At 65.2% G+C, this 54,851-nt stretch carries 55 protein-coding genes, 1 tRNA gene, 2 pseudogenes and 1 riboswitch (2 of these 59 running past the window's edge); of the genes and pseudogenes, 23 read left to right on the forward strand and 35 right to left on the reverse strand.

All coding sequences use genetic code 11. The features are described 5' to 3' along the window. The 9 genes from atzF to ACTIFK_RS02605 form a co-directional block, all read right to left on the reverse strand. Positions 1–1,787, reverse strand: partial view of an allophanate hydrolase gene (gene atzF / locus ACTIFK_RS02565; protein ID WP_439541470.1) — the 5' portion only. The gene continues 10 nt to the left of window position 1, outside the view; only the first 1,787 of its 1,797 coding nucleotides appear in the window; the start codon lies at positions 1,785–1,787; its stop codon lies beyond the left edge, outside the window. Then, complete coding sequence (uca, locus tag ACTIFK_RS02570) at positions 1,784–5,407, reverse strand: urea carboxylase (RefSeq protein ID WP_439541471.1); 3,624 nt, start codon at positions 5,405–5,407, stop codon at positions 1,784–1,786. The genes atzF and uca overlap by 4 nt, the downstream gene beginning before the upstream one ends. Before the next feature lies 1 nt (position 5,408). Further along, positions 5,409–6,056 (reverse strand): urea amidolyase associated protein UAAP2, encoded by a 648-nt coding sequence (locus tag ACTIFK_RS02575; RefSeq protein ID WP_439541472.1) that lies wholly within the window; start codon positions 6,054–6,056, stop codon positions 5,409–5,411. A 13-nt stretch (positions 6,057–6,069) separates the two neighbouring features. Then, a complete protein-coding gene (locus tag ACTIFK_RS02580) occupies positions 6,070–6,792 on the reverse strand; it encodes an urea amidolyase associated protein UAAP1 (RefSeq protein ID WP_439541473.1) in 723 nt (240 codons plus the stop codon). 98 nt (positions 6,793–6,890) lie between these two features. Then, on the reverse strand, positions 6,891–7,736 hold the full coding sequence (locus ACTIFK_RS02585) for an ABC transporter ATP-binding protein (protein ID WP_439541474.1): 846 nt from the start codon (positions 7,734–7,736) through the stop codon (positions 6,891–6,893). Beyond that, positions 7,733–8,551: an ABC transporter permease gene (locus ACTIFK_RS02590; RefSeq protein ID WP_439541475.1), complete on the reverse strand. Its 819-nt coding sequence runs from the start codon at positions 8,549–8,551 to the stop codon at positions 7,733–7,735. The genes ACTIFK_RS02585 and ACTIFK_RS02590 overlap by 4 nt, the downstream gene beginning before the upstream one ends. Positions 8,552–8,594: 43 nt before the next feature. After that, entirely contained in the window at positions 8,595–9,656 is a 1,062-nt protein-coding gene (locus tag ACTIFK_RS02595; RefSeq protein ID WP_439541476.1) for a putative urea ABC transporter substrate-binding protein, read from the reverse strand. Between the two features lie 112 nt (positions 9,657–9,768). Next, positions 9,769–9,885, reverse strand: a riboswitch (guanidine-I (ykkC/yxkD leader). A 230-nt stretch (positions 9,886–10,115) separates the two neighbouring features. Further along, complete coding sequence (locus ACTIFK_RS02600) at positions 10,116–10,415, reverse strand: hypothetical protein (RefSeq protein ID WP_439541477.1); 300 nt, start codon at positions 10,413–10,415, stop codon at positions 10,116–10,118. Between the two features lie 231 nt (positions 10,416–10,646). Beyond that, the gene (locus ACTIFK_RS02605) at positions 10,647–10,988 is read right to left on the reverse strand and encodes a cupin domain-containing protein (protein ID WP_439541478.1); all 342 of its coding nucleotides are present in this window, start codon (positions 10,986–10,988) and stop codon (positions 10,647–10,649) included. A gap of 241 nt (positions 10,989–11,229) precedes the next feature. Between ACTIFK_RS02605 and ACTIFK_RS02610 the strand changes: the two genes are divergently transcribed. Beyond that, positions 11,230–11,631: a thioredoxin family protein gene (locus tag ACTIFK_RS02610; protein WP_439541479.1), complete on the forward strand. Its 402-nt coding sequence runs from the start codon at positions 11,230–11,232 to the stop codon at positions 11,629–11,631. Between the two features lie 47 nt (positions 11,632–11,678). Here ACTIFK_RS02610 and ACTIFK_RS02615 read toward each other — a convergent pair whose 3' ends face one another. From ACTIFK_RS02615 to ACTIFK_RS02630, 4 genes are read right to left on the reverse strand one after another with little or no spacing between them, the layout of a single operon-like run. Next, the gene (locus tag ACTIFK_RS02615; protein WP_439541480.1) at positions 11,679–12,380 is read right to left on the reverse strand and encodes a class II aldolase/adducin family protein; all 702 of its coding nucleotides are present in this window, start codon (positions 12,378–12,380) and stop codon (positions 11,679–11,681) included. Further along, positions 12,377–13,480: an S-methyl-5-thioribose-1-phosphate isomerase gene (mtnA, locus tag ACTIFK_RS02620; RefSeq protein WP_439541481.1), complete on the reverse strand. Its 1,104-nt coding sequence runs from the start codon at positions 13,478–13,480 to the stop codon at positions 12,377–12,379. The genes ACTIFK_RS02615 and mtnA overlap by 4 nt, the downstream gene beginning before the upstream one ends. Positions 13,481–13,514: 34 nt before the next feature. Continuing rightward, positions 13,515–13,745, reverse strand: coding sequence for a hypothetical protein (locus ACTIFK_RS02625; RefSeq protein ID WP_439541482.1), 231 nt, complete (start codon positions 13,743–13,745; stop codon positions 13,515–13,517). Next, the gene (locus ACTIFK_RS02630) at positions 13,745–14,275 is read right to left on the reverse strand and encodes an adenine phosphoribosyltransferase (protein ID WP_439541483.1); all 531 of its coding nucleotides are present in this window, start codon (positions 14,273–14,275) and stop codon (positions 13,745–13,747) included. The genes ACTIFK_RS02625 and ACTIFK_RS02630 overlap by 1 nt, the downstream gene beginning before the upstream one ends. Positions 14,276–14,407: 132 nt before the next feature. Here ACTIFK_RS02630 and ACTIFK_RS02635 point away from each other — a divergent pair, with 132 nt between their 5' ends. Continuing rightward, positions 14,408–14,818: a hypothetical protein gene (locus tag ACTIFK_RS02635; RefSeq protein WP_439541484.1), complete on the forward strand. Its 411-nt coding sequence runs from the start codon at positions 14,408–14,410 to the stop codon at positions 14,816–14,818. A gap of 111 nt (positions 14,819–14,929) precedes the next feature. Here the strand turns inward: ACTIFK_RS02635 and ACTIFK_RS02640 are convergent, their stop codons facing one another. The 4 genes from ACTIFK_RS02640 to ACTIFK_RS02655 form a co-directional block, all read right to left on the reverse strand. Then, positions 14,930–15,127: a CsbD family protein gene (locus ACTIFK_RS02640; protein WP_439541485.1), complete on the reverse strand. Its 198-nt coding sequence runs from the start codon at positions 15,125–15,127 to the stop codon at positions 14,930–14,932. A gap of 167 nt (positions 15,128–15,294) precedes the next feature. After that, a complete protein-coding gene (locus ACTIFK_RS02645; RefSeq protein WP_439541486.1) occupies positions 15,295–15,468 on the reverse strand; it encodes a DUF1328 domain-containing protein in 174 nt (57 codons plus the stop codon). A gap of 136 nt (positions 15,469–15,604) precedes the next feature. After that, positions 15,605–16,444: a quinoprotein dehydrogenase-associated SoxYZ-like carrier gene (locus ACTIFK_RS02650; protein WP_439541487.1), complete on the reverse strand. Its 840-nt coding sequence runs from the start codon at positions 16,442–16,444 to the stop codon at positions 15,605–15,607. Between the two features lie 223 nt (positions 16,445–16,667). Beyond that, entirely contained in the window at positions 16,668–17,399 is a 732-nt protein-coding gene (locus tag ACTIFK_RS02655; protein WP_439541488.1) for a thermonuclease family protein, read from the reverse strand. Between the two features lie 328 nt (positions 17,400–17,727). On the opposite strand from ACTIFK_RS02655, the gene ACTIFK_RS02660 reads away from it, so the two are divergent. Next, positions 17,728–20,166, forward strand: coding sequence for an AsmA family protein (locus ACTIFK_RS02660; protein ID WP_439541489.1), 2,439 nt, complete (start codon positions 17,728–17,730; stop codon positions 20,164–20,166). 350 nt (positions 20,167–20,516) lie between these two features. Here the strand turns inward: ACTIFK_RS02660 and ACTIFK_RS02665 are convergent, their stop codons facing one another. Then, complete coding sequence (locus tag ACTIFK_RS02665) at positions 20,517–20,672, reverse strand: hypothetical protein (protein WP_439541490.1); 156 nt, start codon at positions 20,670–20,672, stop codon at positions 20,517–20,519. Here ACTIFK_RS02665 and speD point away from each other — a divergent pair, their 5' ends adjacent. Next, positions 20,673–21,047 (forward strand): adenosylmethionine decarboxylase, encoded by a 375-nt coding sequence (gene speD, locus ACTIFK_RS02670; protein WP_439541491.1) that lies wholly within the window; start codon positions 20,673–20,675, stop codon positions 21,045–21,047. Between the two features lie 124 nt (positions 21,048–21,171). Here the strand turns inward: speD and ACTIFK_RS02675 are convergent, their stop codons facing one another. Further along, positions 21,172–22,023 (reverse strand): YihY/virulence factor BrkB family protein, encoded by an 852-nt coding sequence (locus tag ACTIFK_RS02675; RefSeq protein WP_439541492.1) that lies wholly within the window; start codon positions 22,021–22,023, stop codon positions 21,172–21,174. Positions 22,024–22,369: 346 nt separating this feature from the next. Between ACTIFK_RS02675 and ACTIFK_RS02680 the strand changes: the two genes are divergently transcribed. Beyond that, a complete protein-coding gene (locus tag ACTIFK_RS02680) occupies positions 22,370–24,049 on the forward strand; it encodes an acyl-CoA dehydrogenase family protein (RefSeq protein WP_439541493.1) in 1,680 nt (559 codons plus the stop codon). Positions 24,050–24,126: 77 nt separating this feature from the next. Further along, complete coding sequence (locus ACTIFK_RS02685) at positions 24,127–25,035, forward strand: EamA family transporter (RefSeq protein ID WP_439541494.1); 909 nt, start codon at positions 24,127–24,129, stop codon at positions 25,033–25,035. A 43-nt stretch (positions 25,036–25,078) separates the two neighbouring features. Here ACTIFK_RS02685 and ACTIFK_RS02690 read toward each other — a convergent pair whose 3' ends face one another. Then, positions 25,079–26,401 (reverse strand): Tad domain-containing protein, encoded by a 1,323-nt coding sequence (locus ACTIFK_RS02690; RefSeq protein WP_439541495.1) that lies wholly within the window; start codon positions 26,399–26,401, stop codon positions 25,079–25,081. Between the two features lie 234 nt (positions 26,402–26,635). On the opposite strand from ACTIFK_RS02690, the gene ACTIFK_RS02695 reads away from it, so the two are divergent. After that, positions 26,636–27,463, forward strand: a complete 828-nt coding sequence (locus ACTIFK_RS02695; RefSeq protein ID WP_439541496.1) for an SDR family NAD(P)-dependent oxidoreductase — start codon at positions 26,636–26,638, stop codon at positions 27,461–27,463. A 144-nt stretch (positions 27,464–27,607) separates the two neighbouring features. Then, on the forward strand, positions 27,608–27,982 hold the full coding sequence (locus tag ACTIFK_RS02700) for a hypothetical protein (protein WP_439541497.1): 375 nt from the start codon (positions 27,608–27,610) through the stop codon (positions 27,980–27,982). A 6-nt stretch (positions 27,983–27,988) separates the two neighbouring features. On the opposite strand, the gene ACTIFK_RS02705 is transcribed toward ACTIFK_RS02700, so the two are convergent. Continuing rightward, complete coding sequence (locus ACTIFK_RS02705) at positions 27,989–28,258, reverse strand: EF-hand domain-containing protein (RefSeq protein WP_439541498.1); 270 nt, start codon at positions 28,256–28,258, stop codon at positions 27,989–27,991. Between the two features lie 259 nt (positions 28,259–28,517). On the opposite strand from ACTIFK_RS02705, the gene ACTIFK_RS02710 reads away from it, so the two are divergent. Next, positions 28,518–28,811 (forward strand): hypothetical protein, encoded by a 294-nt coding sequence (locus tag ACTIFK_RS02710; protein WP_439541499.1) that lies wholly within the window; start codon positions 28,518–28,520, stop codon positions 28,809–28,811. Between the two features lie 68 nt (positions 28,812–28,879). Here the strand turns inward: ACTIFK_RS02710 and ychF are convergent, their stop codons facing one another. The 5 genes from ychF to ACTIFK_RS02735 all read right to left on the reverse strand — a co-directional run bounded on the left by ychF (position 28,880) and on the right by ACTIFK_RS02735 (position 33,395). Then, entirely contained in the window at positions 28,880–29,977 is a 1,098-nt protein-coding gene (ychF, locus tag ACTIFK_RS02715; RefSeq protein WP_439541500.1) for a redox-regulated ATPase YchF, read from the reverse strand. A gap of 174 nt (positions 29,978–30,151) precedes the next feature. Continuing rightward, complete coding sequence (locus ACTIFK_RS02720) at positions 30,152–30,742, reverse strand: HdeA/HdeB family chaperone (RefSeq protein WP_439541501.1); 591 nt, start codon at positions 30,740–30,742, stop codon at positions 30,152–30,154. Positions 30,743–30,868: 126 nt separating this feature from the next. Beyond that, the gene (locus tag ACTIFK_RS02725; protein WP_439541502.1) at positions 30,869–31,702 is read right to left on the reverse strand and encodes a hypothetical protein; all 834 of its coding nucleotides are present in this window, start codon (positions 31,700–31,702) and stop codon (positions 30,869–30,871) included. A gap of 85 nt (positions 31,703–31,787) precedes the next feature. Next, positions 31,788–32,525 (reverse strand): aminoacyl-tRNA hydrolase, encoded by a 738-nt coding sequence (gene pth, locus ACTIFK_RS02730; protein WP_439541549.1) that lies wholly within the window; start codon positions 32,523–32,525, stop codon positions 31,788–31,790. 129 nt (positions 32,526–32,654) lie between these two features. Beyond that, positions 32,655–33,395 carry a 50S ribosomal protein L25/general stress protein Ctc gene (locus ACTIFK_RS02735; RefSeq protein ID WP_439541503.1) on the reverse strand — a complete coding sequence of 247 codons (741 nt, stop codon included), beginning with the start codon at positions 33,393–33,395 and terminating at the stop codon, positions 32,655–32,657. A gap of 298 nt (positions 33,396–33,693) precedes the next feature. On the opposite strand from ACTIFK_RS02735, the gene ACTIFK_RS02740 reads away from it, so the two are divergent. Beyond that, positions 33,694–34,104, forward strand: a complete 411-nt coding sequence (locus ACTIFK_RS02740; protein ID WP_439541504.1) for a Fur family transcriptional regulator — start codon at positions 33,694–33,696, stop codon at positions 34,102–34,104. An 89-nt stretch (positions 34,105–34,193) separates the two neighbouring features. On the opposite strand, the gene ccrA is transcribed toward ACTIFK_RS02740, so the two are convergent. Beyond that, positions 34,194–35,525 (reverse strand): crotonyl-CoA carboxylase/reductase, encoded by a 1,332-nt coding sequence (gene ccrA, locus ACTIFK_RS02745; RefSeq protein ID WP_439541505.1) that lies wholly within the window; start codon positions 35,523–35,525, stop codon positions 34,194–34,196. A 264-nt stretch (positions 35,526–35,789) separates the two neighbouring features. Here ccrA and ACTIFK_RS02750 point away from each other — a divergent pair, with 264 nt between their 5' ends. The 6 genes from ACTIFK_RS02750 to ACTIFK_RS02775 all read left to right on the forward strand — a co-directional run bounded on the left by ACTIFK_RS02750 (position 35,790) and on the right by ACTIFK_RS02775 (position 40,242). Beyond that, positions 35,790–36,146, forward strand: a complete 357-nt coding sequence (locus ACTIFK_RS02750; RefSeq protein WP_439541506.1) for a hypothetical protein — start codon at positions 35,790–35,792, stop codon at positions 36,144–36,146. A 92-nt stretch (positions 36,147–36,238) separates the two neighbouring features. After that, positions 36,239–38,239: a methylmalonyl-CoA mutase family protein gene (locus ACTIFK_RS02755; RefSeq protein WP_439541507.1), complete on the forward strand. Its 2,001-nt coding sequence runs from the start codon at positions 36,239–36,241 to the stop codon at positions 38,237–38,239. A gap of 272 nt (positions 38,240–38,511) precedes the next feature. Next, a complete protein-coding gene (locus ACTIFK_RS02760) occupies positions 38,512–38,943 on the forward strand; it encodes a hypothetical protein (RefSeq protein WP_439541508.1) in 432 nt (143 codons plus the stop codon). 108 nt (positions 38,944–39,051) lie between these two features. Next, complete coding sequence (locus ACTIFK_RS02765; RefSeq protein WP_439541509.1) at positions 39,052–39,402, forward strand: hypothetical protein; 351 nt, start codon at positions 39,052–39,054, stop codon at positions 39,400–39,402. A gap of 112 nt (positions 39,403–39,514) precedes the next feature. Next, a tRNA-Leu gene (locus ACTIFK_RS02770) sits at positions 39,515–39,601 on the forward strand. A 182-nt stretch (positions 39,602–39,783) separates the two neighbouring features. After that, complete coding sequence (locus tag ACTIFK_RS02775; protein WP_439541550.1) at positions 39,784–40,242, forward strand: YcgN family cysteine cluster protein; 459 nt, start codon at positions 39,784–39,786, stop codon at positions 40,240–40,242. A 214-nt stretch (positions 40,243–40,456) separates the two neighbouring features. Here ACTIFK_RS02775 and msrB read toward each other — a convergent pair whose 3' ends face one another. Genes msrB through msrP form a run of 3 tightly spaced genes read right to left on the reverse strand, consistent with a single transcriptional unit; the run spans position 40,457 to position 42,476 of the window. Continuing rightward, positions 40,457–40,837: a peptide-methionine (R)-S-oxide reductase MsrB gene (gene msrB, locus ACTIFK_RS02780; RefSeq protein ID WP_439541510.1), complete on the reverse strand. Its 381-nt coding sequence runs from the start codon at positions 40,835–40,837 to the stop codon at positions 40,457–40,459. A 45-nt stretch (positions 40,838–40,882) separates the two neighbouring features. Next, positions 40,883–41,491 (reverse strand): protein-methionine-sulfoxide reductase heme-binding subunit MsrQ, encoded by a 609-nt coding sequence (msrQ, locus tag ACTIFK_RS02785; RefSeq protein ID WP_439541551.1) that lies wholly within the window; start codon positions 41,489–41,491, stop codon positions 40,883–40,885. 37 nt (positions 41,492–41,528) lie between these two features. Next, a complete protein-coding gene (gene msrP / locus ACTIFK_RS02790; protein WP_439541511.1) occupies positions 41,529–42,476 on the reverse strand; it encodes a protein-methionine-sulfoxide reductase catalytic subunit MsrP in 948 nt (315 codons plus the stop codon). A 189-nt stretch (positions 42,477–42,665) separates the two neighbouring features. Between msrP and ACTIFK_RS02795 the strand changes: the two genes are divergently transcribed. Next, complete coding sequence (locus ACTIFK_RS02795) at positions 42,666–44,183, forward strand: DUF2779 domain-containing protein (RefSeq protein WP_439541512.1); 1,518 nt, start codon at positions 42,666–42,668, stop codon at positions 44,181–44,183. 49 nt (positions 44,184–44,232) lie between these two features. On the opposite strand, the gene ACTIFK_RS02800 is transcribed toward ACTIFK_RS02795, so the two are convergent. Next, positions 44,233–44,583 (reverse strand): hypothetical protein, encoded by a 351-nt coding sequence (locus tag ACTIFK_RS02800; protein WP_439541513.1) that lies wholly within the window; start codon positions 44,581–44,583, stop codon positions 44,233–44,235. A 202-nt stretch (positions 44,584–44,785) separates the two neighbouring features. Then, positions 44,786–45,220: a DUF4112 domain-containing protein gene (locus tag ACTIFK_RS02805; protein ID WP_439541514.1), complete on the reverse strand. Its 435-nt coding sequence runs from the start codon at positions 45,218–45,220 to the stop codon at positions 44,786–44,788. 183 nt (positions 45,221–45,403) lie between these two features. On the opposite strand from ACTIFK_RS02805, the gene ACTIFK_RS02810 reads away from it, so the two are divergent. Both ACTIFK_RS02810 and ACTIFK_RS02815 read left to right on the forward strand, forming a co-directional pair. Further along, positions 45,404–45,688 (forward strand): hypothetical protein, encoded by a 285-nt coding sequence (locus ACTIFK_RS02810; protein ID WP_439541515.1) that lies wholly within the window; start codon positions 45,404–45,406, stop codon positions 45,686–45,688. Between the two features lie 149 nt (positions 45,689–45,837). Next, a complete protein-coding gene (locus ACTIFK_RS02815; RefSeq protein WP_439541516.1) occupies positions 45,838–47,973 on the forward strand; it encodes a transglycosylase domain-containing protein in 2,136 nt (711 codons plus the stop codon). Between the two features lie 3 nt (positions 47,974–47,976). On the opposite strand, the gene ACTIFK_RS02820 is transcribed toward ACTIFK_RS02815, so the two are convergent. From ACTIFK_RS02820 to ACTIFK_RS02830, 3 genes are all read right to left on the reverse strand, one after another. Next, the gene (locus tag ACTIFK_RS02820) at positions 47,977–48,729 is read right to left on the reverse strand and encodes a M48 family metallopeptidase (protein ID WP_439541517.1); all 753 of its coding nucleotides are present in this window, start codon (positions 48,727–48,729) and stop codon (positions 47,977–47,979) included. 435 nt (positions 48,730–49,164) lie between these two features. Further along, positions 49,165–51,093 (reverse strand): TRAP transporter large permease, encoded by a 1,929-nt coding sequence (locus tag ACTIFK_RS02825; RefSeq protein ID WP_439541518.1) that lies wholly within the window; start codon positions 51,091–51,093, stop codon positions 49,165–49,167. A gap of 67 nt (positions 51,094–51,160) precedes the next feature. Continuing rightward, entirely contained in the window at positions 51,161–51,772 is a 612-nt protein-coding gene (locus ACTIFK_RS02830) for a TRAP transporter small permease subunit (protein WP_439541519.1), read from the reverse strand. Positions 51,773–52,119: 347 nt separating this feature from the next. Here ACTIFK_RS02830 and ACTIFK_RS02835 point away from each other — a divergent pair. The 4 genes and pseudogenes from ACTIFK_RS02835 to ACTIFK_RS02850 form a co-directional block, all read left to right on the forward strand. Then, positions 52,120–53,349 (forward strand): annotated as a pseudogene (locus tag ACTIFK_RS02835) (Mrp/NBP35 family ATP-binding protein); the annotation flags it as partial. A gap of 18 nt (positions 53,350–53,367) precedes the next feature. Next, positions 53,368–53,676: pseudogene (locus tag ACTIFK_RS02840) on the forward strand (gamma-butyrobetaine hydroxylase-like domain-containing protein); the annotation flags it as partial. 360 nt (positions 53,677–54,036) lie between these two features. Next, positions 54,037–54,606, forward strand: a complete 570-nt coding sequence (locus ACTIFK_RS02845) for a TetR/AcrR family transcriptional regulator (RefSeq protein WP_439541520.1) — start codon at positions 54,037–54,039, stop codon at positions 54,604–54,606. Positions 54,607–54,748: 142 nt separating this feature from the next. Continuing rightward, positions 54,749–54,851, forward strand: the start of a protein-coding gene (locus ACTIFK_RS02850; RefSeq protein ID WP_439541521.1) for a quinoprotein relay system zinc metallohydrolase 2. It continues 818 nt past the right edge of the window; only the first 103 of its 921 coding nucleotides appear in the window; the start codon lies at positions 54,749–54,751; its stop codon lies off the right edge, out of view.

The raw sequence follows: 54,851 nt of genomic DNA on the forward strand, positions 1-54,851 counted from the left end.
GCGAGCCACGCGCGCCAGCCACCGAAGCCGGTGATTTCGGTGGCGTTGGCAAGACCGTAGGGCTCGCAGATGAAGCCCTTCACGGTGCTGCCATCGCTCAACGTCACCGTGCCGATCCCCAACGGCGCGGGAATGAGGGCCACGAAGGACCCAAATGCCTCGTGGCTCATTTCCCAGACCTCGACCTCAAGGTTGCCGGCCCCTTCGCCGTCGAACAACAGGCCCGGCTTCGCGGGCACTGTTCCGGCGAGGGCGTACAGGCGGTAGCCCGGCGCCGTGCGCGTGGTTTCGCGCAGGTACGCGTTTCGCTCGCGAAGCTGGCTGTTGAGCGGCTGCCCGGACAAGTGCGCACCCACAACGGCCACCGCGACGCGATTTTTCGCAGGTGAGGTGCTGACCGGTCGCGTCTCGTCGAGCGGCTTCCCCGTCGCGCCGAGCTTGAGGTTAGGCCCCGCGCGGTGCAGACGATCGCCAAGCGACGCCAGCATGCCGTCCTGGAACGCGCGCCCGATGACCGTCACGCCGAACGGCAGCCCATTCGCGCGGAAGCCCGCAGGTACGGCGAGTGCCGATAGATCCATCAGGTTGACGAAGTTGGTGTAGAGGCCAAGGTTGGAATTGCGCCTGACCGGATCGGCCAACACGTCGGCAATCGTGTACGTCGTGCCCGTGGTGGGCAGCAGCATCACGTCCATTTTCTGCCATTCCGCTTCTGCCGCCCGCGCGAAGCCGGCCAGGCGATAGAAGCCGTCGAACGCTTCAACAGCCGATAGCGCGCCAGCGCGGCGGATGATGTCGCCAACGACGGCGTGCATCGCATCCGGGTTCTGCTCGGCAAATTCGCGGATGGCGGCCAGCCGTTCTGCCACCCACGGTCCGGAGTAGAGCAACCGCGCGGCATCGCGAAATGGCGCGAAGTCGAACGTTACGATTTCGGCGCCTGTCTCGGCCAAGCGCTCGAGCGCCTCCCGATAGAGCGTCTCGGCGTCGCGATCGCCAAAGAATTCCAGCCCATCACTTGGAACGCCGACGCGCGTGCCGCCCGGTACGGCGCTGACGGAAAACGGACTTGGAAATTTGCGCGAGTAGGCATCCGCCGCATCGAAGGCCGCAGCGGTTTCCATCACTTTTGCCGCGTCGGCGACAGTCAGTGCAAAAATGGACACGGTGTCCTGCGTGCGGCAGGCCGGCACGACTCCCGATGCGCTCAACGCACCCTTTGTTGGCTTCAAACCAACGATATTGTTGAAGGCTGCCGGTACGCGCCCGGAGCCTGCCGTGTCGGTGCCGAGCGCGAACGAGACGAGGCCAGCGGCCACGGCAACGGCCGAGCCGGAGCTCGATCCGCCGGAAATGTAGTCCGGATTGAAGACGCTCGCCGGGATACCGTACGGCGACCGCGTGCCGACAAGACCGGTCGCGAACTGGTCCATGTTGGTCTTGCCCACAACAATTGCGCCCGCAGCCTCCAGCCGTTGCACGACGGTTGCCGACCGCTCGGGCGTGTAGGCGAAGTCCGGGCAGGCGCAGGTCGTCGGCACGCCCGCGACATCGATGTTGTCTTTGACGGCGAATGGGATGCCGTAAAGCGGCCCCTTCGTCGCCCCGCGCGCCTTGGCGAAAGCAGCTTCGCGCGCGACCAGATTGATCCACACGGGCCGCTCGCCGGCGGCGGCGATGCGGCGGTAGACCTCGCCGATCACATCCTCGGGTGTGAAGGCGCCTGCCGCGTAACCGGCGGCCAGCGTCTCGATGTCGAGCGAGAGCGATGAGAGAGCTGCGCTCACTGTGCAGCCTCCGCGGTATCTTCGGTGATCACCGCGAGCGTCTGGCCCAGCGAAACGGCCCTGCCCTCGGCGCAACGGATCTCGCCGAGCGTCCCGGACACCGGCGCGTGCACGGCCATCTCCATCTTCATGGACTCGACCACGATGAGAACGTCTCCCTCCTTGACGCGCGCGCCCTTCGCCACGTTGATCTTCCACACCGCGCCGGGCACCGGGCTGGCAACTGCCACCGCGCCGGGCGCAAGCGCGTCCGCGTCGTCCGGGGCGGGGCCGGCATCACTCGCAATCGCACCGGACTGGTCGCTGTCCTGCCAACGCGAACGCTCGGCGTCGAAGGCTGCCTGCTGACGCGTTTTGAAAGCCGCGATTTCGGTGGCGTTGCCGGCCAGGAAGCGGCGGTAATCGGACAGCTTGAACGAGGTGGGCTCAATCTTGAGGCCGCATTTTCCTTGCAGGAAGCCGTCGCGGAACTCGGCCAGCTCCTCCGCTGAAACCGGGTAGAAGCGGATTTGGTCGAAGAAGCGCAAGAGCCACGGTTTGTCGTCCTCGAACTCCGGCGTGATGCGATAGGTGTTCCAGATCTGCGCCGTGCGGCCGATGAACTGGTAACCGCCCGGCCCCTCCATGCCATAGACGCACATGTAGGCGCCGCCGATGCCGACGGCATTCTCGGGCGTCCACGTGCGGGCCGGATTGTACTTGGTCGTGACGAGGCGGTGGCGCGGATCGACGGGGGTCGCGACCGGCGCGCCGAGATACACGTCGCCGAGGCCGAGCACGAGATAGCTTGCCCCAAAGGCAATTGCTTTCACGTCGTCGATGCTATCGAGGCCGTTGATGCGGCGGATGAACTCGATGTTGGACGGGCACCACGGTGCGTCGGCCCGGACCGACTGCATATATTTTTCGATGGCGAGCTGTGTCGCCGCGTCGTCCCAGGACAGCGGCATGTGCACGATGCGGCTCGCAACCTCGATGTCGCCGACATCGTCCATCCCGTCTTCGATCTCCGACAGCTCGCTCAGCAACGCGTCGAGGGAGAGAACGCGGCTGTCGTAATGCACCTGCAGAGAGCGGATTCCAGGCGTCAGATCGACGATGCCCGGCGTCTCCTTGATCGACAGCCGCTGCATCAGGACGTGGACGCGAAAGCGAAGCTCGAAGTCGAGCACGATCGGCCCGTACTCCACGAGCAGATACTTGTCGCCCGCGCGGCGATAGATGACACGCGGCAGCGCGCCGTTCGCCTCGCGCACGCCGACGATGCAGTCGTCGGCACCGTGCGGTCCGGACTGCGCCGCCAGGAGCGGCGCGTGCACGAGCGTCGCGATCTCTCGATCCTGCCGCTCCTCCAGGCCATGCGCCTCGCCCGGCGTGAGACGCTTGAAGCGGATCTTGTCGCCGGGGCGCAACTGCCCGATCTTCCACAGCTCCGCCTGGACGATAGTGACGGGACAGACGAAGCCGCCGAGCGAGGGGCCGTCGGGCCCCAGGATCACGGGCATGTCGCCGGTGAAGTCGACCGCGCCGATGGCGTAGGCGTTGTCATGAATGTTGCTGGGATGGAGACCGGCTTCGCCGCCATCGCTGCGCGCCCATGCGGGTTTCGGGCCGATCAGACGCACCCCGGTGCGGTTGGAGTTGTAGTGCACCTCCCATTCGGCGGCGAAGAACGTCGCGATGTCGTCATCGGTGAAGAAATCCGGCGCGCCGTGCGGGCCATAGAGCACGCCGATCTCCCAGGCGTGCGTCACCCGCGGAATGAGATCGGCGGCGAGCGGCCTGCCGTTGTCGTTGGCGACCGCGCGGGCTTCGGCGATGTGCAGCACATCTCCCGGCAACAGCGCGCGGCCGCCGTGTCCTCCGAACTTGCCGAGCGTGAACGTTGCGCGGCTGCCGAGGTAGTCCGGCACGTCGAAGCCGCCCCGCACGGAGAGATAGGCGCGCGTGCCTGCGCCGGTCACGCCGCCGAGCTTCAAGACTTGGCCGGCAGCGATTGCGACGGGCTGCCAGAACGGGACGGCGACGTCGCCGATGCTGGCCTTCAAGGCCGCGCCCGTGAGGCAAATGACGGCATCGGTATTGAACTGGAGCGTGGGGCCGGTCAGCGTGATCTCGAGGCCCGGGGTCCCCTCGCTGTTGCCGACGATCCGATTGGCGAGGCGAAACGACAGGTGATCCATTGGGCCGGATGGCGGCACGCCGACGGCCCAGTAGCCGGTTCGCCCCGGCCAATCCTGGATGGTGGTCTGCGTGCCCGGCGTCAGCACCTCGACGCTCGCCGCGCGATAAGGGAACGTCGCCAACGTGCTCGTAAGCACGTCGCCATCGACGAAAACTTGCGACGCAACCAGCTGCCGCAAGTAGCGCAGATTGGTTTCGAGACCGCCGATCTCGGTGCGATCGAGGGCCGCCTGCATCTTGACGAGCGCTTCGGCGCGCGTCTCGCCCCGGACGATCACCTTGGCGAGCATGGGGTCGTAGTAAGGCGACACCTCGGCGCCGCTCTCGACCCACGTCTCGACGCGTGTACCGGCCGGCCAGGCGACATGGGTCAGGAGCCCGGAACTCGGGCGGAAGTCGCGGCCGGGATCTTCGGCGTAGAGGCGGACCTGGATCGATGCGCCGTGCGGCGCGACGCGCTCCTGCTCCAACGGCAGCGTCTCGCCCGCAGCTTGCCGCACCATCCACTCGACGAGGTCGGTGCCGGTCACCTCCTCGGTGACGCCATGCTCGACTTGCAGCCGCGTATTGACTTCGAGAAAATAAAACGCGTCCGTGTCGCTGTCGTACAGAAATTCGACGGTGCCAGCGCTCTCGTAGTTGACCGACTGGCCGAGTTTGCGCGCGGTGTTCCAGAGAGCTTTCCGCATGGCCGACGAGAGGCCCGGCGCCGGCGTTTCCTCGACGACTTTCTGATTGCGTCGTTGCGCGGAGCAGTCGCGCTCACCGAGGGCGATGACGCGACCCTTGCCGTCGCCAAAGATCTGCACCTCGATATGCCGCCCTCGCGCGACGAACTTTTCCAGGAAAAGACCCGGATCCTTGAAGTTGTTGCGGGCGAGGCGCTCGACGCGCTCGTACAGCGGAGCCAAGTCTGCTTCCGAAGAGACCAGCTGTAGGCCGATGCCGCCGCCACCGGCCGTGCTCTTCAGCATGACCGGGTAGCCGATGCGGCGCGCCTCGGAACTGGCTTCCTCGAGCGAGGCAACGAGGCCTGAACCCGACGCGAGCGGCACGCCCGCCGCCTCCGCCAACTCGCGCGCTTTGTGCTTGAGACCAAAGGCGCGCATCTGTTCCGGCTTGGGTCCGATGAAGACGATGCCGGCGTTGGCGCAGGCGTCGGCAAAATCGGGATTTTCAGACAGGAATCCGTAGCCGGGGTGGATGGCCTCGGCGCCCGTCGCCTGCGCGGCTTCGAGGATGGCGTCTGCGCGCAGATAGCTTTGCGCCGCCGCGGCCGGACCGATGCAAACGGCCTCTCCCGCTTGCGCGACATGCATCGCGTGGCGGTCGGCCACGGAATAGACGGCCACGCTGGCCACCCCCATGCGATCGAGCGTGCGGATGATGCGGCAGGCGATGGCGCCGCGATTGGCGATCAGAACTTTCTTGAACATCCTAGGCGCGCTCCGGCCAGATCAGAACTTCGATGGGGGTTGGGTTGTAGGCGTTGCAAGGATTGTTGAGCTGCGGGCAATTCGAGATGAGAACGATGACGTCCATCTCGGCGCGCATCTCCACGTACTTGCCGGGCGCGGAGACGCCGTCCGCGAAGGTGAGCGCGCCATCTGGCGTCACCGGAACGTTCATGAAGAAGTTGATGTTGTGGGCGATGTCGCGCTTCGTCAGCCCGTACTGCTCATTCTCGACAACGGCCAGAAGGTAGCTGTCGCGGCAGGCGTGCATGGTTTTCTTTTCGAGCGCATAGCGCACCGTGTTGCTCTCCGTCGCGCACGCGCCGCCGAGGGTGTCGTGGCGGCCGACGGTGTCGGCGGTGATCGTCATCAAGGGACGGCAGAGGTCGGACAGGAGCGTCGATCCGGCGCCGAGGTAGACGTTGCCTTGCTCGCGGATGGTGTCGGACGCCGAGTAGCGTTCGTGCGGGTCTGCCGCGCTGAAAACAAGTGTGTCGGCGGCCTGGTTGCCTTCGAGATCGACGATCCGCAGCGTCTCGCCGTGCTTGACGACGTGCATCCAGTAGCCGCCCGCACCGACGGTCTCGCGATAGGTCGCGGCGGAGGCCTGCAATGTGCTTTCCTTGATCATTGTGTTCTTCTCGTCAGCAGCCGCAGCCGGCGTGGAACAGGCGGTTGTTTTCGTAGCCGCGCGCGTTCTCCGGCGCAGAGAGACGGCAGGCGTCGTCGGCGGCCGCGGGCAGACCTTCGAGGATGTCGAAGCGCACCGGTTTGCGCGGATAGACGGCACTCGGATCGAGCGGATGCGGGCACGTGTGAAACAGCACGAGAGTGTCCATCTCGAAGCGGAGTTCGACCTCGGCGCCGGGCTTCGCAGCCGTCGCATCGAACTGCAGCGCGCCGTCCTCGGCGGTGGTCACCTTGCTGAACCAGTTGACGTTGGCTGCGAGGTCGCGGCGGCCTAAGCCGTACTTGGCCGCCTCGACGAGGAAGCTGTCGCGGCCGTTCTGTTGCCAGTCGTTGCGGCGGTCCTGGTAGCTAGCGCTTCCCCAGCGCGCCGCGACCATGGCCCTATGGCTTGAGCCGCAGACGGTGTCGTGCCAGCCCGCGGTGTCGCCGACGATCGCGCAAAAAATGCGGCCCATATCGGAATAGAGGCAGTGGCCGGCGGTGAGCTTGAAGGTGTGCTGGCACTTCAGCGTGTCGGGCGCGTTGTAGCGCTCAAGCAGGTTCTGCGGATTGTAGAACAGCATGCCGACGTTGGCGCCGCCTTCGACATCCGTGAGGCGCAATCGATGATGCTGCCGCATGATCATCGACCAATGCTTTCCGCCGGGCAGCGTGTCGCCGTAGATCGCTCCGTTCACTTTTGCTCTCCTCGGCCGGAGATGGTCCGGCCCCGCTGGTCCGGGTCGTCCCGGGGGAAAGTCGCCACGCGCAGGGTCGTCCCCGCGGAATTTCGCAGTTAGTGCACCTGCTGCTCCGCCTTGGGTTGCGCCTGGGCCGGCTCGATCTGCAGCGCGGGCAGCGGCCCGGCTCCATTGAGGTCGGCGGCGATCTTGCGCGGCCAGACATCGAAATCCCGGGTGACGGTGGCGCCGACCGGAAGATCGCCCGTCAGCGTCGTGCCGTAGCGTTCGAGCTCCTCGGGCCGATTGCGTGGCCGCTCGAAGGCAATGACGCGCGTGCCGAGGCGGAACGCCTCCGAGAGGTCGTGCGTGACCATGACGACGGTCAATTCGTTCTCGTTCCACATGCGCCGCATGAGCACGTGGATGTCGGCGCGGATGCCCGGGTCGAGGGCTCCGAACGGCTCGTCGAGAAGCAGCACCTTCGGGCGGCGATTGAGCGCCTGGGCCAAGGCAAGACGTTGCTGCATGCCGCCGGACAGAGCCGCGGGATACTTGCCTTCGTGGCCCGTGAGGCCGACCTCGTCGAGAAGCTTCTGCGCCTCGTCGCGCGCCGCGCGGCGCGCTCCGCCGAACAGCTTTCCGAGCAAGCGCGACTGCTCGAACTCGCGCCCGATCATGATGTTTTCCAGCACCGTCAGATGCGGAAACACGGAATAGCGCTGGAACACGACGCCACGGTCGCTGTCCGGCTCCGCCTTCAGCGGTTTCCCATCGAGGAGTATCCGGCCGCGCGTCGGCGCTTCCTGGCCGAGCAGCATGCGCAGGAACGTGGTCTTGCCGCAGCCCGATGGGCCGACCAGCGCAACGAACGCGCGTGGCGCGATCGTGAGGTTGATCTGCTCGAGCACGACATGGTCGCCGTACTCCTTCCAAACCTTGTCGAAGACGATGCTGGTCATGACGCGCGTGCTCCCTCGAACCAGGGAAACGCTCGGCGTTTCAGGAGCCGCAGGCTCCAATCCATCAGGAATGCGAGCAGGGTAATCCACAGCACATACGGAATGATCACGTCCATCGACAGGTAGCGGCGGACGAGAAAAATGCGGTAGCCGAGACCCGACTCGGAGGCGATCGCCTCGGCGGCGATCAGGAACAGCCAGGCCGGCCCGATTTCCAGACGAAGGGAATCGATGAGGCGCGGCAGGATCTGCGGCGTCACCACGCGCGTGGCGATCTGCCAGGACGATGCGCCCAGCGTCTGCGCCTTGATGATCTGCTCGCGCGGGATCTCCTCGACGCGCTGCGCGATGTCGCGCACGAGCTTCAGGGCCGTGCCGACAACAATCAGCGTGATCTTCGAGGCTTCGCCGAGCCCCATGACGATGAACAGGATCGGCAGAAGCGCCAGGCACGGGATCATCGAGGCGACGGCGACGAAGGGGCTGAGGGTGGCGGCCGCCACCGGCAGCATGCCGGTGACGACGCCGAAGACGAGGGCGATGGCGGTCGAGATCGTCAACGCGGTCAGGAGGCGGTACAGGCTCGCGGCCGTGTCGGACCACAGCAGATAAAGTCCGGTGCGCTGATCGGCCGTAAACGCATACTGGTTCACCGCCTCGGCGATGGTGCCGAACGCCGGCAGCAGTTTGTCGGCCGGATTGACGGCAAGCCGCAGGTCCGAGCCAACCATGTAGGCGGCGATGGCGAGGACGAAGGGAACAGCCGCCAGCGCCACGTGCCAGCCACGGCTCGGCCTGATGTTGATGGCGCGCATGTTTCCTCCGTCCCGCGTCGTACTCAGGAGCTTGCGTCGGTCTCTAGAGCTTGCCGTCGGCGGCGGCCTGCATGTAGGTCGCGTCGTAGCGGAGCTTCACGTTGGCCTTGTCGCCGTAGACGGAGCCGTCGGGGAAAGCGACGCCAATGGCGCCTGCCGATTTGGCGTCCTTGCCGAGCAGCGCTTTGTCAAAAAGGAAGGTCGACACGCGCTCGGTCGTGGACTTGACGTCCGGCCCCGTGGCGAAGGCCACGGCGTCCTTCGGCGTAGCGAAGAGCTTGGTGGTCGCTAGCTGCTCGTCGAAACCCTTGATATCCGTGCCGGACGCCTTGGCCATGTGCTCCTTGGCAGCGGGATCCTTCTCCAGCGCGGCCATGGTGTCGTACCAGATGCCGACCAGGGCTTTGCCGAAGTCCGGATTGGCCTTCAGAACCTCGGTGTTGGCGACCATGAGGTCGATGATCTCGCCGGGAATCTGGGCGCTGTCGAACACCTTCTTGGCGTCCGGCGATTCCAGGATGGTCGAGACGACCGGCTTCCAGGTGACAACCGCGGTCACGTCCGGCGTCTTGAACGCGGCGGCCATGTCGGCGTCCGAGGTGTTGACGACCTTGAGGTCCTTCTCGGCGAGCTTCACGCTTTCGAGGGCGCGGGCGAGCAGATAGTGCGAGACCGAGAATTCCACGAGGTTGACGCTCGTGCCCTTCAGCGCTTCGAGACCGCCCGACTTGACGATGATGGCGTCGTTGCCATTCGAGAAGTCGCCGACGACGACGGCTGTGGTGTCGACACCGCCGGCGGCAGGAATCGAGAGGGCGTCCATGTTCGTCAACGTCACGGCGTCGAAGGCGCCCGCGGTGTACTGGTTGATCGATTCGACGTAGTCGTTGAACTGCTTGACCTCGATGGTGATGCCGTACTTGTCGGCCCACTTCTTCACGATGCCGCTGTCGGCGGCATAGCCCCAGGGCATCCATCCGACATAGATCGACCAAGCAACCTTGAAGTCCTTTTTCTCCTTGGCCGCGGCACCGGGCACGGCGAGCGCCATGCCGAGCGCCAAAGCGGCGGCAGCGCCGATAACTTGCGAGACAGTTCGGTTCATGAAGTTCCCCAATGCTGACCAGTTGCAGGTCGCAAAGGGCTTTCGGACGAACGGCGGCGCACGTGTGACGAGGAGGCCTTCCGTTCAAGAGCCGAAGCTCCTTGCGGCGTAGGTCTCCCGGGCTTTTATCCCGCCGTGGCTTCGCGCACCCCATCCTCGGGCGTCAGCGAGAGCGCCTCTCTCGGACCAGCACCGCCATCACGCGGCCGGAACCCTAGAGGCATTATGTGAGGGTAAATTGCACGACCCGTGCCAAGCAAAAATTGCAGCGATTATCGGCTTTCCGCGTGCGCGAAGGGCGTCACGCCTGGCGCTAATTTCGCCAAGTGATGCCTCGTTGGGCAAATTGCGGCCGAACGGGCGTCGTTCGGCGGAGCGCTCCCGGCGAGGGTCAAGCGCGATCTCGCGCTCCGCACAACGAGCGTCGCGGACGCGAATGAAAATGCGATGTCGGCGGGATCAGCCGTTCGAGCGCAGGGCGTGCTTCGCCGAGAGTTGCGCGGCCTCATGGCGCACGGACGCAGGGCGCGCAGACGCAGCCTGAACGCGCGTGCGCTGCTGCTCTCGTTGCGGGATGCGACGCAAAAGGGCCGCGCGCGAGGCCGCCTTGCGGGCGGCGCGGCGCCAGAACAGCCGGTCCGTCACCTGCAGCACGTCGACCGCGAGCGTCAGGGGTGGCGCGACCATCAGATAGAGCACCTTGGTGTCGGTGGCGCACTCGGGCCATTCGCGGCGCGCGATCCAGAAGGAGCGCGCCACATAAAATCCGACTAAAGCCAATATGAGAGCCCAACCGGAAAGCAAAAATGAAAATGAGTTCGTGTCGTCTGTGATGGTCACGGGGGGTACACCGTCGCGTGTCGTGTCGTGGCTGGGAAGGTCGTCGTCAGTCAGTCTGATCTGCAAACCCTAACATCGAACAACGGCCGCAGTTCCACCCTGCCGAACACTTAGGGGGTTTTCGGGGATACGCGCGTGGGATGTAAGGGCTCAACTTTTTCCCGCAGGGCGTTCGTCGCCGTCCGACGTATAGGCGGGCGGCACGTAGACATTCAACGTCTTAAGCGGTGTCGCGCCGGTATTGCGGATCTCGTGCCGATCGCCGCGCTGGATCAGCATCAGCGCGCCCGCGTCGAGCGGATAGACATGGCCGTTGACGCGCGCTTCGCCGGTCCCGCTTTCGATGTAGAGCCACTGATCGGCACCACGGTGGGCGTTGTCCGGGCCGCCTTCCGAGCCTCCGGGCGCGATCACCATCGACGCCGCCTGCGAGTGCGCGTCGCCCGTCAACACGTGAAAGCCGTTCGCGAACGTCACCGAAGCCTGTTTCATCGCAATTTCCTGCTGGCTGCCTCGAAAAAACGCTTGGCGCGGCGCAGGGTTCGCTAGTGTCTTTCCGGTTTTGATGGAATTGCGGAAAGACTCTAGCCCTTTGTTTTGGCGTGCTTCCTATCGGAAAACCGGTTCCCACTTTTCCGGAAGCACGCTCGCCGACGTTTACCGTGAAACATTCGGCTGCGGGGTCGCCGCTCCCGCCTGCCAGCGGTGGCATCGAAGATGCAGCGCTACCGACATGACGCGCAACCGCACCCTTTCCGCCCTCCCCCGCTGTCTCGTATTGGGACTGCTCGCCGTTCTTGCGCCCGGTGCAAGCCACGCGGCGCCGGATCGCGACGGCGCTCCCGAGACCGGCTATGAACTGATCGCGTTCGAAGCTCCGGGCTGCAACTATTGTCCGGTCTTCCGCCGTGACGTGGAGCCCTCCTACGCCGCCTCACGCGCCGGGAAGACCGCGCCGCTCAGGTTCATCGACGTCAACGAGCCCGTGGCCGACAGCTTCCAGCTCTCGAGCCCCGTGACGATGGTACCCACGCTCGTGCTGGTCCGGAACCGGATCGAGATCGGGCGCATCAACGGCTATTTCGGGCGCGAGAACATGCATCACATGCTGAACGCGCTGCTGCCGGCGGAGTAGCAGGGAGCCAGTCTAGGACTCGGCGTCTCTACTAGGGCTCGGCTTCTCTAGGACTGGGCGTCCTGGCCGTAGGATTTGAACCGCTCAAGCACGATCACCATCTCGTCGTCGCCCAGCAGGGGAGGCGCGCCGAGGGTCAGCAGCTTGTAGTATTGCTCCGCCAGCACCTCCACCTCGTGGGCCAGCTCCAGAGCGCGGGGCAGCGTCTCGCCGAGCGCGATCGCGCCGTGGTGCGCCATCAGACACGCGCGGCGCTCCGTCAGACCCGAAGCCACATGCGCGGCAAGCTCCGGGCTGCCGAACGTTGCATAGGGCACGACCGGAATGTCGGATCCGCCCGCGACCGCGATCATGTAGTGAAAGGCGGGGATGGACTTGCCGGCGCACGCCAGCACCACCGCATGCAGCGAATGGGTGTGGACGACCGCGCCCATGTCGGGGCGTGCCGCGTAGGCCGAAAGATGGAAGTGCCACTCGCTGGAGGGCTTCTTCTGCCGTCCCGGTACGGAGCCGTCGGAGGCCACGAAGACGATGTCCTTCGGGCCGATGTCCTCGTAGGCGAGCCCGGTCGGCGTGATCAGCATGCCGCCGTCGGTGCGCGCCGACACATTGCCGGAGCGCCCTGGCGACAATCCGCTGCGGCTCATGGCCAGCGCCGTCTCGATGAGCTCGCGGCGCAGGCGGGTCTCGGCCGGCCGCGAACGCGCTTCGCCCTCTTTTCCGCGCTTCGATTTTCCGGCCTTGCTCATGCGGCCGTCTCCCGGCGTTCTGGGTAGAGCCCGAGCAGACCGTCGCGGCTTGCGGCCGCGATGCCGCGCTCGGTGATGAAGCCGGTGACGAGGCGGGCCGGCGTGACGTCGAATGCGGGGTTGGCGGCCGGAGAGCCGGGGGCCGCGATCTCGACCGGCACGACCGAGCCGTCCGCGAGACGGCCCAGCATGATGAGCACCTCGTCGGCGCCGCGCTCCTCGATGGGGATGTCGCGTCCCGATCCGAGCGTCCAGTCGATGGTGGAATACGGCAACGCAACGTAGAACGGCACGCCGGTGTCATGCGCGGCGAGCGCCTTGAGGTAGGTGCCGATTTTGTTGGCGACGTCGCCGTTGGCGGCGACGCGGTCGGTGCCGACGATGCAGAGGTCGACCTGACCCTGCTGCATCAGGTGCCCGCCGGCGTTGTCGACGATCAACGTGTGCGGCACGCCATGGCGTCCGAGCTCGTAGGCCGTCAGCGCCGCGCCCTGGTTGCGCGGGCGCGTCTCGTCCACCCACACATGCACGGGGATGCCCGCGTCATGCGCATGATAGATCGGCGAGGTCGCCGTGCCCCAGTCGACGCAGGCAAGCCAGCCCGCGTTGCAGTGCGTCAGGATGTTGACCGCTTCGCCGTTGTGCTTCTTTTCGGCGATGGCGCGGATGAGCGCGACGCCGTTGACGCCGATGTTGCGGCACGTCTCGACGTCGTCCTCGGCAATGACGTGCGCCTTGGCATAGGCGGCCGCGGTGCGTACGCCGACAGGTAAGGGCTGGACGTGGCGGCGGACTTCTTCCAGCGCCCATCTCAGGTTGACCGCCGTCGGCCGCTGGCGCGCAAGGTGGTCGATCGCGTGCGCAAGGCCCGCATCCGATGCATCCGCTTGCAGCGCGAGCGCCAGTCCGTATGCCGCCGTGGCGCCAATGAGCGGCGCGCCGCGCACCTGCATTGTGAGAATGGCGCGCGCGGCGTCGTCGAGCGTGCGCAGGGTGACGGTCTCGAAGCGATGCGGCAGCCGCGTCTGGTCGATGATGACGACGGACGCGCCGTCGTCTCCGGGCCAGATGGTTCGATACGCCGTTCCGTCGATCTTCATCGTGCCTATCAACCCAATTCGCGGCAGGTCGCCATCACTCGTCTGCCCCCGGGACGGGCGGTCCCAGGGGAACATGGATCGTCTCGTCCAGGCCGCAGCCCGCGCACGCCAGATGATACCACTCGGCATAGGGCCGCGCCGACCGATCCGTGACGATCAGGCCCTCGCGGTCGCAGTGCGGGCAGGCGACGCTTTGCTCCGGGTTCGCCCGCGCCAAGGCGATGCGCTCCAGTGCAGTGCGGATTTCGCCCGCTGCCAGCGCCATCAGTGGCCCTCGAACGCAACCAGGGCGTGACAGTCAATGCCATGGCTTTTCAGAAGCTTGAGGCCGCCGAGCTCGGGCAGATCGATGATGAACGTCGCGCCGACGATCTCGCCTTGGGTCCGGCGCAGGAGCTTGGCCGCGGCCTCCGCCGTGCCGCCGGTCGCGATCAGGTCGTCGACGATCAGCACACGCTGGCCGGGGGCGATGGCGTCCTCGTGGATTTCAATCACATCGACGCCGTATTCGAGCGTGTATTCCTGGCCGATGGTCTTCCAGGGCAGTTTGCCCTTCTTTCGGATCGGGATGAAGCCGCAACCCAGGCGGTCGGCGATGGCGCCACCCAGGATAAAGCCGCGCGCCTCGATGCCGGCGACCGCGTCCACCTTCAGGTCCACGTAGGGCTCGGCCATCCGCGCGATGGCCGCTTTCAGCCCTTCGGCATTCCCCAGCAGCGTCGTGACATCACGGAACATGATGCCCGGCTTCGGGTAGTCCGGAATCGTACGTATCAAATCCTTCAGCGCCGGCACGTGCCACCTCCCCGTCAAAATCGCGGCGCAACTTAACAATAACGTCGCTTGCAAGATAGACGGCACGGACCCGGGGTGGACGGCGCGCAAGACGAGGCTCAGAGGCCTCGCATTTTTAGTTCAGGTGTAGACATGACGGATGCGAACTTTCCCCTTACGGCCGATGGCGATTTCGACGACCTTCCGCGCACGCTGAGGCGCGAACGGGAGTCGCGGGCAAGGCAGGCCCGCGAGGTCAAGGAGCGGGAGCAGCAGGAGCGCGATGGACGCGCGATGGCGTCTTCGATGGGTGACCCGCCCGCCTACCTGTCGCGAGGCCGGGCGCAGAAGCCAATGTACGGCGACGACCCGATCCCGGCAGCCGTGCATCGCTTCGACGTGCCGTTCCTGCGGCTGGCGATGTTTTTCATGAAGGCCGTTCTGGCCGCCATCCCGGCGCTCATTCTTCTCGGCGCCATTCTCTATTTCGCGGGCAAGGGGCTCGAAGCGTATTTCCCGGAGCTGGTCCGCATGAAGATCCTGATCACCTTCCCGCCAAGCTAAACGGCCGGGCTAAACTGCTGAGCCGCGATCTCGCCCGCACTCGGCAGCGAACCAAAAGCAAGCCCGCCGGCGCACTACGCCGGCGGGCTGCTTTAATTTAGTGGCAGGCGACTAGAGCGTGTTCGACCAGTCGTCGAGTTCCTTCTTCACCTGGTCCTTGCCGTAGCCGTAGCGCTCCTGAATCTTGCCTTCGAGCTGCTCGCGCTTGCCGTTGACGACATCCAGGTCATCATCCGTGAGCTTGCCCCACTTCTCTTTGACCTTGCCAGAAAACTGCTTCCAGTTGCCTTCGATACGATCCCAGTTCATGCGGAACTCCTCTTTGCCAAATCAACGGTGGTGGTGGTGGTGGTGACGTCAGACCATGCTTCGCGTTTCGCCCGGGGATGCCGGAGCGTTGTTCGATCATGGGCTGAAGTTTGAGTGGGCGGTGGCGGGCTCGGCTACAGGGCTCGAGCTCGCACCGCGGTACGCAATTACGCTCGGCGAACAAATCCGAGTACGAGCGAGATAACCAAGAACACGATGGCTACCCAGAAAAGAAGGCGTGCGCCCTCCATAGCCGTACCAGCAACGCCGCCGAAGCCAAGAAAGGCCGCGACCAACGCGACGACTAGGAAAACTACGGCCCAGTGCAGCAAATTGCCCATCGAACCAACTCCCAAACGTTTAGTGCTTCTTCGATGGGGGAGTAACGATCTGAACGAAGATTGGTTCCGCGCCGCGCGGTGTTCAACCGCGCGTTTTCAACCCCCTACGATGGGTCGCTTAACCGTATGCGCCGGATCAGCCGCCAGGGCCAATCGGGAAGGCGCGCGTCCACGAGGCGTTGCTCGTATCGCGTGCGGTGACGGTCAATTCGGGGGCGCCGTTCGTCACGTAGTCGAACGAGACGGTGGGGTTCTGCGCAACCGTGATCGAACCCGTCATGTCGAAGACGAGTTCGTCGCCTTGGTGCGCCTCGACGCGATCGACCATCAGCAACGGAATGTAGAGCAGCGAAACGGGATCGAGCACCATCCCCGTATGGTTCGGATGGTTGAGCGCAAGGCGCGCGCGGGCCATCTGGTGCGTGCCGTTGGGCTTGGCGCCGACGCCTGCGAAATCCATCTTGCCCATGTTGGCCGCGATCTCGGCCGGGTCTCCGACCGGAGGCGCAGAGCATGAGGCCTGGCCGCCCGCGAACTTCACCAGCTGCTCCGCCATGTAGAGCGTGCCGTCATCGGCTTCCACCACGACGCGCACATCGGACTGCTGGTCGAGGCGGAAGTTGATGCCAAGATGCGCGCGGCTGCGCTTGCCGCCCAACTGGAACGTCGCGGCCACGGGAGACGGGTTCATGTCGACGACGAAGTAGACGGTCTTGATGGTGCGGCCGTTGGCGAGCGTCACGTCGGCTTCGAAGGGGACGCTGCGCACGTCGTCGGGGCGATAGGGAGCGCTGATCGCGATGACGCCGGTTCCGCTCTTGAGAGGGCGTCCACCGAAGGCCTCGGCATGGATGCCCGACCAGGTGTCGCTTGCCTGCGCTGCGCCCGTCATCAGCGCTGCATCCGTCATCAGCACCGTGGCCGCAAAAGTGGCCAGTGCGATGGGATACTTCAAAAAGCGCGACCAGCGGACCATGGGGACTTTTCCCTTCTCGAGACCCGAATTTTCCGGAACAATTCGGCCACTACGACGCTCCTGGCGGCACGGTTCACCTGCTGGCGAACAGCCAGCGCGACTCCGTGTGCGTACGGACGGGACTTTCCCCCTCGGCTCGCGGGAAGTCAATCGGGACGCGGGCGCGGAGCCGGCCTTGGGGGGCCGGCGCCGTCAATGACCCTGCGCGTCAATGCCCCGCGCATCAATGGCCGGCGACCGGCCGGAAGCCAGCCTCGGCGGCTTCCTTCTCGGAGCAGAACCAACGCTCGCCTTTCGCGGGCTCGACCTTCACCTTGCCGTACCAGGCGCTCCAGGGCGTGTGATAGATGCGGCCGTTGGCGGTGATATTGCCCTTGATCGCGCAGCCCTCCGGCGCAGTCGTCTCCGCCACCTGCCAGCGCTGTTCGCGATAGAGCCAGGCCGGCTGGGCATCGCCCTGCCAGATGCCGACCTTGGCGCTGCGGGCTTCGGCCTCGATCGCCTCGTAGCGGCGCGAGTATTTCACGAAGGCCCAGGCATGGCCCGACTTCACCATTTCGGCGTTGATGTCATGACCGTCGATCGCGCACCAGCCGATCGTGCGGCCGTACTTATCGCGGCCAGCGGATTGGCAATCGACACGTCGCGTGCCGACGATCTTTTGCAAGGCGGCCGTCGCGGCCGAGCCGCAGTTCCAGGTGCCGAGCCATTTGCGCCCGCAGGTCTGGCCCGCTTCCGGGGCGTCGATGCCTTCGAGGCGGACGCGTTCGCCGGCAATTTCCAGCGTGTCGCCGTCGACGACCGTCGCGCGGCCGCTGACAACTGGAGCCTCACCCCTGACGTCGCCGGGGGCGGGACGGGCCGCCACCGTGGAGGGAGCCTGAAGATAACCCGCCAGGGCCAGCGCCAAAGCCACCGACCCAACGGGACGTACAAGATCGCGCAATACACTCATAGGTTGCAATCTAGCCGAGTCGAATGACGAAACGAAGGTCTGCTGATGACGCAATCGTGGGGAAAATCTGTTGGAGGAATGGCGTTAAGTTGCGTATAGAATTGAGTTTATGCTTGATTTCAGGTTGCCATTCGCGACTACTCGCTTGAGTTGTATGTGTTCGTGTGCTCCGCGGCGGCAGCCCGGGGTTGGCCGTGGATAAATGGCCTCACCGCGGAGACGAAGCGGGCCGCGCGCTGACACAATTGCTTCGTATGTGCTGGAAGGTTGAGCCGGCGGGCCAGATTCGGGGGATGCGCCCCTGTGGCCTGCCCAAGGTCGGGAGCCGATGACGAACAAACCGCCGCCGCAGGGAAGGCCGCCCCGGCCGGATCCCTATCGTCCCTCCGACGAGCGGGGACGACCGCCCCAGCCCCGAGCCGCCGATCCGTACTTCGATCAGACCCATCCGCCGCGTGACGGGGGACGACCGGTTTATCAGCAGGATCCGTACGCCCCGGCTCCCGTGCATCCCAGTCGCGCCGGAAGCTTTCCGGCTCAATACGGCCGTCAGCCGCCGCAGCGCGGGTCCTCGGGCTTCGGGTCGGTGATCTTCTACAGCGTGCTCGGCCTGATCGCGATGGCGGCCGGTGGAGCCGCGTTCGCGGTCATGGCGCTGCCGGCCAATTTCGTCCGCGACCGGGTGGTGCTCGCCGTCAAGGAGAAGACCGGACGCGATCTCGTCATCGCGGGCCCGGCGTCGTTCTCGCTCTATCCGACGCTCGGCATTTCGCTCGCCGACGTGTCGCTTTCGGCTGGACCGGGCTTCGCGGGATCGGCGCCGCTCGTCACGATGAAGGCGCTCGACGTGAGCGTCGCGTTCTGGCCGCTGTTGCAGCGGGACGTGCGCGTCAGCTCGCTCGTGCTGCGCGACCCTGTGTTCACGCTCGAAGTCGATGCCAATGGACACCGATCCTGGGACTTCGCAGAGGCCGACGCGTCCGAGCCGCGCGTGCGGTTTGCGCAGGCGGAAGGCCTTTCGAGGCCCGACGCGCCCATCTCGGATGCTGCCCCGAACGCGCTGCCGCGCAAGCCTTCGATGCTGCGCGTCTCCGACGTCAAGCTCGAGGACGTGCGGATCGACAACGGCACGCTCAACTGGCGCGACCAGCGCACCGGCAGCACGTCCGAATTCTCAGCCATCAACCTCAAGCTGGCGCTCGCGGCCATGTCGGAGCCGCTGACGGCCGCCGGCCATCTCGACTGGAAGGGCAAGACGGTGCGCTTCGACGGCGCGCTGACGTCGCCCGCCGACGTGGCCGACAACCGCCCCGCCAAACTCAAGTTGGTTTTGGGCGCGGACGCGCTCGATGCGACCTTTGACGGCTCGGCCAAGCTCAAGGGCGATCTCAGCGCCGAAGGCATTCTGTCGGCGAAGTCGGCGTCGACGCGGGCGCTGGCGGCGTGGTTCGGCTCCGACCTGCCGCCGTCGCAGGGGTTCGGTCCGCTCAAGGCGAAGGGACTCTTCCGCGGCGCGCCGGACCAGCTTTCGTTCTCGACCGCCGAAATCGAACTCGACCGGACGACGGCGCGCGGCGACATCAAGCTCGATACGCGCGGCGCGCGGCCGATGGTGACGGCCGCCCTCAAGCTCACCGAACTCGATCTCAATCTCTATTCGTCCGAGGGCGCGCGCGACGTTCCTCCGCCTCGCTCCCCGGCCGCAGGCGCGGCGCCAGTGCCGCCGCCAGCCAAGACAAAAGCGACCTCGATCGACGACCTCTTGCAGGAGAGCGAAGCGCCGGCCGCCGTGCCGGGGCCGCGCGTCAAGGGCTTCACCAAGCGGGACGGCTGGGGTGACGAGCCGCTGCGGCTTGCCGCGCTCGGCAGCTTGGACGCCAACGCCCGCCTTTCGATCGGCAAGCTCACGGTCAGCACAGTCCGCCTCGACCAATCGGATGTCACGGTGGCGCTCAAGGACCGGATCATGACGACGACGCTCAACGATGTGCGTCTCTACCAGGGCACCGGGCGCGGCACGATCACGCTCGACGGGACACGCGGCACGACGGCCCACATGAGCGCCAACGTGCAGCTCGACGGCATCGAAGCGCTGCCGTTGCTCAAAGACACGGCGGAGTTCGACCGGCTGACCGGCAAGGGGCGGCTGTCATTCGCCGTCGCCGGACAGGGCGCGACCGAGCGGCAGATCATCGGCACGCTCAATGGGAAGGTGGATGTCGCCTTCAACGACGGCGCGATCGTCGGCATCAACGTTGCGGAGATGCTGCGCGGGGTCGGCAAGGGCAAATTCGGCGGTCTCTCCGGCTCGCCCACGGACAAGACCGACTTCAGCGAGATGACGTCGACCTGGACGCTCACGTCGGGCGTCGCGGAGAACAAGGATCTCAAGCTGGTGAGCCCGCTGCTGCGCGTCGGCGGCGCGGGGCGCATTGCGCTGCCGCCGCGCGAAGTCGACTACATGCTGCGGCCGAAGCTGGTGGCCAGCCTGCAGGGACAGGGCGGCGGAGCGGACGCGCTCTCGGGTCTCGAAATCCCGGTGCGGGTGCACGGCCCCTGGGACAATCCCGCATTCACGCCCGATCTCTCCGCCGTGCTCAAGGATCCCGATAAGGCGATGGAGACGATCAAGGAGATCGGCGGCAATCTCAAAGGCAAGAACGCGAACGAGATCGTCGACAGCCTGATCGGCGGGACAAAGGAAGAGCGCAAGGCCAAGAAGGCGCAGGGCAAGAAACTGCTCGAACAGTTTTTGAACCCGCAGTGACGGGCGACGAAGCGCGGCGTTCGTGACGGCGGCGAAGCGCGACGTTTCGCTTTTTCCAGCGTGCGCAGCGCGTTCGGATCCCGATCTTAGAAAGCGCGCGAAGTCACCACCCGAAAGGTGCGACGACCGCACGCGGACTTTTGATCCGCCGCATGCAAATTTCTACTTGCGATGGGGGGTCACTTGCATCATATCACCTGTCTCCGTTCGTCCACCTGCCCTTAAGGTCAAGGACTTCCATCCCCACACCCCCAGGTAAGGAGCGTTCGGGTTAAATCTGTCTGCTGGTTGGGGAGGGTCATATGGCCTTTAATGACACCCTCTTCCAATTGGGGATGGACTTGACTCGTTCAAGCCCCGCCCAAAAGGAAGATCTTTCCGCGTCTGCGCAGGGTGCGCACGCGGCACTTGAGGACGCTGCCAACGACCGCGAAAGCGGCCGTCATTCTGGCCGCCATCTCCTTGTCGATCTCTACGGTGCCCATAATCTTGACGATATCGGGCATGTGGAACGGACTCTCAGAAAATGCGTGGACGCAGCCGGCGCAACGCTGCTGCATCTCCATGTCCACGCGCTTGAGCGCACGGGCGGCGTCACTGGCGTCGCCGTGCTCGCGGAGAGCCATATCTCGATCCACAGCTGGCCGGAACAGGGCTACGCCGCGCTTGACGTGTTCATGAGCGGCGAAGCGGATCCGCAGCGCGCCGTCTCCGTGCTCACGGAGGCGTTCGGAGCTGCCCGGGCGATCGTCAAGACGCACACCCGTGGTGACGCTCCGAGCAAGGCGGCAACCGGCAAAGCCGGCGTGAAGGCAGGCAAGGCGCCGAAGGGCGCTTCCGCCGTTAAGCCCCGCGCTGCCCGGAAGGCGAAGGCCGCCTAACGGCGGCAACGACCAAGCACGACAACCCGTCAGACAGAGATGCGGGTCCGGTTCGCCGGACTCGCGTTTTCGCGTGTCCGGAGTTCCACGGCCGGCGTCGCGCGCCCCCGCCTTGCGGGCAGCGTCAGTGATGGCCGTTGGTCAGCTTCTTGATTTCCATGATGCCGCGGTTCAGCTCGGCACCAAGCAGGATGATGACCGCCGTCACCTGAAAAAAGATCATCGCAATCATGAGCTGAGATAGGCCGGCATAGAACCGCGCATAGTTGCTGATCGAAAGATAGTAAGAATAGAAGCCCGCGATCGCGAGCCAGAGCACGACGGAGAACGCGACGCCGGGCCACACGTCTGCCAGGCGACGCTCTCCCGCCGCGAGCCAGAGATGGAAGGCGAGGAGCTGCGTGCCGATGACGGCCGCGCCAAGCGTGTAGCGCACCGCCGGGGCGAGCCAAGTCGAATCCAGGAATGACCTGATCAGCGAGGGCTCCACCCACGAGGGCTCGAACTGCGCGGCGAGCGCGGGGCCGACGACCACCGCCCAGGTCAGCACCAGCATCGAGGCGCCGCTGATCAGCACCAATAGCATGCTGAGCCCCAGGCAGACCGGATAGGGTCGCGTCTCGGCGACGCGGTAAGCGCCGTTGAGGGCAGCGCGTAGCGTCTCGACCGCGCTGGTGGCGAAGAAGAGCGCCAGGAAGCCACCGAAGGTCAGAAGATCGATGCGGGTCTGGCCCATGATGGCGTCGATCTGCGGCGCCAGCGCCTTAGCGACATCCGGAGGCAGATTCTGGAAGAGCTGCGAAACAGCCTCCGCCGCCAACTCCCGGCCGCCGAAAAGACCCGCAAGTCCGCCGAGAAAGATGCAGAACGGGAACAGCGAGACCACAAAGGAGAACGCCACCGCGCCCGCCATGGCGAAGCCCGAGTGCTCGTAGAGGCGGTAGAGAGCGGCAAGGAGAGTTTTGTAACGCTTCATTGGTGGGCAATCTGACCGTGGAATGGGCTGGATGAGCGACGAACCTAGTCCATACCGCGCACTGCGGTCCATGTCCTCAAGGCCACGCACTTTCATCAAATGCGCGTCTTATCTAACGTCCTGGCGCCATTAACGATCCAAGCGTCCGCGTGCGGCGTGCCAGCGCGCGCAGGGGCGCGTGAGGGCGGCCCCGTGCGATGCTGTCGCGCCAGCACGAGATGTCTTGACGGCCGGGCTCGGAAATTTGCACATGACAGCCGGAATTGACGCCCCCTGAACATGCCGGTCCGATAAGGGTCCCGGGACTACCGCACCCACGAGAACAATCATCTGAGGAGACTAATCCATGGCGGCTGTTGAGCTGAAGTCGGAGAGCGACCTTCTGGCGGCAGGGCCCGAACGCCTCATCGCACGCACGGCGGAGGTGGTGGAAGCCGCAGATCGCATCCTCGGCCTCGCCAAGACGGGCGTCCGCGCGCGGATCAAAGCGGTCGGCGGCGTCGACGAAGCGCAGCACACGGCGCACGGCCTCGCCTGGCTCGCGACCACCGTCGAAGCGTTGCGCCAGATGAACCTCTGGGCCGCCCGCCTCAAGGACGAGGGCGCCTTCGGAGAACCGGAACAGCTCATCCTGCTCGTCGCTTTCGCCGAGTACGGCGCGCAGATCGCCGGCGGCATTCCCATGAGCCAGCTCGAAATCATCCGCCCGGATGCGCTCGGCGTGCCGCGCGCGGAGGTCCGCAAGTACGAAGACGCCGTGGCCGACGTGGTCGCGGCCGGCAGCACGGAGAGCGTCAAGGCCAAGCTCGCCGAATTCATCAAGCATCAGCAGGGCGCGACGACGTTCGGCAATTCGGGCCTCGACGAGACGATGGCCGCCATTCACGAGCAGATGCGCAGCTTCTCAGAAGCCGAAGTCGTGCCGCATGCCCACGAGTGGCATCTGGCGAACGCCTACATCCCGCTCGAGATCGTCGAGAAGGTCGCCGAGCTTGGCGTGTTCGGGCTGACGCTGCCGGAGGAGTACGGCGGCCTCGGCCTCGGCAAGCTCGCCATGTGCGTCGTGTCGGAGGAGCTTTCGCGCGGCTACATCGGCGTCGGCTCGCTCGGCACGCGCGCGGAGATCGCGGGCGAGCTGATCCTGCACAACGGCACCAACGAACAGAAGGAACGGTATCTGCCGAAGATCGCCACCGGCGAGATTTTGCCGACGGCGGTGTTCACGGAGCCGAACACGGGCTCGGATCTCGCCTCGCTCAAGACGCGCGCGGTCAAGAGCGGCGAGACCTACAAGATCACCGGCCAGAAGACGTGGATCACGCATCCGGTCCGCGCCGACATCATGACCGTGCTGGCGCGCACGAACCCGGACGAGAAGGGCTACAAGGGCCTCTCGATGTTCATCGCCGAGAAGCCGCGCGGCTCGGACGAGCAGCCGTTCCCTGCCGACGGCATGACCGGCGGCGAAATCCACGTGCTCGGCTATCGCGGCATGAAGGAATACGACATCTCCTTCGACGGCTTCGAGGTGCCGGCCGCAAACCTGCTCGGCGGCGCCGAGGGTCAGGGCTTCAAGCAGCTCATGAACACGTTCGAGGGCGCGCGCATCCAGACGGCCGCGCGCGCTGTGGGCGTGGCCCAGTGCGCCATGGACCTCGCGCTCAAGTACGCGCTCGACCGTGTGCAGTTCGGCAAGCCGATCTACTCGTTCCCGCGCGTCGCCAACAAGGTGGTGATGATGGCGGTCGAGACGATGATCGCGCGCCAGCTTTCCTATTTCGCCGCGCGCGAGAAGGACGAAGGGCATCGCTGCGATCTCGAAGCGGGCATGGCCAAGCTGCTCGGCGCACGCGTCGCCTGGGCGAACGCGGACAACGCGCTGCAGATCCACGGCGGCAACGGCTTCGCGCTCGAATACCCGGTGAGCCGCGTGCTGTGCGACGCCCGCATCCTCAACATCTTCGAGGGCGCGGCCGAAATCCAGGCGCAGGTGATCGCGCGCCGGCTGCTGGAAGAGAAGGGCTGATCGAGATCCCTTTCGCACGGACAAGAGGGGGGCAGGCCGCTGGGTCTGGCCCCTTTTTTCTTTGAAGGTCTACAGGCATGTTTACCGCGCCCGCGTGGCTTTGGATCATGTTCACAGTCGCCGGATCGGCGGCGCAGACCGCGCGTACGGCCATGCAGCGCGAGCTGATCGACGTACTCGGCACCATCGGCGCGACGCACGTGCGCTTTCTGTTCGGCCTGCCGTTCGGGCTAATGTTTCTCGGCCTCGTCGCCCTCCTGTTCCCCGACCCTTTGCCGCCCGTCTCCGCCACCGCTCTCGCCTGGATCGCTGGGGGTGCGGTGTCGCAGATCGCCGCGACGGCGCTGATGCTGGCCGCCATGCGCGAGCGCTCGTTCGTCGTGGCGACGGCGCTGGTCAAAATCGAGCCGGTCTGGATCGCGCTGGCGGGGGCCCTGTTCCTCGCCGATCCGCTGACGCCTGCGGTGCTCGCCGCGATCGTGATCGCGACGCTGGGCGTGCTGCTGACCTCCTGGCCCCGGCCAAGCCACGGCGGACGGGCGCCTTCGGCCGGTTCGGCGGTGCTGGGACTTGCGGCGGGCGCACTGTTCGGATTTGCGGCGCTCGGCTATCGCGGCGGTATCGGAGCGCTCGGCGGCTCCTCGTTCGTCGCGGCGGCTACCTTGGCGCTCGCCATCGCGCTCACGCTACAAACGGCACTCCTGACAGGCTATCTCGCCGTTCGCGACCCGGGCACGCTGCGGGCCATCGCGCGCGCGTGGCGGCCGTCGCTGTTCGCCGGCTTTATGGGCGCGCTCGCGTCGCAGTTCTGGTTTCTCGCGTTCGCACTGCAGAGCGCGGCGCTGGTGCGGACGGTGGCGCTGATCGAGATCCTGTTCGCGCTGTTCGTCTCGCGCGGTCTTTTCCACCAGCGGCTTGGCGTGCGCGAAGGCTTGGGCCTACTGCTGCTGGTGGCCGGCGTCGCCGCGGTGCTCAACTCCGCTTGACGGCGAAGCCGTCTCCGCTTGACGGCGACGCCGTGGCCGTCAGCTACATGATCAGGCGCGGCGTGTTGGTGGACCGCAGAATGTTGACGAAGCCCGCAGAGATCGCATCGGCGCTGTTCGCCTCGACATAGAGATTGCCCCCGCACTCTTTGAGGACGCGCGGAATGTCGTCGGCACGCGTGGCCGGGCCGCCGATCTGGCTCGGCTGGCCGAGGGTCGCCATGTAGCCCCAGTCGTCGAGCATCGGAATGTAGGGCGTGTGCAAAATGCCGACACGTACGTTCTTGGCCTTCAGCGTTTGGCAGAAGGCCATCTTGAACGGAGCAACGTCGTTGCGATAGGCGGTCTGGCTCACCCACATGCGCCCCGGGTCCTGCACGCCATCGGTCGCGATGATCAATATCTTTATGGGCTTGGCCGCGCTGGAGCCGTCGCCGCCGGTGCCGATGGCGGTCACGACGGCGTTGATGCCTTCCGCGAACTTGGTGGCGCCTTGCGTCTCGCCAGAGGTGGCCGGCGCGGTTGGAATATTCCAGCGCAGCTGCGACCGGTTGTTGGTCATGGCCTGCTTGACGGCGAAGTTCGTGTCGAAGGAGCGGATCGACGCGCGGATGTTCGTCGAACCCGGATCGAGTGCGTCGAACTCGTCAACGAGGCGCACGATGCCGGCGTTGACCGCGTCGTAGCGCAGAGTAATCCCTTTCGCCTTGGCGTAGAGGTAAGCATCGCCGTAGCCCTGCACGGCGACGTTGTCGTGGCAGGCGAAGGCGCATCCGAGCTTGGTCTTCAGCAATGCCTGGCCCGCTGCGTCCGCGCCGATGGCCATCGAACCCGACGTGTCGATGAGCAGCGTGATCTCCATATAGGGGACGAGGCCGGCGGCCGCGATCGCGGTCCCGGCAAGCTTGATCGTATCGACGCCCAGCAGCGTCAGCAGGTGCGGACGGTACGTGGCGGTGTAACTGACAGTCGACGTGATCTTGCCGTCGATCAGTTGCACGTCGACATCGGCATGTGCGTGCACGGCCGTGATCGTGGACAGCTCGGTCGCGAACATGCCGGACGCCGTGCTCGTCGCCGACAGAAGTATCTGCTGCGTCTTGCCGGAATTGTTGACGCCTTGGGCGAGGAATTCTGTGCGCGCGCGGGCGGCGCCGGCCAGGGACGCGGAATCCGAAATCGCGTCGAGCTTCGATTTGGCGCTGTAGGCGGACGCCACGTCGACAGCTATCCCCGCGAAACAAACGATCACGAGCATGAGCAGTGCGAAGGGGATGATGACGCCCCCATCGTTGCTGCGCGCCCACGCGGCGAGAGCGTTCCCGCGAGCGCCCTTCGCGGCGTCCGCGTGTTTCCGGCTGATCATGATCGGGGACGCTCGCTGCTTCGGTAAGATAGTCCACCGTACGACCGACCTCTAACTGATGAGTTAACTGACATTCACAACAAGACGCATTTCATATCCGCATGTTGGCGCTGCGCTGCCGGCCGCGCTATTCCGTTATCGGACTATTCTTTGTCGCGCAGCCGCCCGTTCCATCGCTCGCGTTGCTGCTGAAAACAGGTTTCCAGGCATCCTGAACCGCTCTAAACACCCGGGATGATCCAAAAATCCATACTGATCACGGGCGCATCGTCAGGCATCGGGTTGGCGTCCGCGCGCCTGATGCGGGCGAAGGGGTGGCGCGTGCTTGCAACCGCGCGGACCGAGGCGGACCTCGACATGCTGCGGCGGGACGCGGGCGTCGAGGCGCTTCACCTCGAACTCGCCGATCCGCGTAGCGTGGCCTGGTGCGCCGAGGAAGCCCTGCGGCTGACCGACGGGACACTCACGGCCCTGTTCAACAACGCCGCCTACGGACAAGTCGGCGCGGTCGAGGATCTCGATCCCGCGATCCTGCGCCAGCAGTTCGAGGTCAATTTTTTTGCGACGCATGATCTGACGCGGCGGCTGATCCCGGCGATGCGCGCCAACGGGCACGGCCGGATTGTGCAATGCTCATCGGTGCTCGGGATCGTCTCGGTGCCTTACCGCGGCGCCTACTGCGCATCAAAATTCGCGCTCGAGGCGTTGAGCGATGCGATGCGGCACGAGTTCAAGGGGACCGGCATCCATATCTCGATCATCGAGCCGGGACCGATCCGCAGCCGCTTCGTGGAGCGCGCGCTCGCCAACTTCCGCGCCACGATCGACATCGAGCACTCGGCCCACCGCGCCACCTATCTGGCGCGGCTCGCCGCCATGGAGCAGGGCGGTAAATCAACGTTCAAGCTCGAGCCCGAGGCGGTGGCGTGGAAGCTCGTCCATGCGGTCGAGAGTGCCAAGCCCAAGCGCCGCTACATGGTGACGGTGCCGACTTATCTCGCGGCGGCGGCAAAGCGCCTGCTGCCGGCGTCGTTCGCCGACTGGCTCGCGCAGCGCATTTAAACGGAGTGCACGCCCCTTCGCGCGTGAGGCGCGACCTTCGGTTCACCATTCGTCAACAAACAATCGATATAGTATGTCCACGGACGTAATGCGTGCATCTCGCACATTTGCCGCTGCACGCGGATATCGGCGTGGGTATTGATCATGTCGCTACTGGACACTCTCACACGCACGTTTTTCCCCGGGAAAGAAACCGGCGGCGGCCGGCAAACCGGCAAGCGCGGCGAGGATCTTCGCATGGTCGTTCGCGTCCCTCAGCGGATGCGGACCGGCTTCGTGTGGAATGAAAAGCTGATTACCGCCCGCCCTTGCATGTTCAAGGACATGTCGGTCAGGGGCGCGCGTGTCGAAATTTTCGGCGATCCCATCAAGCGCAGCCTTCTCGCTGAAGGCGTGCTGGTCTATTTCGACACCGAGAAGCACGAGGTTTTGTGCTCCGTCGCGTGGTCGAAAGGACAGACGCTCGGCCTGCGCTTCGAAGGCCGCCCGCATCCGCCGTCACGAAAGTACGGCCGCTAGGACGCTCTAGGGTGCCCCGCGGAACTTGTGCACCAGACCCGCTTTGCACCCCGCCTTGAACTCGGCGTTGGTGATCTTGCCGTCGCCGTTCGTGTCGACTTTCGCGAAGTCGTCGATGTATGGCTTGGCGCCCTGAGCCGAGAGATCGCTGCGACCCGCCGCCGTATTCCAGACGGCCCGGCAGTCGTCCTCGCTCAACGCCTCCGCGGCCGCGACGGCGGTCCACGCGATCCCGGCGGCGGCGATCAGCGAAGCGATCCCGTACGCTTTTCTCATCGCATCCTCCCTTTCGATCCGCCCACCCGGGTCCGGACGTGGAAGATGATAATGTTTCTTCGCTGGGGCGCGAAGCCCCGAACGGGATCGCGCGCTGCGAATGATGTCCGTGGGGATACATTTCCGTATGGATCACCCGTGGCCCTTGTGGGCTCGTTCTCCAGCCAACACGTGGAGCACAGCAGCGTAGCCGTGCCGAGGCCTTTGATGGACCTTCTGCAGCCGGTTTGACGCAACAGCCCAAGAAGGAGCACGAGCAATGACCCGACGCTCAACACATATCGCCACTGCCCTCACCGCAGCCTTCATCATGGCAGGCGCGGCGGTCCCAGCCGCCCACGCCACGTATCTCGGCTACGGGAACGGCGATCCCGGCAACTGGGATCTTTGGACCGAACAGGCCGGCGGCCCGGCGCAATTCAAGGCCGAAGAGGCGCGCGAGAGGCAGTGGGAGCAGCGCCACTCCATGCATGTGCAGGAGGGCCGCACGGAGCACGGCCACACGCACATGCACAAACATCAGACGCCCAGTGGAAGCAAGTCCTCCTACTGACGCCTAAACGCGGCGGGTGTCGTCGTCTGCCCGATCCGAATTCGTGCTGGCCATAGGCAGAGGCGCGTCTAGTTGGCGAAGCGGAAGTGCAAGACGTCGCCGTCCTTGACGACGTACTCCTTGCCTTCGAGACGCATCTTTCCGGCTTCCTTGGCGCCGACTTCGCCGCCTGTGGCGACGTAGTCCTCATACGCAATCGTCTCGGCGCGAATGAAGCCCTTTTCGAAGTCGGTGTGGATGACGCCCGCGGCCTGGGGCGCCTTGGTGCCGCGCGTGATGGTCCAGGCGCGCGCTTCCTTCGGGCCAACCGTGAAATACGTCACGAGGTCGAGGAGCTGATAGCCGGCGCGGATGAGGCGGTTGAGGCCCGGTTCGGCGAGGCCCATCTCGGCGAGAAACTCGCCGCGATCGTCGGCCGGCAGACCTGCGAATTCGGCCTCGATCTTGGCCGAGATGATCACGGAGACCGCGCCTTCCGCCTTCGCTCTTTCCGCGACGCGGGCGGAATGCGCATTGCCGTTCGCCGCCGAGGCTTCCTCGACGTTGCAGACATAGACAACCGGTTTCGACGTGAGGAGCTGAAGCTCGACGAATGCCTGGCGTTCCTCGGGCGTGATGTCGGCCACTCGGGCGGGCTTGCCTTCGCGCAACGGCGCGAGCGCCTTCGTCATGACGGCGAACAACGCCTTGCTGTCCTTGTCGCCGCTCTTGGCTTTCTTCTCGACGGGGGCGATGCGCTTCTCGAGGCTTTCCATGTCGGCGAGCATCAGCTCGGTTTCGACGACCTCGGCATCGGCCAGCGGATCGATGCGGTTTTCGACATGGGTGACATCGTCGTCCTCGAAGCAACGCAGCACGTAGGCCACGGCATCGACTTCGCGGATGTGGGACAGGAATTTATTGCCGAGGCCTTCGCCCTTGGACGCGCCGCGAACGAGGCCCGCGATGTCGACGAAGGTCAACCGGGTCGGAATGATCTGGGCGGACTTGGCGATGGCGGCGAGCTTGTCGATGCGCTCGTCGGGGACGCCGACCTCGCCGACATTCGGCTCGATCGTGCAGAACGGGTAGTTCGCCGCTTCAGCCTGAGCGGTCTGAGTGAGCGCATTGAAGAGCGTGGATTTGCCGACGTTCGGCAGACCCACGATACCGCATTTGAATCCCATGGGACCTTGCCTTCGAGGTGAGGTTCGATTGGTCCGAGGCCCTACACCGGCACCGGCCGGGGATCAACGCAAAACGCCCGCCGTGGCGGAGGTGTCGCGGAATCGCCCGCTACCAGGCTTTCAGGGCCGGGCGCGGGCGATTTGCTTACGGGGTTGAGGGCAGCCGCGCTGCCCCTACTCGCTGTCGTCGTCCTTGCCTATGATTTCCTCGGAGGCCGTCAGCAAACCGATGGTCGGGTTGTTGCCGCAGTATTCGCCGATCTTTTCCATGTCGGCGACGAATTCGTCGGTGTCGAAGATCTTGTTCTCGGCGTCGGAGGCATGGTAGCCCGCGATCCACATCAGGATGAAACCGAGACCTTCCTCGTCGCTCTTCGGAGTGCTGATTGCGCCCTTGCACGTCATGGTGGCGAGATCGATCGCCTCGGCGCCATGCTCGGTCCCGTTCGCGCCGAGGTGCCGGTTCGAGACGGTGAGCAGTCCAAGCTTGGGCTGCGCCTTGCATGCCGCAAGGATCTTGTCGAAATCCTTGCCGAGCGCGTCGAAATCCACGACAGAGCCCTGCTCTTCCGTGTTGGTGTATCCGGCGATCCAATACAGGATGCCGCCCATTCCCGACTTGTCGTTTTCCGTACCCGAGCTGATGCTCTCGATCAGCTGAGAGCAACTCACCGCCGACACATCGACCTTATCGGCCGACGCGGGTGTGCCGAGGCTCGTGATCATGGCCAGACCAACGGCCATCGTGGCCAACAGACGCTGCATGTTTTTCATCCCCGAAAGTTCAGACGACAATTGGCTGCCGCAAACGGATTCAGCCGTGTTTTGCTCCTAATGAGGATGGCTTAACCGAGCCTGACCTGGACCGTCCAGTGGCATCGCGTGGATCGGTCAACGGACCTTTTTGAGCTCGAATGCCGAGTAGCTGGAAGGGCTTGGCAGCTTGTCCTTGTTGGTCATGGCGTCCGCCAGGGCTTCGGCCAGATCCGTCCCGTCTTCCAGGTCTTTGACGGCGATGACCATGAACGGGCGCTGCCACTCGGTTGCGGCCCCTTTGGCGCACGTCGGGCAGGGCTCGCGGTACTGGCCGAGGTTCAGGGCGGAGATCGGCACGGAGTCCTGGACCGCACCCTTGACGATTTCGGCGGTCCGAAGCGCACGGCGGCCGGCCCGCGCCATTTCCTCCGCGGGATTGCCTTCCTGCGAGGCCGTGCCGACGGCTACGATTTCACGCGCGTTGGACAGCCCGTCGCGGACCTCCTGATCGAGCACGTCGCGCGCGAGTTCGTCGCCAGTGATGACCCGGCCGTCCTTTTCCAGGTTGTCGGAGCTGCCGCGCACCCAGAGGAACTGCTTCTTGGCGACTACGACGTCGAAGGTGCCGCGCCGGCCGCTCTTGTCATAACCCTCGATGGCGAAAATCAACGTGGTGCGTGTCTGGCGCTCGGGCTCGGCCGGCGGCAACGGGGCGATCTCCGTCTGCACGAAGGGCGCGGCGTAGGGATCGGCGACGGTGTTGTGCACCACCACCGCCGTCGTGGTCGCGATCACGGTCGAACCTAGCGCAACTGCGGCGCCGGCCTTGGTCTGCAGGAACGTCGCGATCCAATTGTACCAATCCTGCCAATTGCGGATGCGGTCGAACCACTTGTAGGCGCTCCACGCGCGGCGGGCTTTCTTGGTTTTGCGGAACTGCTCTTTGAGCCCGCTGGTGTCGAGAGGCATGCCTTCCCCCGTGCCGTTATTTCCTCAGACGCAGCCTAGCGCGACATCTCAACAGAAAGGAGACGCGAACCCAAGGACATCCGCGTCAGTCGTCCGTCTTGCGGCCCGCGAGCCACTTCTTCAGGTTTTCGGCGATCGCGTTGGCGCTTTTGTTCGCCCGCTCGCCGGCCGGGTGGCTGCGCGGCTTTGCGGCCCGGGGCGGTTCGGGAGCGGAGTCGTCCGGTTTCGCGGTCTTTTCCTTGCGCGGGTCGGACGATTGGCCGAGGTCCTTCGCGACGTCGGTCAGGAAGCGCGATTGATCGTTGCGGGCCAGCCGCGGCGCGGCCTTGCCGATGGCCTCCAAGAGCGGTGCGAGCCAAGCTTCGTCGGCTTTGGCGAAGTCGTTCAAGACCCAGCGCGCCACCAGCTCCTTGACGCCCGGATGGCCGACGCCGATGCGCACGCGCACGTAGTCGTTGCCGAGATGGGCGGAGATCGAGCGCAAGCCGTTGTGGCCGGCGTTGCCGCCGCCCGTTTTCACTTTCAGCTTGCCGGGCGCGAGATCGATCTCGTCGTAGAAGACGACGATGTCCTCTTCCGCGATCTTGAGGAACCGCGCCGCTTCGCCGACGGAACGGCCGCTTTCGTTCATGTACGTGTCGGGCTTCAGCAGCAGCACTTTTTCGCCGGCGATCTCGCCGTCGGCGGCGTGGCCCTGAAACTTTCGCTTCCACGGTCCGAACCGGTGCTCCCGCGCAATCGCCTCCACGGCCATGAAGCCGACGTTGTGGCGATTGCGGGCGTACTGGCTGCCCGGATTTCCAAGGCCAACGAAGAGCTTCATCATGCTCCCACTCGGATCGAGACCGATAGTGCCGCTTCGGGAGCATGGGCCCGCCGAGCGACCTCAAACAAAAAAGGCCGGCTCCCCGTATAGCGGGGCGCCGGCCTTTCGTGCAAATGCGCGTGCGGCTTACTTCTTGCCGGCGGGCTTGGCAGCCGGGGCCGCCTTGCCAGCCGGAGCGGCCGGAGCACCCTTGGCGGGGGCTGCGCCCTTGGCCGGAGCCGCGCCCTTGGCAGCGGCTGCTGCCTTAGTATCGGCTGCAACGGCTTCGGCAGCACCAGCAGCGGCTTCTTCATCGTCCTTGTTCTTGGCGCCCGCGATGGTCGCGATCGTAAAGTCGCGGTTCGCGATCACCGGCTTCACGCCTTCCGGCATGGTCACGGAGGAGATGTGGATCGACTTGCCGATTTCGTAGCCTTCGAGATCGACCTCGAAAGCCGTCGGGATGCGGTCGTAGGGGCAGAAGATCTCGACGTCGTGGCGCACGATGTTGAGAACGCCGCCGCGCTTCAGACCGGGCGACAGAGCATGATTGATGAAGCGGACCGGCACCGAGACGCGGATGATGCCGTCCTTGCCGATGCGCAGGAAGTCGACGTGGAGCGGGTGATCCTTGACGGGATCCAGCTGCACGTCGCGGGGAATGACGCGGATCTTGTTCGAGCCGACTGCGATCTCGAACACAGACGAGGTGAAGTGGCCTTTGATGTACTGCTTCCAAAGATCATTGCCGTTGATGGCAATGGTTTCGGCGGCCTGGTTGTCACCATAGATGACTGCAGGAACGTTCCCTTCGCGGCGAGCTTGACGTGCGGCCCCCTTGCCGGCACGTGGGCGCGCCGTGGCCTTGATCTCTACGATCTCAGACATGGCATTTTCTCCAATGAAAAAAGGGCCTTACTACAGGCCCATGGGCTGCGGCCGGCCTCCAAGGGTGCCGGGCAGGTCTCTCGCAATTGCTTGAGATGGGCGGCTTATACCCGCGGCGGGCGGACTTGGCAATTGGCGAGGCTCGACCGGCCGGCCCGTTCATGTCCGCGGATCCCCGGCTCCGAGGACCGGTTAACGCGGGGGGCCGCCGCCCTGACCCTGCCCACGTGCCTGTGCTATCATTGCCCAATACCGTTCCACGAGACCCCACCAACACGACTTGGACCCTATTGCCGTGATGAACCGCAAGACCACCAAACGCCGGCCGGCGCAGGAGCAGGACCAGCTCATCTACTCGGCGCTGCAGGAATCCGGGCGGCCGGTCTCGGCCTACGAACTGATCGACCAGCTCCGGGACCGCGCGACGCTCGCACCACAGACCGTCTACCGCGCGCTCGACCGGCTGATCGCCTCCGGCTCAGCCCACCGGCTCGAATCCCTCAACGCCTTCGTCGCGTGCTGCCAGAGCGCCCACGAGGGAGCCGCAGTGTTCGCGATCTGCGACGATTGCGGCACGGTTTCCGAATTCGCCGAGCCGAGGGCGGTCGAGGCACTGGCCGGATGGGCCAAGCGGTCGAACTACACCGTGCGCGCCATGACGCTCGAGCTCAGGGGCCGGTGTGCGGCCTGTTCCGCCGGCGTTGCCTGACGCGGCGCCGTTCGCCAAATCAATTCCGACCAAAGAAAAAGCGCGGCCCTTTCGGACCGCGCTTTTCCGTTTCGGTTTGTCGCCGGCGATCAGGCCGCGCCGTGGCGCGACTGGCTCGCCTCGATGACGTCCTCGAACGTGCGCAGGCCCGTCGTCGGCGCCGACACCAGCACCGCCATGTTGCCCGGCTTGTGCTCATTCTTCAGCATGCGCATGTGGGCCTTCGGGATCTGCGTCCACGAGAACACTTCCGACATGCACGGATCGATGCGCCGCTCGACGACCAGCTTGTTGGCCTGGCTCGCCTGCTGCAGGTTGGCAAAGTGCGAGCCCTGCACGCGCTTCTGATGCATCCAGAGATAGCGCGCGTCCATGGTGAGGTTGTAGCCGGACGTGCCGGCGCAGATCACCACCATGCCGCCGCGCTTCACGACCTGCACCGAAACCGGGATGGTCGCTTCGCCGGGATGCTCGAACACGCAGTCGACGTTGACGCCCTTGCCGGTGATGTCCCAGATCGCCTTACCGAACTTGCGCATCTCCTTCAGCCACTCGTTGTACTCGGGCGTGTTGACCTTCGGCAGCTGGCCCCAGCACTTGAAGTTCTTGCGGTTGATGACGCCCTTGGCGCCCAGTTGCATGACAAAATCACGCTTGTCGTCCTCGGAAACGATACCGATCGCATTGGCGCCGGACGTGGCACAGAGCTGGATGGCGAACGAGCCCAAGCCGCCCGAGGCGCCCCAGACGAGCACGTTATGGCCCGGACGCAGCACGTGCGGGCGATGGCCGAACAGCATGCGGTAGGCGGTGGCGAGGGTCAGCGTGTAGCAAGCCGCTTCTTCCCACGTCAGGTGCTTCGGACGTTCGAGCAACTGACGGTCCTGGACACGGCAGAACTGCGCGAACGAGCCGTCCGGCGTCTCGTAGCCCCAGATGCGCTGGCTGGTGGAGAACATCGGATCGCCGCCGTTGCACTCCTCGTCGTCGCCGTCGTCCTGGTTGCAATGGATGACGACCTCGTCGCCGACCTTCCAGCGTTTCACTTTCGAGCCGACCGCCCAGACGATGCCGGACGCGTCAGAACCCGCGATGTGATACGGCTGCTTGTGAACGTCGAACATCGAGATCGGCGTGCCGAGCGAAGCCCAGACGCCGTTGTAGTTGACGCCGGCCGCCATCACGAGGACGAGCACGTCGTGGCTGTCGAGTTCCCACGTCGGCACAACCTCGACCTGCATGGCCTGATCGGGCTCGCCCTGGCGGTCGGCGCGGATGGCCCACGCATACATATTCTTCGGCACGTGGCCGAGCGGCGGAATCTCGCCGATCTCGTAAAGATCCTTCTTGGCCGTAACAACAGCAGGCGCAGCCGGTGTCGCCGTTGTGCTGCCTTTGGTTGCGGCGCTTTGGCTCGACATGTTCTCGTGTCTCCCGCGAAAATGCTTTCCAGGCCTCCAGTGGTGGCCCGGTGGGGGTTCTCCCGTATCTTGTCGGCTCGTTTCAAGCACTTTTTCGCGCCGCAATAAAGGGGCTGCGGCGGAGAACGTCAGATCGATCCTCAATTCCGGGCCTTGGCGGGCCGGCCGGGGCCGACGCGTCACGGCGTCCCGCCTCACGAAGAGTTAATGAAGGCACGCTAAGACTGCTGGTTTCGCTGGTCCCAGCGCTTCGGAGAACCCACCATGACGTTGGAGGATGTCCACAAGGCTTTCGGCGACATCGCCATGGCCGATCCCCTGAGCTACTGGATCGTCGGCGCGCTGACGCTGCTGGCCTTTACGGTCATGCGCGCGATGCTGCCGTCCAAGGCGCTCGCCATTGTCTTTGCTCCGGGGCTCTTCTGGGGCGGCCTGGCCGGCATCTACATCGCCAGCCAGCTCGGTTTCGTCGTCAGTACGGAACGGAGCGCCCAGATCGTCGTCACGTCCACCTTCGGCATGTGCGTCGCGCTGCTGGTCATGATCGGGCTCGCGCGCCTCGTGGATGCCATCGTGCGCATCCGCTCGCCGCTGACCAACACGACCCGCATGAAGGCCTAACCTCCCCGCACCCCGTGACGAATTAGACTTTTGCCTTGCGCCCGGCGGCCGGTACGCTATGGGACAGCGGACATGCGGGCGAGGGTTTGATGATGTCGGACAAATCAAGCAAAGACGTTGGAAAAGGCGCCGAGCGCGACAAGCCGTGGCTGTTCCGCACCTATGCCGGGCACTCGAACGTCGCCAAGTCGAATGAGCTCTACCGGAACAACCTTGCCAAGGGACAGACCGGCCTTTCGATCGCTTTCGACCTGCCGACGCAGACCGGCTACGATTCCGATAACGAACTCGCCAAGGGCGAGGTCGGTAAAGTCGGCGTTCCCGTTTCACATCTCGGCGATATGCGCACGCTGCTTGACGGCATCCCGCTCGACCAGATGAACACGTCGATGACGATCAACGCCACGGCGGCGTGGCTGCTGTCGCTCTACATTGCGACGGCCGACGCGACGGGAGCCTCGCGCAGCAAGCTCACCGGCACGATCCAGAACGACATCATCAAGGAATATCTCTCGCGCGGCACCTACGTGTTCCCGCCTGAGCCGTCGCTGCGCCTGATTAAGGACACCATTGTCTTCTCGTACCTCGAGGTTCCGAAGTGGAACCCGACGAACGTCTGCTCGTACCACCTGCAGGAAGCCGGTGCGACGCCGGTGCAGGAGCTTTCCTACGCCCTCGCGACGGCCATCGCGGTGCTCGACACCGTCAAAGCCTCGGGCGAAGTGCCGGACAAGGATTTCGGCACGGTGGTCGGCCGCGTCTCGTTCTTCGTCAACGCAGGCATGCGGTTCATCACCGAAATCTGCAAGATGCGCGCGTTCGGCGAGCTGTGGGACGAGATCTGCCGCGAGCGCTACGGCGTGACCGACGCCAAGAACCGCATGTTCCGCTACGGCGTGCAGGTGAACAGTTTGGGCCTGACCGAGCCGCAGCCCGAAAACAACGTCTACCGCATCCTGCTCGAGATGATGGCCGTGACGCTGTCGAAGAAGGCGCGCGCGCGTGCCGTGCAGCTGCCGGCCTGGAACGAGGCGCTTGGCCTGCCGCGTCCGTGGGATCAACAGTGGTCGCTGCGCATGCAGCAGATCGTTGCCTACGAAACCGATCTGCTCGAATACGGGGATATCTTCGACGGCTCGGAAGTGATCGCGCGCAAGGTGGCCTCGCTCAAGGAGGAGGCCAAAGCCGAACTCGCCACGATCGAGCGGATGGGCGGCGCCGTGGCTGCCATCGACTACATGAAGCGCCGCCTCGTCGAGAGCAACTCGTCGCGCGTTGGCCAGATCGAGACGGCCGATCTCGTCGTCGTCGGCGTCAACAAGTGGACCGAGACCGAGCCGTCGCCGCTGACAGCTGGGGAAGGCGCGATCATGGTCGTCGATCCGGCCGTGGAAGCCGAACAGATCGGCCGCCTCAAGGCGTGGCGCGAGGCGCGCGATGCCAAGCTGATCGAAAAATCGCTCCGGGAGCTCGAGGACGCGGCCAAGGAAGGCCGCAACATCATGGAAAGCTCGATCGCGTGCGCCAAGGCCGGCGTGACGACGGGCGAATGGGGCACCACGCTGCGGCGCGTGTTCGGTGAATACCGCGCCCCGACGGGCGTCGCGCAGGCCGCTCCGGAGCGGGCCGGCGGGCAGCTCGACGGGGTACGCGCAGCGGTCGATGCACTTTCTGCGAAGCTCGGGCGGCGCATCAAGTTCCTGGTCGGCAAGCCGGGCCTCGACGGGCATTCGAACGGCGCCGAGCAGATCGCCGTCCGTGCCCGCGACGTCGGCATGGAGGTCGTGTACGAGGGCATCCGGCTGACGCCGGCGCAGATCGTGCGCGCTGCCCTGGAGGAAAGCGCGCACGTCGTCGGGCTCTCGATCCTGTCCGGCTCGCACGTGCCGCTGGTGTCCGAGTTGATGGACCGCATGCGCAAGGAAGGCCTGGAGGATATTCCCGTCATCGTCGGCGGCATCATCCCTCCGGAGGACGCGGTGAAGCTCAAGGGCTTCGGCGTGGCGGCCGTCTACACGCCCAAGGATTTCCAGCTGAACGACATCATGGCCGACATCGTCCGGCTGGTCGAACGCCACGAGAAGGCCGCCTAGGGCCGTTCCGCTTAAAGTGCAATCGCGGAACGACTCTAGGTTTTTGCTTGGTCGTGCTTCTTACCGGACACCGTTGCTGGCATGGCTTCGCCATGACCGGTTCCCACTTTTCCGGAAGCACTCACTTTTCCGGAAGCACCCTAAGCCACGGCTCTTACTTCGTTCTCGAAACGGCCTGGCCCTCGAAACGGCCTGAGTTTCGCCAAGAATCAGGCGCAGTTACCCTGCGTGCGGCGAACTCCAGGAACGGACGTACGGTCTCAGGAGGATGCATGCGTGAAGAAACGCAAAAGCGGCCCGATCGCCTTCACCGGCTGGATCTGGCGAGTTGGCTTCCGTCGCTGGCTGTGTTGCTCGTGCTGTTCGGCGGCCTGCTGGCCGTCCACACCACGGTGCGGAAAGAACGCCCAATCGGCGGTACGGTGCTGAGCGCGGTGTGGCGCATCAACCAGGATACCGGTCAGCGTTATTCGGACATTCACGTTGCGCTGGACAACAAGGCGCAGGTGCGCGCCGGCAGTCTTGCGCCCGCGCTGCCGAAGGTCGGCTCGCGTATCACGCTGCGCAAGCGCGCCATGCTGCTGGGCTACACGACCTACCAATGGGATGGGTCGCCGGCCGTCGCGCGCGCCGCCTCGCCGTCCGTCCGGCCGGAACCGGCACCTTCCACCACACCGGCGCCGACGCCCGTATCCATTCCTTAGAAGGCGGGGGCTTCGCATCGCGCCGGCGCTCGGCTATAGAGTCGCGCGAATTCAGCGCCGAGACCGATGATGTCCCGGCGCGCCTGACACCCCGTCAAGGACACGCCCATGCGCGACGAAACCAAACGGCGGCTCGACCGCCAGCTTTTCCTTCAGAAACTCAAGTGGGCGGGGGCGGGGCTCGCCGTCGTCGCCGTCCTCGCCATAGGGCTCTGGTTTTCCGGCCTGGATGCGTCGGTCGAAACGCACCGCGTGGCGGGTGTCGTCGAGAAGATCGGCCCACTGGTCGGCGGCTCGTCGCGAGCCATCGAGGACGGGCTGGGTGTGGACGTCCGGCTGAACGACGGGCGGAAGATCCATGTCGCGGTGCTGAAAACGACCGATCCTCATGTCGGTGACACGGTGCAGGTGGCCGAGCACGTGCACGGGAGCGGCCGGGTGACGTTTTCCTGGAAATAGCGCGTTCCTGAAAATAGCGCGCGGGAGGCCTGACTTCAGGCTCAGGAAGCCGCGTTGACTGCGAAGGGGCCGCCGCTATAGTGCGCGTCGTTCCCGTTCGTTCTGTGTGCAAGCCTCTGTGGCGGAATCGGTAGACGCGGCAGACTCAAAATCTGTTGTTGGCGACAACGTGCCCGTTCGAGTCGGGCCAGAGGCACCACGGGACTTCAACTTCGCACGTCTCCAATGTCATAGGGCGATCCGCTTTTGGGCAAGACGCCACCACCTGCCGAGACGGCGGCGCCGCGCGCACACCATGCTAAGCGCGCTGCCGCACGACGCTCGAAGCGCGCCGCGCAGCGTGGCGCGGAGGCGGCCCGTCGTGCGGGCGCCGACGACGCCGTGTGGTCGACGGACGAGGTCAAGCCGTTCTGGGAAACGAAACGGCTCGGGGAGATGAGCCCCACCGAGTGGGATTCTCTCTGTGACGGGTGCGGGCAGTGCTGCCTCGTCAAGATCGAGGAGGAGGACACCGGCCAGGTGTTCCTGACGCGCCTCTCCTGCAGCCTGCTCGATGTCGGCAGCTGCCGCTGCAAGGACTACACCAACCGTTTCCAGCGCATGCCGGATTGCCTGTCGATCGACATGAAGGCCGTCAAGAAGCTCAAGTGGCTGCCGGAAAGCTGCGCCTATCGCCGACTGAACGAAGGCCGCGGGCTGGCGTGGTGGCATCCGCTGATCTCCGGCGATCCGGACACCGTGCATCAGGCCGGCGTTTCGGTGCGGGACTGGGCGCGCTCCGAGGCGGGCGTGCCGCAGGACGAAATCGAGCGCTACATCATCGGCGAAGCGACGTCCTGAACGGACAATCGCCGCCGGAACCGTTGTGCCGCCGGAACAATCTCCACCGGAACACTGGGCTCCACCGGAACACTGGCCCACTCCTGTGCGTTCTATCCTCAGACGGGCGTCATCACTGGCGACCGTCAGGCGCCGAAAGGTGCTGCCCCGTCCCGGAGCCGAAAGGCTCCTGAGCGGGGTACGTCTTTGTGGGCACCCCTCTGTGCAGCGCCGCTCATTCCGGCTTGTGGTTCAGACACACCGAATTGATGCAGTAGCGCTTGCCGGTGCCCGTAGGCCCGTCATCGAACACATGCCCGAGATGCGAGCCGCAGTTGGCGCAGGTCACTTCCGTGCGAACCATGCCGTGCGAAATGTCCGTGTGATAGGCGACGGCGCCGGGCAGCGCCTGATCGAATGACGGCCAGCCCGTGCCGGAATCGAATTTGGTATCCGAGGCGAACAGCTGGTTGCCGCAGGCCGCGCATGTGAACTTGCCGGCCTCATGGGTGTCCAAGTGCTCGCCCGTGAAGGGGCGCTCGGTGCCCTTCTCGCGCAGCACGCGATACTGCTCGGGCGTCAGCTTGGCCCGGAAATCCGTTTCGTCCTTGTTCATGGCGTTTTCTCCAGTCGGTCTTTTCTTTTCGTTTCGTTTGCGGCGTCAGGAGCGGGCTTTTGTCCGTTCCGGCCTCTGCGGCCGGATGGCGCGCGTCGCCAGCAAGGCGGCGACAATGGCCGCGTAGATCAGCGGCTCGGCCTGCCACGTCTTCACCAGCATGACAAAATGCACGGCTGCCGCGGTCGCCGCCAGATAAACCCAACGGTGCAGCTTCTGCCACGCCGCCGCGCCGAGCCTCTTGATCATCGTCGCGTTCGACGTCACCGCCAGCGGGATGAGGATCAGGAAGGCCAGCAGACCTATCGTGATGTAGGGACGCTTCCAGATATCCTTCAAGATCGCGGTGAGATCGAGGGCTTGGTCGAGCCAGACATAGACGACGACATGCAGCAGCGCGTAGGCGAACGCCAGCACGCCGAGCGTGCGGCGATAGCGGATGAGGTTGACCCCGCCGAAGCGCCTCAAGGGCGTGATGGCGAGGCCGAGCACGAGGAAGCGCAGCGCCCAGAGACCGAGGAAGCGTTCGAGTATCTTCAACGGATCGGCGCCGAGCTGATCGGAGACGGCGAGATAGAAGGTCCACGCGGCCGGCACCAAGCCGAGCGCATAGAGGCCCCAGCTGCCGGGGCCGATCAGCGCGGACAGCCGCAACGTCGCACGCGGCTTCACCGCTGCGCCGATGGGAGCGTCAGTAGTTCGCACGGAGGTCCAATCCCGCGTAGAGCTGCGCCACCTGATCGCCATAGCCGTTGAACATGAGCGTCGGGCGGCGCTTGGCGAACAAGCCGCTGCCTTCACCGATGCGCCGCTCCGTCGCCTGGCTCCAGCGCGGATGATCGACCTCCGGATTGACGTTCGAATAGAAGCCGTATTCCTCCTCGGCGAGGGCCTGCCATGTCGTCGGCGGCTGCTTGTCCACGAATGAAATCCGCACGATCGACTTGATGGATTTGAAGCCGTACTTCCACGGCACGACGAGGCGCAGCGGTGCGCCGTTCTGGTTTGGCAGTGTCTCGCCGTACATGCCTGTGGCAAGGAGCGTCAGCGGATGCAGCGCTTCGTCCAGGCGCAAGCCTTCGACGTAGGGCCACGGCAACGGCTGGAACAGCCCGCGCTGGCCGGGCATCTCGCCGGGCCGCACGAGCGTTTCGAAGGCGACGTATTTGGCACTGCCGAGCGGCTCGACGCGTTTGATCAGGTCGGCCAGCGGAAATCCGACCCACGGGATGACCATCGACCAGCCTTCGACGCAGCGCAGGCGATAGATGCGCTCCTCGAGCGTGACGGGCTTCAGGATGTCGTCCAGCGTCAGGGTCGCGGGCTTGGCGACGAGGCCATCGATCTTGACCGACCATGGGGCGGGCTTCAGCGATCCTGCGTTGGCGGCGGGATCGGCCTTGTCGGTGCCGAATTCGTAGAAGTTGTTGTAGCTCGTCGCGTCGGCCTTGCGGGTCGGCGTTTCGTCGGTCGAGAACGGGCTGCGCTTGGCGGCCAAAGGCGCCGCGCCGAGCTGCGCCGGCAGGACGGCGAGGCCGGCCAGACCCGCGATACCGGCCATGATCTGGCGGCGCTGGAGATAAACGGACTTCGGCGTTATTTCTGAACGCGGAATATCGGGCGCATTGCGGATCAGCACGGGGAAAGCCTCATTCTACGTTTGGCTGAGCTTACAGCTTTTTGTACGCTCAAAATCCAGTTCGGTTTCAGACCCCCTCGCTTAAATGGGTCTGACGAACGGCCGCGCCAGCCCGCATATGGTGGCTCGACGGAAAAGCGTTGTGACTTCTGGGGACGTTTGGGGAGCGGCCGCGCGTGGCCGGGGGACATGAAGCTCAGCAAGACGAATTACCTCGTCTATCGCGACTGCGCCCACAATGCGTGGATGAAGGTGCACAGGCCCGATGCCTACGCCGCCGAACCGCTCTCGGTTTTCGACCAAGCCATCATCGAAACCGGCAACGACGTGGACGTGCGTGCCCGCGCACTCTTTCCGGGCGGCGTGCTGATCCGGCGCGGTGACGCGGCCGGCACGGCCGAGCAGGTCGCGGTGCACGCACCGGTGCTCTACCAGCCGGTGTTCGAGACCGACCGCTACACGACGGCTTGCGACATCCTGGTGTGGAACGGCGCGCAGCAGGCCTACGATCTCTACGAGGTGAAGGCCTCGACCAGCGGCGAGGACCGGCGCGCCAAGGACGATCTCTACGCCCACGACATCGCGTTTCAGGCGCTCGTGCTCCAGGAGTGCGGCGTTCCGCTCGGCCGCCTTCATCTCGTGCGCCTCAACGGCGCTTACGTGTCCGACGGAACGCTCGACATCGGCCAGCTTTTCACGCGCGAGGATTTCACCGAGCGGGCGAGCGCGCTCTTCGAAGCGGTGCGCGCCGAGATGGACGCCGCGCACGACCTGATCACGCTGGCCGAGATGCCGCCTGCGCCCTGCGCCTGCATCTTCAAAGGCCGCAGCAGCCAATGCACGACGTTCGCCGCCATCAACCCCGACGTGCCGGACTATAGCGTTCACGACCTCACACGCATCGGGGCCTCGCCGAAGAAGCTCAAGGCGCTCGTCGATTCCGGTATTCTCGATATCCGCGAGGTGCCGGCCAACTTCGAGCTGACCTTGCCCCAGCGTCATCAGGCGGAAGCGGTGCGGAGCCGGCAGCCTTACGTCGATCCGGCGCCGCTCGGGGCGTTTCTCGACGAGATCCGCTATCCGGTGGCGTTTCTCGATTACGAGACCTATCCGTGCGCCCTACCGCGGTTTCCGCGCTACAGCCCGTACAATCACGTGCCGTTCCAGTTCTCGCTGCATACGGTCGAGCGGCCGGGGGCGGAGGCTGTGCACCGGGAATTCCTGTTCACCGAGAGGTCCTGCCCGGATCGGCCGTTCGTGGACGCGCTGACGGGCGCGCTGCCGGCCGAAGGCAGCATCATCGCCTGGAACAAGCCGTTCGAGAGAGGCATCAACGCCAAGCTCGCGGAGCGGCTGCCGGCGGAGGCGGACCGGCTGGCGGCGATCAATGCGCGCTTCATCGATCTCATGGACGTGTTCAGCGAGCAGATGGTCGTCCACCCGCGCTTCCGCGGCAAGACCTCCATCAAATGGGTGCTGCCGGCACTGGTGCCAAAGCTCTCCTACAAGGGGATGGCGATCCAGGAGGGTGCGACGGCGAGCGAAACCTGGAACGCCATCGTCACGGGCGAGCTGGAGCCCGACGAGGCGGAGGACGCGCGCCGCAACCTGCTCGCCTACTGCGGGCTCGATTCGCTGGCGATGGTCGAGATCTGGCGCGCACTGCTGGACATTTATGCGGCCCGCGAAATCCGCGAAGCCGGCTAAGACGGCCGGGCACGCCCGCGCCGGCCGGACAGCGAACTCAGGCCGGCGCCTACTGCGCGGGCTTGCACGGGCCCTGCTCACCCGGCTGGTCGGGCGGCTTGGGGCCGAAGTTCTTCAGGTATTCCTTGGTTGCCTGATAGGCGAGGTGCTGGCCCTGGCACGTTGGCTGCGTGACCGAGCCGGTCTCGATCTCGTTGTCATCATCTTCCTTCTCGACCTTAGCAGCGCGCTCCGTACGCTCGGGGCCTTCGGCGCGCGTCTCGCGCGAGACCTTGGCGTGGCGCGTTTTCTGGTGCACGCCGACATCCTTCAGCGAGCCCATCTCCCGGATGGTATCGCGGCAGCAGCCGGCTAGTGCCAGGGCGGCGAGGAGAACAGCAGCGTTGAGAAGTCTGGGCATTGCGATCCTTGCAGGGCGGTCATATTGGCCTACGCAATACCGGCGCCGCGCACAGCGGCTTGAGAACGTCTCATTCTTGTTTCCTGAGTCGGCCCCGCTAATCCACAGGCTGTGGATAAGAATCCACAGTGTTTTTCGGGCCTTGCGTTCTTTAAGCTCAGTCCGTTGACGGCCTGAGGCTTTCCCGCCTCACCGTCCCGCTTCACCCGACGCGGCGCGCGGCCACATCGATCACGGGGCCGGACGCGGCGTCACGGCGCACGTGGCCGTGCTTTTCGAGGTGCGCCTTGAGCAGGCGGACGTTCTTGCGGTTGGCCCGGAACGCGACGTCGAACGCATCGCCGACGAAGGGGATGATGCCGACGACCGTGTCGATCGCCGTATTGGCAATCATGCGGCCGAGAACGAGGCGCGACACGCCGAGCCGGCGCGCTTCCCAAATGAGATAGCTCGAGATCGCCTGGGATACGAGGTCGCCGACCACCGGGACGAGCCCGATGATCGCGTCCAGGCCGACGCGCGTGTTGGTGCCGGGGATCACGAACATGTCGTCCATCAGCCGCGCAATCGCCTCGATACGGGCGACGGAAGCCTCGACTTCGGGGTCCGCGTAACGCTCGACGGTGTTCGTTTTCATTCGCTCTCTTTGAACAGCCTCCCGGAAAATCGGGAAGCTTGTCTCCTCACGCCGCAGGTCCTAGTTTGAAATCCATGCGGCCGCCAAGGCTGCAATACGTTGGAACGGCGGGAGTTCCATTCAAGATTGGGGAATGACAATCCGCGCGGTCATGCCGCGCGGTGGGACGGAAGGGATTGCACCATGCTGTTGCGTCTTCTGCTGGGCACGAGCACGATTTTTCTGTCTCTCATCCTCGGCGCCTTCGCGCTGGCGCTGGTCGGCTACAATTCACCCGAAACGCTGTCGCGGATGCTCGGCTGGGCGCGCGACCTGAAGGGCGTCATCACGACAACAGGCATCGATCCCAAGTACAACATCTGGGTCGAGCTGCTGCTCGAAGAACGCCAGCTCCTCTTCATGTTCTTCACGATTGCCGCGCGCATCTTCCTGGCGCTCATCGCCGCGCCGTTCGTGCGACGCGCCTGAGCCCGCGTCGTCTCCCCAAAGCCGGTTAACGCCGCGTTAGTCCGCGCGCGCGATAATCCTTCCGGGCCGCACAGTCCTGAGATTTACAGGCGTCGTGCCGCTCCTCCTGAAACCGTGTCGGTCGGCTTCGCGTGAGGGCTCGAAGGGGCATGGACTACGACGGGCGAGACCACCGGCCTCCGTACCATCCGGACGGGCCGCATTATCAGTATCCGCCACAGAGCTACGTGCCTGTGGAGGCAGCGGAGACGCGTGCGTGGTCCGGCCGCTTCTCCGACCTTCCGCTTCGTTTCCGCTTGCTCGTGCTGGCCCCCGTCGCCGCCTTCTGCGCCGCCGCAGTCTGCATCGGCGCGCTCTTCATCTATTACACCGTCGCGTTTCCCGATCCGCTTTCGATGCGACTCAAATCGACCGGACCCGTCATCCGCATCGTCGGGCACGACGGCAGCCCGATCGCCGAGCGCGGCGTGTCGCGCGCTTACGTTCCCCTCGACATGTTGCCGGCGCGCGTGACCAACGCCGTGGTGGCGACGGAGGACAGGCGTTTCTTCGCCCACCATGGTCTCGACCCGCTCGGGCTGTTGCGCGCGACGCTCGTGAACCTCAAATCCGGCCGGCTGACGCAGGGCGGCTCCACGATCACGCAGCAGCTGGCCAAGAACCTGTTTCTCTCCTCCGACCGGACATTCGCCCGCAAGGCGGAGGAAGTGGTGCTGGCGCTGTGGCTCGAGCTCCGGCTTTCCAAGACCGAGATTCTGGAACTCTACGTCAATCGCGTCTATTTCGGCGGCGGCGCGCACGGCATCGAGGCGGCGTCGCAACGCTACTTCGGAAAATCCGCGCGCGAGCTGACGCTGCCCGAGGCGGCCGTAATCGCCGGGCTGCTCAAGGCGCCCTCCAAATATGCGCCAAGCTCGAGCCCGGTGCAGGCCGTCACGCGCGGCCGCGTCGTGATCGGCAAGATGCTCGATGCGGGCTTCATTACCGAGGAGGACGCTCGCGAGGCGCGCGCCGCGGAGGTTCGCTTCTCGCCACTGATGCGCGTGCCGGACCAGGCCGACATGGCTTACGCGGTCGATTACGTGCTCGATGCGTCGGCGTCGTTCGAGGGCAGCGACCGCGACGAGATCGTCATCGAAACGACGCTCGATGCGGGGCTGCAGCGGCGCACGGGCGAGATTGTCGAGAAGACGCTCGCGGCATCAGGCGCGACCCTCAATGCGGGTCAGGCGGCGGTCGTCGTGCTGGCGCCGGATGGCGGCATCCGGGCGCTCGTCGGCGGCCGCTCCTACGCCGACAGCCAGTTCAACCGCGCGGTCAAAGCGCACCGCCAGCCGGGATCGGCTTTCAAACCCGTCGTCTACCTGACCGCGCTCGAACGCGGGCTGACGCCGGATTCCGTTGTGGTGGATGAGCCGATCAGGGACGGGCGGTGGTCGCCAAAGAACGACAACGGCCGCCATGTCGGCGCAACCACGCTTCGCAACGCGCTAGCGCAATCGATCAACACCGTCTCGGTGCGCCTGCTGCTCGATGCGGGCGCCGATAAGGTCGCGGCGACGGCGCGCCGGCTCGGCATGACCTCGCCCCTCAAAGCGAACGGATCGCTGGCGCTCGGGACGTCCGAGGTGTCGCTGCTCGATCTCGCGGGAGCTTATGCGGCGTTCGCCAACGGCGGCTACGTCAATGCGCCCTATGCGATCCGCCGCATTCGCACAGGCGACGGCAAGGTGCTGTTTCAGCGCCTCGCGGCGCGCTCGGCGCCTGCCATTCCGCGCCGCTCGGTGGCGGCCATGAACGACATGCTGTCCACGGCGGTTCAGTTCGGCACCGGACGGCGCGCCGCCATCGCCGGGCACATGGTGGCCGGCAAGACAGGCACGACGCAGGATTTTCGCGATGCCTGGTTCGTCGGGTACACCGCGCATCTGACGGCGGGAGTGTGGGTCGGCAACGACGATGGCCAGTCAATGAACAAAGTCGTCGGGGGCTCGCTGCCGGCGGAAATCTGGCACGGCGTCATGGAGGAGGCGCATCGCGGGCTCGCGCCCCTGCCGCTGCCGGACGCTGCCGGGCGCAGCGCGCCGCTTGCCGACGCCGAAAAGGCCCACCCGGTGGCGCGGATCGAAGCGGATTTCATCGCCAAGGCGCTCACGCCGGCCACGTTGGCAGAGGCTGAGGCGGTGCCGAGCGACCGGGGGGCTTCGCGGATCGAGGGGGCGGCGGGGCAAACGACGGTCACCGGGACCAGCCGCATCGTGGTGCGGCCGCCGCGAGCCAATTGACGCTCAGGCGTCGTCCGACACGGCACCGTAGCGGTGCAGATCCATGCCGTAAATCTGGAGCCAGCGCTTGGCGTCGTCGAGGGCCGGCATGGTCTCGCTGACCAGAGCCCAGAAGCGGGGGCCGTGGTTCATTTCACGCAGATGTGCGACCTCGTGGGCGGCAACGTAGTCGAGGATCTCCGGCGGCGCCATGATCAGGCGCCAGGAAAACGAGAGCACGCCGGTGGTGGAGCACGAGCCCCAGCGGCTGCTTTGGTCACGCACGGCAATGCGCTTCGGCGAAACGCGCAGGCGCTTGGCGTGGTAGGCGACGCGCGCATCGAGGTCGCGGTGAGATTCCTTCGCCAACCAGTCCTTCAGGCGGCGCGGAGCGTGCTCGGGCTGGCCGGAGACGTGCAGTTCCGGGAACGAGCCGGTGAGCTTGCGCTCGACAGGCAGGCGGCGCGATGCGCCCGAGTAAATCACGCGATGCGGCTCGCCGCGCAGTGGAATGAAGACGCCATCCTTGAACGGCACGGCGGTGGGCAGGCTATCGAGGCGTGCGCGCACCCAATCGATGTTGCGGGTGATGAAGGTGCCGGCCTCATCGATGTGGCACTGAACCGGCAACGTGACGATGACCGTGCGCCGCGAGCGGCTGATGCGCAACGTGAGGCGGCGCGCGCCGGGATGACGGCGCACCTCGACCGGCGCTCCGAGGGTGTCGAGTTTGTCGCTCTTGAGCGACGGAGACGCAAAGCTTCTTGTCTTCCGCATTGATGACTTTCGGAACCGGCGCTGATTGTGCGAACGCGCGACGCTCTGTTGGTTGCGATACGCTGTGTTGGTTGCGATGGATCGAGCGGCTGTCTCATGCTCTGGCGCGCTTCGCGCCGCGCTCGATCCTTGCTCTCCACTTAGCAATAGACTGAACCTCATCACCAGTCTGAAATTGTGACGCGTCACACAGATTCGAGCACTGTTGCGTTACAGCCCCATGCACATCGGAACACGACGACCCCGTGCGCGACATGAGTTTTGGCGTGCACACCGCGACGCGCTTTTTTTGCTTGCCGTGAGCGCACGAGTGTGCGGCGCTGTATCAAACGTCGTCAAAACTTTCGGCGCGGCGGGTCGAAATCGTACCGCAAGCGGTCCCGCACTTTCCCGCGCCAAGACGTTGAACGCTCGACGCGGATCGACAACGCAGGGCTACCGCGAATTATGCGGAAGGGCGCGCTCCGGTGCGTCGAAATTCGGCAATTTTCGCATGTCGAGAGTCGGCCCGCCATCGTCCGCTGGCGGCGCCTCGCGCGCGCCTTCGATCCACGGGGGCGACGCGGGAAGCGCGAACCGTCCGCGTTCCTGGACGGGGCCCGACGGCTGCGGCCGCGACGATATGGCTGGCGGCGCGTGCGCTCTGTGCGCTCCGGGCTTCGTCATCACCAGCGACGGCGTGGCGATCAGGACGGCCACCATCACAAGCTGAATGACAAGGAACGGGATGGCGCCCCAATAGATCTCGCTCGTCTTGACAGGCGGCATCATGCGGCCCGTCACCTTGTCGCGATAGGCTTCGCGCGGCGCGACGCTCCTTAGGTAGAACAGCGCGAACCCGAACGGCGGGTGCATGAAGCTCGTCTGCATGTTCACAGCCAGCAAAACGCCGAACCATATGATGAAGGGCGTGACGTCGGCCACGTGCTCGCTGATCACGCCGGCGCTGTCGGTGGTGCTGATGACGGCCATTCCCATGCCCTTGGCAAGGGCGATCGCTTCGGGGGAGTTTCGGAAGATGGCTTCGGCCGCGGGCTTCAGCAGCGGCACGAGGATGAAACACAGCTCGAAGAAATCGAGGAAGAAGGCGAGCAGGAAGATCAGCACCATGACGGCGATGAGGAAGCCGTACATGCCGCCCGGCAGCGAGGTCAGCAGGTGCTCGACCCAGATGTGGCCGTTGACGCCGTAGAAGGTCAGCGAAAAAATCCGCGCGCCGATCAGGATGAACATGACGAATGCCGAGAGCTTCGCCGTCGCCTGGGCGGCCTGGCGGACGATCTCGGAGTTGAACCGGCGGCGGTCGCCGTCGCTGTAGCGTTTGCCGGCGGCCAGAAGCATCGCACCGACGGCTCCCATGGCGCCGCCTTCGGTCGGCGTCGCAATGCCGACCAGGATCGTGCCGAGCACCAGGAAGATGAGCAGCAGCGGCGGCACCATCACGAAGGTCACGCGCTCCGCGATGACGGACAGCGCGCCGCGGCCGGTCAACATTGTCCACGCACGATTGATGACGGCGGCGGCAAATGCGAATGAGATGCCCCAGGCCATGGCGAGGATTGCGGCGTCAATTCCCTGATACCGGCTGCCCTCCATCATCCAGGCGGCAAATCCTGTCGACATCACCGCCAGCACGAACAGCGAGAGCAGCCCGCGCGAGCCGTCGGGCTCGCGGTGTCCGACGGCCTCGATCGGCAGACCGGGCGCGGAGCCCGGCTTGAGCATGGACGCGACGAACACATAGACGGCGTAGAGACCGGCGAGCAGCAGGCCGGGCAGGATCGCGGCCTTGTACATGTCGTCGACCGAACGGCCGAGTTGGTCGGCCAGAACGATGAGAACCAGCGACGGGGGAATGATCTGCGCCAGCGTGCCCGAGGCCGCGATGACGCCAGAGGCCAAGCGGCGGTCGTAACCGTAGCGCAGCATGATCGGAAGGGAGATCAGGCCCATTGAGATGACGCTGGCGGCCACGACGCCGGTGGTCGCGGCGAGCAGCGCGCCGACGAAGATCACCGCATAAGCCAATCCTCCCCGCACGGTGCCGAAGAGCTGGCCGATGGTTTCCAGGAGATCTTCGGCCATGCCGGAGCGCTCGAGGATCAGCCCCATGAACGTAAAGAACGGGATCGCAAGCAGCGTCTCGTTGCGCATGACGTCGAAGATGCGTCCCGGCATCGATTGCAGGAGATGCCAGGACAGCGTGATGACTCCGTCCGAATGCGGGGCCAGCTCAACGCCGACAACGAAGAAGGCGAGCCCGACCGCGCCGAGCGAAAACGCCACGGGGTAGCCGAGCAGCAAAAAGCCGACGAGAGCCAGGAACATGATCGGCGCGAGATTTTGCGCGAGAAAGGCGGTCATGCGATTGCCGGTTTCCTGTTGATGTGGCCCCTCGTCGCCGGGAGGTGGCCGCTCGGCCCGGTGGTGTTCATGTCCGGCCGGCAGGCGGCGCCGACGGGCCGCCCCCTTCGTGAGACTGGTCCGAGCCGGCCTCGATGGCGGCCTCGTGGTACGAGCCGTGCGTGACCGGCTCGGCCAGGTCGCCGCGCATGATAGCAATCCGCTTGATCAGCTCAGAAATCCCTTGAGCGAAGAGCCACGCGAACGCGATCGGGATGAGGATTTTGACGGGCCACTGTGGCAGGCCGCCCGCATTCGGCGATTGCTCGTTCTGAGCGTAGGAGTTCGCGAAGAAGATCGAGGACGTGTAGACGATCATGGCGGCGGTCGGCAGCAGGAAGACGGCGTGGCCGATCAGCTCGATGATGTTGCGCGCGCGGGCCGACAGGCGGCTGTTCACCACATCGATGCGAATGTGCTCGTTGACGGCCAGTGTCCAGGGCGCGGCCAGCAGGAAAACCGCCGCGAACAGCCACCACTGCACCTCCAGGAGCGAATTCGCGCTCCAGTCGAAGGCCTTGCGCACCACGGCGTTGCTGGCGCTGATGACGGCCGCGACGACGATGAGCCACGCAACCGAGCGCCCCAGCGCTCCGGACGCGCGATCGATCAGGCGGCTCACGGCGAGCAGCTCTTTCATCGTCCTCCCCCTCGTGTCCCGCGGCGCGCACTGTGTTCCGCGGCGCGCGCTTGGCTTTCTGCCTTCGGGCTGGCCCCCTCGGCAGAGCGCCGGGCAGCCTTCCTATATCCGAAAGCCTTCCTATATCTGAACGGACGGCCGGGGAGAACTCCGGACAGTTCCTCCTTTGCGCGTTCCACACGACCTCCGTTGCGCGTTCCACACGACCTCCTTTGCGCGTTTCACACGACCACCGTTGCGCGTTTGCCGCCGTTGACGTAGGGCAGTGGGTCCAACCATCCCCGACCCCCTTGCCATCCCGACCACCGTCGCAGCCCCATGCGATCCCATTACCCAGGAGCACGTCCATGTCCGATTTGAAGGCGCAGGTCATCGAGCGGCTGCGCCGCGTGAAGGGACCGGACCTCGACGGCAACATCGTCGATCTCGGGCTGGTCTCGGATATCCTGATCAAGGACGGGCGCGTCTATTTCTCGATCACCGTTCCGGCGTCGCGCGCCGAGGAGCTGGAGCCGCTGCGCGGCGCGGCGGAGAAGGTGGTGCGCGAGGTCGAGGGCGTCACGGGCGTCGTCGCGGTGCTGACGGCAGAAGCGGCTGCGGGACAGCGCCGCCCGCAGGCGCCGACGCGGCCGACCGCCTCCTCTGCGCCTCCTTCGGGCACGTCGCCCGAGCATCCGCGCGTCACGGCGGCGCGAGCGCAAGGAGTCGCCGGGGACAGCGCGCGCCCGGCAGCGCCAAAAGGGGCGCCGCCTCCTGCCGCCGCTACAGGCGTCAAGCAGACGGCCGGCGTTCCCGGCGTCAGGCACATCGTCGCCGTCGCGTCCGGAAAGGGCGGCGTCGGCAAGTCGACGGTCGCCGTCAATCTCGCGCTCGGCTTCCAGGCCATCGGCCTCAAGGCCGGCATCATGGATGCGGACATCTACGGGCCGTCGCAGCCGCGTCTGCTCGGCATCACGGGCAAACCGACGCAGGCCGAAGGCAAGAAGCTCGTGCCGATGGAAGCCTACGGCCTCAAGTCGATGTCCATGGGGTACATGGTCGACGAAGGCACACCGATCGTCTGGCGCGGTCCGATGGTGGTCGGTGCGCTGAACCAGATGCTGCGCGAGGTGCTGTGGGGCGATCTCGACGTGCTCGTGATCGACATGCCGCCCGGCACCGGCGACGTGCAGCTCACAATTGCTCAGCAGGTGCCGCTGGCGGGGGTCGTCATCGTCTCGACGCCGCAGGATCTCGCGCTCATCGACGCGCGCAAGGGCCTCGCCATGTTCAAGAAGGTGAGCGTGCCCATTCTCGGCATCGTCGAGAACATGAGCTACTTCATCGCTCCCGATACGGGCGCGCGCTACGACATCTTCGGGCACGGCGGGGCGAAGGCGGAGGCCGAGAAGGTCGGCGTGCCGTTCCTCGGAGAAGTGCCGCTGACGATGGACGTGCGCGAGACGTCCGACGCCGGCCGGCCGATTACCGCGACCGCACCGGACAGCGCACCGGCGCAGGTGTTCCGCGAGATCGCCGCCAAAGCGTGGGGCGAACTTGAGCGCGCCGCGGGGCGCGGCATGAAGCCCCCGGAGCTCGAAGTGATGCATGACGGGGAAGCGCTGCGCGTCGCGTTCGCGACCAAGGACAATCACGAGTTGCCCGCCGAGTTCCTGCGCGTGCTGAGCCCGTCGGCCGAGGTGCAAGGCCACTCGAAAGAGCAGCGCGTGACGGTCGGCGGCAAGAAGAACGTCAAGATCCGCGAGTTGCGCGGCGTGGGCAATTACGCCGTGCGCATCGTGTTCGACGACGGGCACGACACGGGGTTGTTCACGTGGAGCTACCTCCACATGCTGTCGCTGCAGAAGGACAAGAAGTGGGGCGAATACCTCGCCGAGCTGAAGGCGAAGGGGTTAGAGCGGTAGGACGCTCGACACGCCTGACCAAGCTTCGCTCACCCTCCCCTCGACGGGGAGGGTCGCACGAAGCGCGGGGTGGGGTGAAAAGCCGGGAGTATCGCTCTATACCACTGCGCAAGGATCGTCCCCCCACTCCTGACCCCTCCCCGCCAGGGGGAGGGGAAAGAGAGCACGGGCCGAATGAAGGCGAAGGGGCTGTCGCGGTAGGGGCGAAGGCGAGGACAAGGGGGCGGCCAGTTTGCTATTTTTTGAAAGCCCATTGACGGCTGCTTTTGACCCCAAGCAGACATGCACCCTAGACCATCGCGTCGCGCATCAAACAAAACACCGGCTTGACAGCCTACCATGTAGTAGGTAGATACAGCCATGGCTCATGTCGATACCAAGTCCGCCCTGCTTTCCGAAGCCGAAGCGCTGATCCGTACGGTGGGCTATGCCGCGTTCAGCTACGCGGATCTTTCGGAGCGCGTTGGCATCCGCAAAGCCAGTATCCACCATCACTTCCCGACCAAGGAAGACTTGGGAACAGCCCTCATCGACGCTTATCTTGAGCGGTTCATCGCCGAGCTGGAAGCGCTGGCGGCACGCTCGGTCAGTCCGAAACGAAAGCTTCTGTTGTACGGCGACTTATTCGCGACCAGCTTGCAGGACGGACAAATGCCCCTGTGCGGCGCGCTTGCTGCGGATGCGGCCTATCTCCCCGTCTCCATGCAGCAGCGTGTCAAAAAGTTCTTCGAGCTTCATCTCACATGGCTCGAAAAGGTTGTTGCTGCCGCAATCGCGGTCGGAGAGATCGAAGGCGGCCAGACCCCCAAGGGCTGTGCCTTGTTGCTTCTCAGCACGCTACAAGGCGCAAGCATCGTAGCGTGGGCCTTGAAAGATCCGTCGCTTGTTAAGCCCGCCTATCGGCAGGCCATGGAGAGACTAACCACGTAAAATTTTTTGTCCGGCGCACCTACCTACTGGAAGGATGGCTATGTGCACATCGTCGCAACTGAAAGCCCCAGGCGCGTCCAGCGAATACGAGACCAACGCGCTGACACATGTGCTTAGCCGGTGCACCTGCCGGAGAACAATCTTGAGATCCGCGCTCGCTTTCACGGTCGCCCCACTCGTCGGCGGAGTGCCTGCCCTGGCGAATACCATACTATCTGTCAGTGAAGTTGCGCCCGGCGTATTCG

The organism is Hyphomicrobium sp. (genome assembly GCF_051860585.1).
In the GTDB taxonomy this organism is placed as follows: Bacteria; Pseudomonadota; Alphaproteobacteria; order Rhizobiales; family Hyphomicrobiaceae; genus Hyphomicrobium_C.

What these genes read in the sequence shown, in the direction of transcription:
- uca (WP_439541471.1), bottom strand. Translation starts at nt 5,407, where the DNA reads ATGTTCAAGAAAGTTCTGATCGCCAATCGCGGCGCCATCGCCTGCCGC.
- ACTIFK_RS02575 (WP_439541472.1), bottom strand. Translation starts at nt 6,056, where the DNA reads ATGATCAAGGAAAGCACATTGCAGGCCTCCGCCGCGACCTATCGCGAG.
- ACTIFK_RS02585 (WP_439541474.1), bottom strand. Translation starts at nt 7,736, where the DNA reads ATGACCAGCATCGTCTTCGACAAGGTTTGGAAGGAGTACGGCGACCAT.
- ACTIFK_RS02590 (WP_439541475.1), bottom strand. Translation starts at nt 8,551, where the DNA reads ATGCGCGCCATCAACATCAGGCCGAGCCGTGGCTGGCACGTGGCGCTG.
- ACTIFK_RS02595 (WP_439541476.1), bottom strand. Translation starts at nt 9,656, where the DNA reads ATGAACCGAACTGTCTCGCAAGTTATCGGCGCTGCCGCCGCTTTGGCG.
- ACTIFK_RS02605 (WP_439541478.1), bottom strand. Translation starts at nt 10,988, where the DNA reads ATGAAACAGGCTTCGGTGACGTTCGCGAACGGCTTTCACGTGTTGACG.
- ACTIFK_RS02610 (WP_439541479.1), top strand. Translation starts at nt 11,230, where the DNA reads ATGACGCGCAACCGCACCCTTTCCGCCCTCCCCCGCTGTCTCGTATTG.
- ACTIFK_RS02615 (WP_439541480.1), bottom strand. Translation starts at nt 12,380, where the DNA reads ATGAGCAAGGCCGGAAAATCGAAGCGCGGAAAAGAGGGCGAAGCGCGT.
- mtnA (WP_439541481.1), bottom strand. Translation starts at nt 13,480, where the DNA reads ATGAAGATCGACGGAACGGCGTATCGAACCATCTGGCCCGGAGACGAC.
- ACTIFK_RS02625 (WP_439541482.1), bottom strand. Translation starts at nt 13,745, where the DNA reads ATGGCGCTGGCAGCGGGCGAAATCCGCACTGCACTGGAGCGCATCGCC.
- ACTIFK_RS02635 (WP_439541484.1), top strand. Translation starts at nt 14,408, where the DNA reads ATGACGGATGCGAACTTTCCCCTTACGGCCGATGGCGATTTCGACGAC.
- ACTIFK_RS02640 (WP_439541485.1), bottom strand. Translation starts at nt 15,127, where the DNA reads ATGAACTGGGATCGTATCGAAGGCAACTGGAAGCAGTTTTCTGGCAAG.
- ACTIFK_RS02645 (WP_439541486.1), bottom strand. Translation starts at nt 15,468, where the DNA reads ATGGGCAATTTGCTGCACTGGGCCGTAGTTTTCCTAGTCGTCGCGTTG.
- ACTIFK_RS02650 (WP_439541487.1), bottom strand. Translation starts at nt 16,444, where the DNA reads ATGGTCCGCTGGTCGCGCTTTTTGAAGTATCCCATCGCACTGGCCACT.
- ACTIFK_RS02655 (WP_439541488.1), bottom strand. Translation starts at nt 17,399, where the DNA reads ATGAGTGTATTGCGCGATCTTGTACGTCCCGTTGGGTCGGTGGCTTTG.
- ACTIFK_RS02660 (WP_439541489.1), top strand. Translation starts at nt 17,728, where the DNA reads ATGACGAACAAACCGCCGCCGCAGGGAAGGCCGCCCCGGCCGGATCCC.
- ACTIFK_RS02665 (WP_439541490.1), bottom strand. Translation starts at nt 20,672, where the DNA reads ATGCCCGATATCGTCAAGATTATGGGCACCGTAGAGATCGACAAGGAG.
- ACTIFK_RS02675 (WP_439541492.1), bottom strand. Translation starts at nt 22,023, where the DNA reads ATGAAGCGTTACAAAACTCTCCTTGCCGCTCTCTACCGCCTCTACGAG.
- ACTIFK_RS02680 (WP_439541493.1), top strand. Translation starts at nt 22,370, where the DNA reads ATGGCGGCTGTTGAGCTGAAGTCGGAGAGCGACCTTCTGGCGGCAGGG.
- ACTIFK_RS02685 (WP_439541494.1), top strand. Translation starts at nt 24,127, where the DNA reads ATGTTTACCGCGCCCGCGTGGCTTTGGATCATGTTCACAGTCGCCGGA.
- ACTIFK_RS02690 (WP_439541495.1), bottom strand. Translation starts at nt 26,401, where the DNA reads ATGATCAGCCGGAAACACGCGGACGCCGCGAAGGGCGCTCGCGGGAAC.
- ACTIFK_RS02695 (WP_439541496.1), top strand. Translation starts at nt 26,636, where the DNA reads ATGATCCAAAAATCCATACTGATCACGGGCGCATCGTCAGGCATCGGG.
- ACTIFK_RS02700 (WP_439541497.1), top strand. Translation starts at nt 27,608, where the DNA reads ATGTCGCTACTGGACACTCTCACACGCACGTTTTTCCCCGGGAAAGAA.
- ACTIFK_RS02705 (WP_439541498.1), bottom strand. Translation starts at nt 28,258, where the DNA reads ATGAGAAAAGCGTACGGGATCGCTTCGCTGATCGCCGCCGCCGGGATC.
- ACTIFK_RS02710 (WP_439541499.1), top strand. Translation starts at nt 28,518, where the DNA reads ATGACCCGACGCTCAACACATATCGCCACTGCCCTCACCGCAGCCTTC.
- ychF (WP_439541500.1), bottom strand. Translation starts at nt 29,977, where the DNA reads ATGGGATTCAAATGCGGTATCGTGGGTCTGCCGAACGTCGGCAAATCC.
- ACTIFK_RS02720 (WP_439541501.1), bottom strand. Translation starts at nt 30,742, where the DNA reads ATGCAGCGTCTGTTGGCCACGATGGCCGTTGGTCTGGCCATGATCACG.
- ACTIFK_RS02725 (WP_439541502.1), bottom strand. Translation starts at nt 31,702, where the DNA reads ATGCCTCTCGACACCAGCGGGCTCAAAGAGCAGTTCCGCAAAACCAAG.
- pth (WP_439541549.1), bottom strand. Translation starts at nt 32,525, where the DNA reads ATGAAGCTCTTCGTTGGCCTTGGAAATCCGGGCAGCCAGTACGCCCGC.
- ACTIFK_RS02735 (WP_439541503.1), bottom strand. Translation starts at nt 33,395, where the DNA reads ATGTCTGAGATCGTAGAGATCAAGGCCACGGCGCGCCCACGTGCCGGC.
- ACTIFK_RS02740 (WP_439541504.1), top strand. Translation starts at nt 33,694, where the DNA reads ATGAACCGCAAGACCACCAAACGCCGGCCGGCGCAGGAGCAGGACCAG.
- ccrA (WP_439541505.1), bottom strand. Translation starts at nt 35,525, where the DNA reads ATGTCGAGCCAAAGCGCCGCAACCAAAGGCAGCACAACGGCGACACCG.
- ACTIFK_RS02750 (WP_439541506.1), top strand. Translation starts at nt 35,790, where the DNA reads ATGACGTTGGAGGATGTCCACAAGGCTTTCGGCGACATCGCCATGGCC.
- ACTIFK_RS02755 (WP_439541507.1), top strand. Translation starts at nt 36,239, where the DNA reads ATGTCGGACAAATCAAGCAAAGACGTTGGAAAAGGCGCCGAGCGCGAC.
- ACTIFK_RS02760 (WP_439541508.1), top strand. Translation starts at nt 38,512, where the DNA reads ATGCGTGAAGAAACGCAAAAGCGGCCCGATCGCCTTCACCGGCTGGAT.
- ACTIFK_RS02765 (WP_439541509.1), top strand. Translation starts at nt 39,052, where the DNA reads ATGCGCGACGAAACCAAACGGCGGCTCGACCGCCAGCTTTTCCTTCAG.
- msrB (WP_439541510.1), bottom strand. Translation starts at nt 40,837, where the DNA reads ATGAACAAGGACGAAACGGATTTCCGGGCCAAGCTGACGCCCGAGCAG.
- ACTIFK_RS02795 (WP_439541512.1), top strand. Translation starts at nt 42,666, where the DNA reads ATGAAGCTCAGCAAGACGAATTACCTCGTCTATCGCGACTGCGCCCAC.
- ACTIFK_RS02800 (WP_439541513.1), bottom strand. Translation starts at nt 44,583, where the DNA reads ATGCCCAGACTTCTCAACGCTGCTGTTCTCCTCGCCGCCCTGGCACTA.
- ACTIFK_RS02805 (WP_439541514.1), bottom strand. Translation starts at nt 45,220, where the DNA reads ATGAAAACGAACACCGTCGAGCGTTACGCGGACCCCGAAGTCGAGGCT.
- ACTIFK_RS02810 (WP_439541515.1), top strand. Translation starts at nt 45,404, where the DNA reads ATGCTGTTGCGTCTTCTGCTGGGCACGAGCACGATTTTTCTGTCTCTC.
- ACTIFK_RS02815 (WP_439541516.1), top strand. Translation starts at nt 45,838, where the DNA reads ATGGACTACGACGGGCGAGACCACCGGCCTCCGTACCATCCGGACGGG.
- ACTIFK_RS02820 (WP_439541517.1), bottom strand. Translation starts at nt 48,729, where the DNA reads ATGCGGAAGACAAGAAGCTTTGCGTCTCCGTCGCTCAAGAGCGACAAA.
- ACTIFK_RS02825 (WP_439541518.1), bottom strand. Translation starts at nt 51,093, where the DNA reads ATGACCGCCTTTCTCGCGCAAAATCTCGCGCCGATCATGTTCCTGGCT.
- ACTIFK_RS02830 (WP_439541519.1), bottom strand. Translation starts at nt 51,772, where the DNA reads ATGAAAGAGCTGCTCGCCGTGAGCCGCCTGATCGATCGCGCGTCCGGA.
- ACTIFK_RS02845 (WP_439541520.1), top strand. Translation starts at nt 54,037, where the DNA reads ATGGCTCATGTCGATACCAAGTCCGCCCTGCTTTCCGAAGCCGAAGCG.